Origin of the sequence: Hymenobacter sp. DG01, assembly GCF_006352025.1 — a bacterium.
Taxonomy (GTDB): Bacteria; Bacteroidota; Bacteroidia; order Cytophagales; family Hymenobacteraceae; genus Hymenobacter.
Map to the genome: position 1 here is coordinate 4519584 of NZ_CP040936.1, position 57671 is coordinate 4577254.

General features: G+C 60.0%; 48 protein-coding genes (2 of these 48 cut by a window edge). 21 read left to right on the forward strand and 27 right to left on the reverse strand.

Annotated features, from left to right (window positions below; translation table 11 throughout):
• Nucleotides 1-478 carry the 3' portion of a BatD family protein gene (locus FGZ14_RS19320; protein WP_139925788.1) on the forward strand. It extends 995 nt beyond the left edge of the window, so 478 of the gene's 1473 nt are visible here — the last part of the coding sequence; its start codon lies beyond the left edge, outside the window; it ends in the stop codon at nt 476-478.
• A gap of 100 nt (nt 479-578) precedes the next feature.
• A complete protein-coding gene (gene aroC / locus FGZ14_RS19325) occupies nt 579-1655 on the forward strand; it encodes a chorismate synthase (protein ID WP_139925789.1) in 1077 nt (358 codons plus the stop codon).
• A gap of 12 nt (nt 1656-1667) precedes the next feature.
• Here aroC and FGZ14_RS19330 read toward each other — a convergent pair whose 3' ends face one another.
• From FGZ14_RS19330 to FGZ14_RS19340, 3 genes are read right to left on the reverse strand one after another with little or no spacing between them, the layout of a single operon-like run.
• Nucleotides 1668-2207, reverse strand: a complete 540-nt coding sequence (locus FGZ14_RS19330; RefSeq protein ID WP_374221703.1) for a hypothetical protein — start codon at nt 2205-2207, stop codon at nt 1668-1670.
• Nucleotides 2208-2257: 50 nt separating this feature from the next.
• The gene (locus FGZ14_RS19335; protein WP_180754423.1) at nt 2258-3034 is read right to left on the reverse strand and encodes an HTTM domain-containing protein; all 777 of its coding nucleotides are present in this window, start codon (nt 3032-3034) and stop codon (nt 2258-2260) included.
• 60 nt (nt 3035-3094) lie between these two features.
• A complete protein-coding gene (locus FGZ14_RS19340) occupies nt 3095-4444 on the reverse strand; it encodes a sodium:proton antiporter (protein ID WP_139925792.1) in 1350 nt (449 codons plus the stop codon).
• 290 nt (nt 4445-4734) lie between these two features.
• Here FGZ14_RS19340 and FGZ14_RS19345 point away from each other — a divergent pair, with 290 nt between their 5' ends.
• Nucleotides 4735-5367 (forward strand): NifU family protein, encoded by a 633-nt coding sequence (locus tag FGZ14_RS19345; RefSeq protein WP_139925793.1) that lies wholly within the window; start codon nt 4735-4737, stop codon nt 5365-5367.
• Between the two features lie 285 nt (nt 5368-5652).
• Here the strand turns inward: FGZ14_RS19345 and secDF are convergent, their stop codons facing one another.
• The 5 genes from secDF to rdgB form a co-directional block, all read right to left on the reverse strand.
• Nucleotides 5653-8631, reverse strand: a complete 2979-nt coding sequence (gene secDF, locus FGZ14_RS19350; RefSeq protein ID WP_139925794.1) for a protein translocase subunit SecDF — start codon at nt 8629-8631, stop codon at nt 5653-5655.
• A 163-nt stretch (nt 8632-8794) separates the two neighbouring features.
• Nucleotides 8795-9133, reverse strand: a complete 339-nt coding sequence (locus tag FGZ14_RS19355) for a hypothetical protein (RefSeq protein ID WP_139925795.1) — start codon at nt 9131-9133, stop codon at nt 8795-8797.
• Nucleotides 9134-9420: 287 nt separating this feature from the next.
• A complete protein-coding gene (locus FGZ14_RS19360) occupies nt 9421-9879 on the reverse strand; it encodes a DUF4268 domain-containing protein (RefSeq protein WP_139925796.1) in 459 nt (152 codons plus the stop codon).
• A 15-nt stretch (nt 9880-9894) separates the two neighbouring features.
• Nucleotides 9895-10530, reverse strand: coding sequence for a uridine kinase (locus tag FGZ14_RS19365; RefSeq protein WP_139925797.1), 636 nt, complete (start codon nt 10528-10530; stop codon nt 9895-9897).
• Nucleotides 10531-10858: 328 nt separating this feature from the next.
• Complete coding sequence (gene rdgB / locus FGZ14_RS19370; protein ID WP_139925798.1) at nt 10859-11446, reverse strand: RdgB/HAM1 family non-canonical purine NTP pyrophosphatase; 588 nt, start codon at nt 11444-11446, stop codon at nt 10859-10861.
• Between the two features lie 506 nt (nt 11447-11952).
• Between rdgB and FGZ14_RS19375 the strand changes: the two genes are divergently transcribed.
• The 6 genes from FGZ14_RS19375 (at nt 11953) to FGZ14_RS19400 (ending at nt 17822) form a co-directional block, all read left to right on the forward strand.
• The gene (locus FGZ14_RS19375) at nt 11953-12201 is read left to right on the forward strand and encodes a type B 50S ribosomal protein L31 (protein ID WP_139925799.1); all 249 of its coding nucleotides are present in this window, start codon (nt 11953-11955) and stop codon (nt 12199-12201) included.
• 182 nt (nt 12202-12383) lie between these two features.
• Entirely contained in the window at nt 12384-13592 is a 1209-nt protein-coding gene (locus FGZ14_RS19380) for a GlmU family protein (RefSeq protein WP_139925800.1), read from the forward strand.
• Nucleotides 13593-13686: 94 nt separating this feature from the next.
• Nucleotides 13687-14823: an ATP-binding protein gene (locus FGZ14_RS19385; RefSeq protein WP_139925801.1), complete on the forward strand. Its 1137-nt coding sequence runs from the start codon at nt 13687-13689 to the stop codon at nt 14821-14823.
• Between the two features lie 227 nt (nt 14824-15050).
• The gene (gene hemC, locus FGZ14_RS19390) at nt 15051-15992 is read left to right on the forward strand and encodes a hydroxymethylbilane synthase (protein ID WP_139925802.1); all 942 of its coding nucleotides are present in this window, start codon (nt 15051-15053) and stop codon (nt 15990-15992) included.
• Between the two features lie 234 nt (nt 15993-16226).
• Nucleotides 16227-16871, forward strand: a complete 645-nt coding sequence (locus FGZ14_RS19395) for a peptidylprolyl isomerase (RefSeq protein WP_139925803.1) — start codon at nt 16227-16229, stop codon at nt 16869-16871.
• 42 nt (nt 16872-16913) lie between these two features.
• Nucleotides 16914-17822: an SDR family oxidoreductase gene (locus FGZ14_RS19400; RefSeq protein WP_139925804.1), complete on the forward strand. Its 909-nt coding sequence runs from the start codon at nt 16914-16916 to the stop codon at nt 17820-17822.
• Between the two features lie 591 nt (nt 17823-18413).
• On the opposite strand, the gene FGZ14_RS19405 is transcribed toward FGZ14_RS19400, so the two are convergent.
• From FGZ14_RS19405 to FGZ14_RS19420, 4 genes are all read right to left on the reverse strand, one after another.
• Entirely contained in the window at nt 18414-19385 is a 972-nt protein-coding gene (locus tag FGZ14_RS19405; RefSeq protein ID WP_139925805.1) for an ABC transporter permease, read from the reverse strand.
• Nucleotides 19382-20425 (reverse strand): ABC transporter permease, encoded by a 1044-nt coding sequence (locus tag FGZ14_RS19410; RefSeq protein WP_139925806.1) that lies wholly within the window; start codon nt 20423-20425, stop codon nt 19382-19384. The genes FGZ14_RS19405 and FGZ14_RS19410 overlap by 4 nt, the downstream gene beginning before the upstream one ends.
• Before the next feature lie 6 nt (nt 20426-20431).
• On the reverse strand, nt 20432-22171 hold the full coding sequence (locus FGZ14_RS19415) for an ABC transporter substrate-binding protein (RefSeq protein WP_139925807.1): 1740 nt from the start codon (nt 22169-22171) through the stop codon (nt 20432-20434).
• Between the two features lie 76 nt (nt 22172-22247).
• Nucleotides 22248-22436, reverse strand: a complete 189-nt coding sequence (locus FGZ14_RS19420; RefSeq protein WP_139925808.1) for a hypothetical protein — start codon at nt 22434-22436, stop codon at nt 22248-22250.
• Nucleotides 22437-22854: 418 nt separating this feature from the next.
• Here FGZ14_RS19420 and FGZ14_RS19425 point away from each other — a divergent pair, with 418 nt between their 5' ends.
• The gene (locus FGZ14_RS19425; protein ID WP_139925809.1) at nt 22855-24345 is read left to right on the forward strand and encodes a hypothetical protein; all 1491 of its coding nucleotides are present in this window, start codon (nt 22855-22857) and stop codon (nt 24343-24345) included.
• A gap of 52 nt (nt 24346-24397) precedes the next feature.
• Here the strand turns inward: FGZ14_RS19425 and FGZ14_RS19430 are convergent, their stop codons facing one another.
• The 7 genes from FGZ14_RS19430 to FGZ14_RS19460 form a co-directional block, all read right to left on the reverse strand.
• On the reverse strand, nt 24398-24889 hold the full coding sequence (locus FGZ14_RS19430) for a hypothetical protein (RefSeq protein ID WP_139925810.1): 492 nt from the start codon (nt 24887-24889) through the stop codon (nt 24398-24400).
• Between the two features lie 153 nt (nt 24890-25042).
• Nucleotides 25043-25657: a PKD domain-containing protein gene (locus FGZ14_RS19435; protein WP_139925811.1), complete on the reverse strand. Its 615-nt coding sequence runs from the start codon at nt 25655-25657 to the stop codon at nt 25043-25045.
• A gap of 30 nt (nt 25658-25687) precedes the next feature.
• Complete coding sequence (locus FGZ14_RS19440) at nt 25688-26416, reverse strand: LytTR family DNA-binding domain-containing protein (RefSeq protein ID WP_139925812.1); 729 nt, start codon at nt 26414-26416, stop codon at nt 25688-25690.
• Nucleotides 26417-26457: 41 nt separating this feature from the next.
• Nucleotides 26458-30114, reverse strand: coding sequence for a hybrid sensor histidine kinase/response regulator (locus FGZ14_RS19445; RefSeq protein WP_139925813.1), 3657 nt, complete (start codon nt 30112-30114; stop codon nt 26458-26460).
• Between the two features lie 191 nt (nt 30115-30305).
• The gene (locus FGZ14_RS19450; RefSeq protein ID WP_139925814.1) at nt 30306-32345 is read right to left on the reverse strand and encodes an OmpA family protein; all 2040 of its coding nucleotides are present in this window, start codon (nt 32343-32345) and stop codon (nt 30306-30308) included.
• Nucleotides 32346-32416: 71 nt separating this feature from the next.
• A complete protein-coding gene (locus FGZ14_RS19455; RefSeq protein ID WP_139925815.1) occupies nt 32417-33481 on the reverse strand; it encodes a tetratricopeptide repeat protein in 1065 nt (354 codons plus the stop codon).
• A gap of 135 nt (nt 33482-33616) precedes the next feature.
• Entirely contained in the window at nt 33617-33910 is a 294-nt protein-coding gene (locus FGZ14_RS19460; RefSeq protein ID WP_139925816.1) for a hypothetical protein, read from the reverse strand.
• Nucleotides 33911-34096: 186 nt separating this feature from the next.
• Between FGZ14_RS19460 and FGZ14_RS19465 the strand changes: the two genes are divergently transcribed.
• Nucleotides 34097-34519 (forward strand): BrxA/BrxB family bacilliredoxin, encoded by a 423-nt coding sequence (locus FGZ14_RS19465; protein ID WP_139925817.1) that lies wholly within the window; start codon nt 34097-34099, stop codon nt 34517-34519.
• Nucleotides 34520-34621: 102 nt separating this feature from the next.
• On the opposite strand, the gene FGZ14_RS19470 is transcribed toward FGZ14_RS19465, so the two are convergent.
• Both FGZ14_RS19470 and recQ read right to left on the reverse strand, forming a co-directional pair.
• The gene (locus FGZ14_RS19470) at nt 34622-36328 is read right to left on the reverse strand and encodes a carbamoyltransferase C-terminal domain-containing protein (protein WP_139925818.1); all 1707 of its coding nucleotides are present in this window, start codon (nt 36326-36328) and stop codon (nt 34622-34624) included.
• A 173-nt stretch (nt 36329-36501) separates the two neighbouring features.
• The gene (gene recQ, locus FGZ14_RS19475) at nt 36502-38700 is read right to left on the reverse strand and encodes a DNA helicase RecQ (protein ID WP_139925819.1); all 2199 of its coding nucleotides are present in this window, start codon (nt 38698-38700) and stop codon (nt 36502-36504) included.
• 175 nt (nt 38701-38875) lie between these two features.
• Between recQ and FGZ14_RS19480 the strand changes: the two genes are divergently transcribed.
• The 3 genes from FGZ14_RS19480 (at nt 38876) to FGZ14_RS19490 (ending at nt 41770) form a co-directional block, all read left to right on the forward strand.
• Entirely contained in the window at nt 38876-39853 is a 978-nt protein-coding gene (locus FGZ14_RS19480) for a KpsF/GutQ family sugar-phosphate isomerase (protein WP_139925820.1), read from the forward strand.
• Nucleotides 39854-40103: 250 nt separating this feature from the next.
• Nucleotides 40104-41231, forward strand: a complete 1128-nt coding sequence (locus FGZ14_RS19485) for a mannose-1-phosphate guanylyltransferase (RefSeq protein ID WP_139925821.1) — start codon at nt 40104-40106, stop codon at nt 41229-41231.
• Entirely contained in the window at nt 41231-41770 is a 540-nt protein-coding gene (locus FGZ14_RS19490) for a hypothetical protein (protein ID WP_139925822.1), read from the forward strand. The genes FGZ14_RS19485 and FGZ14_RS19490 overlap by 1 nt, the downstream gene beginning before the upstream one ends.
• 81 nt (nt 41771-41851) lie before the next feature.
• Here the strand turns inward: FGZ14_RS19490 and rlmB are convergent, their stop codons facing one another.
• From rlmB to FGZ14_RS19515, 5 genes are all read right to left on the reverse strand, one after another.
• Nucleotides 41852-42814: a 23S rRNA (guanosine(2251)-2'-O)-methyltransferase RlmB gene (rlmB, locus tag FGZ14_RS19495; RefSeq protein WP_139925823.1), complete on the reverse strand. Its 963-nt coding sequence runs from the start codon at nt 42812-42814 to the stop codon at nt 41852-41854.
• Nucleotides 42778-43992, reverse strand: coding sequence for a GWxTD domain-containing protein (locus FGZ14_RS19500; RefSeq protein WP_139925824.1), 1215 nt, complete (start codon nt 43990-43992; stop codon nt 42778-42780). Before FGZ14_RS19500 ends, rlmB begins: the two co-directional genes overlap by 37 nt.
• 112 nt (nt 43993-44104) lie before the next feature.
• On the reverse strand, nt 44105-47095 hold the full coding sequence (locus FGZ14_RS19505) for a DUF2723 domain-containing protein (protein ID WP_139925825.1): 2991 nt from the start codon (nt 47093-47095) through the stop codon (nt 44105-44107).
• Nucleotides 47096-47310: 215 nt separating this feature from the next.
• Entirely contained in the window at nt 47311-47760 is a 450-nt protein-coding gene (locus FGZ14_RS19510; RefSeq protein ID WP_180754425.1) for a T9SS type A sorting domain-containing protein, read from the reverse strand.
• Between the two features lie 353 nt (nt 47761-48113).
• Nucleotides 48114-48902 (reverse strand): biotin--[acetyl-CoA-carboxylase] ligase, encoded by a 789-nt coding sequence (locus tag FGZ14_RS19515; RefSeq protein WP_139925827.1) that lies wholly within the window; start codon nt 48900-48902, stop codon nt 48114-48116.
• A gap of 15 nt (nt 48903-48917) precedes the next feature.
• Here FGZ14_RS19515 and rsfS point away from each other — a divergent pair, with 15 nt between their 5' ends.
• Together rsfS and ftsH are read left to right on the forward strand one after the other, a co-directional pair.
• Nucleotides 48918-49313 carry a ribosome silencing factor gene (gene rsfS, locus FGZ14_RS19520; protein ID WP_110976925.1) on the forward strand — a complete coding sequence of 132 codons (396 nt, stop codon included), beginning with the start codon at nt 48918-48920 and terminating at the stop codon, nt 49311-49313.
• Nucleotides 49314-49412: 99 nt separating this feature from the next.
• Nucleotides 49413-51527 (forward strand): ATP-dependent zinc metalloprotease FtsH, encoded by a 2115-nt coding sequence (gene ftsH / locus FGZ14_RS19525; RefSeq protein WP_139925828.1) that lies wholly within the window; start codon nt 49413-49415, stop codon nt 51525-51527.
• A gap of 89 nt (nt 51528-51616) precedes the next feature.
• On the opposite strand, the gene FGZ14_RS19530 is transcribed toward ftsH, so the two are convergent.
• Nucleotides 51617-51799: a hypothetical protein gene (locus FGZ14_RS19530; protein ID WP_139925829.1), complete on the reverse strand. Its 183-nt coding sequence runs from the start codon at nt 51797-51799 to the stop codon at nt 51617-51619.
• Between the two features lie 400 nt (nt 51800-52199).
• Between FGZ14_RS19530 and FGZ14_RS19535 the strand changes: the two genes are divergently transcribed.
• The 5 genes from FGZ14_RS19535 to FGZ14_RS19555 form a co-directional block, all read left to right on the forward strand.
• Nucleotides 52200-52862 (forward strand): LUD domain-containing protein, encoded by a 663-nt coding sequence (locus tag FGZ14_RS19535; protein ID WP_139925830.1) that lies wholly within the window; start codon nt 52200-52202, stop codon nt 52860-52862.
• Nucleotides 52837-53625 (forward strand): UDP-2,3-diacylglucosamine diphosphatase, encoded by a 789-nt coding sequence (locus tag FGZ14_RS19540; RefSeq protein ID WP_139925831.1) that lies wholly within the window; start codon nt 52837-52839, stop codon nt 53623-53625. The genes FGZ14_RS19535 and FGZ14_RS19540 overlap by 26 nt, the downstream gene beginning before the upstream one ends.
• On the forward strand, nt 53579-54547 hold the full coding sequence (locus FGZ14_RS19545) for a hypothetical protein (RefSeq protein ID WP_139925832.1): 969 nt from the start codon (nt 53579-53581) through the stop codon (nt 54545-54547). The genes FGZ14_RS19540 and FGZ14_RS19545 overlap by 47 nt, the downstream gene beginning before the upstream one ends.
• A gap of 193 nt (nt 54548-54740) precedes the next feature.
• On the forward strand, nt 54741-55904 hold the full coding sequence (locus FGZ14_RS19550; protein ID WP_139925833.1) for a zinc-dependent alcohol dehydrogenase: 1164 nt from the start codon (nt 54741-54743) through the stop codon (nt 55902-55904).
• 161 nt (nt 55905-56065) lie between these two features.
• Nucleotides 56066-57671, forward strand: partial view of a S8 family serine peptidase gene (locus FGZ14_RS19555; protein ID WP_139925834.1) — the 5' portion only. The gene runs 1022 nt beyond the window's last position; 1606 of the gene's 2628 nt are visible here — the first part of the coding sequence; the start codon lies at nt 56066-56068; the stop codon falls past the right edge of the window.

Sequence of the window (57671 nt, forward strand, 5' to 3'; positions counted from 1 at the left end):
CGGACAGGCGTTTGCCTACACGTTTAGCCTGGAGGGTGAAGGCAACCTGGCCACTCTGAATCTGGAGGCGCCGGCCCCCTCAGCCGCCGTGGAAGTGTACGGACCCGAAGTGCAGCAGCAACTGACCCGCGAAGGTGGACGGGTAGGTGGGCGCAAAAGCTTCCGGTTTCGGCTGGTAGCCCGGCGGCCGGGCCCGCTGGCTTTGGATACCCTGTTTCAGATGGTCGTATTCAACCCGACTACTGCTCACTACGATACGCTGCGGGCTGAGCTACGGCCGATACTCCGGGGGGCAGCACAGGCAACGTCCGCCTTCCGGGGGCGACTCGATGACCCATTTTACCGGGTGGCCCTTGCCGAGGCCGAGGCCGTGCCCCGCCCCCGCGACACCTACCGGAACGTGCGGCGCTATGCCAACCTGGTAGTGCTGGGGCTGCTGCTGCTGGCCGGGGTAGGCTGGTGGCGAGCCAAAAGGTGAGGCCCTGAAATTGTGAAATGGCGAGTTTCCTGCTGTATTTGCGCCCTTGGTACAGTTTGAAATCCAAGCTCACCATCTCACCACCTCACCATTTCACCACATGAACACCTTCGGCACCCTGTTTCGCATTACCACTTTCGGGGAATCACACGGGCCGGGGGTAGGCGTGGTAATTGATGGGTGCCCAGCCGGCTTACCTATCACGGAGGCCGAAATTCAGGCGGCCCTGGACCGCCGTCGACCGGGACAGAGCGACCTGACGACCCCCCGCAAGGAAGCCGACCGGGTAGAAATTCAATCGGGCATTTTCGGAGGCTTCACCACGGGCACGCCCATCAGCCTGCTTATCCGCAACCAGGACCAGCACAGCCACGATTACTCCCACATAGAGCATGCCTACCGCCCCTCGCACGCCGACTATACCTACGACCAGAAGTACGGCCGGCGCGACTACCGGGGCGGTGGCCGCAGCTCGGCCCGCGAAACGGCCGCGCGCGTAGCCGCTGGGGCAGTAGCCCAGAAACTGCTGGACCAGCACGGCATTCAGGTGCAGAGCTACGTGTCGCAGGTAGGGGCCGTAGCCGTACCGATGGGCTATGAGCAGCTTGATTTAAGCCTGATTGACAGCAACCCCGTGCGCTGCCCTCACCCCGAAACGGCTGAGCGCATGGCCGACCTGATCCGCCAGACCCGCGACCGGCACGACACGGTAGGTGGCCTGGTAACGGCGGTAGTGCGCGGCGTGCCCGCCGGCCTCGGCGAGCCGGTGTTCGATAAGCTGCACAGCGAGCTGGGCCGGGCCATGCTCAGCATTAACGCCGTGAAAGGGTTCGAGTACGGTTCGGGCTTCGCGGGCGTCCTGCTCTTCGGCTCCGAGCACAACGATCCGTTTTATACTGATGAAGCCGGCCAGGTGCGCACCCGCACCAACCACAGCGGCGGTATCCAGGGCGGCATCAGCAACGGTCAGGACATTTACTTCCGCGTGGCATTCAAGCCCGTAGCTACTATTTTGCAAAGCCAGGCCACCATCAATGACCAGGGCCAGGAAATAACTCTGGCTGGTCGGGGCCGCCACGACCCGTGCGTGCTGCCCCGCGCCGTACCCATCGTGGATGCCATGACCAGCCTCGTGCTGGCCGATATGCTGCTGCGCGCCCGCGCGAACCGGGTGTAAAGAACAGCACCCTCACTTATTCAGCGGCGGTTCGGGCTCAATCCAGGGGTAGGGAGCCAGGCCGCGCCTCAGGGGTAGCAGATTGAGGCTGGGGCTGACCAATGGCCGCGCCGGATGTCCGTTCAGGCTCACCCACGAATCACAGTACACCGCCACCGGGTGCAGGCCGCGCTGCCGGTAATCCTGGGCCAGCAGGTGGGCAAACTGCAGCAGCAGGTCGGGGCTGTAGGCGAGCTTGTTGGCTTGATTTCGCGTAAGGTAGCTGCTGGGCCACACGGTTTCCTCGCGGCCATCGGGCAGGCGCACCCGGAAAATTGCCGAGCCGGACTTGGTACGCAGCATCAGGTGCCAGTTGAAGCGGTGGCCCTGCTCGGTCCAGTGGGTAGAGCCGGGGTAAAGCAGGTAGCGCAGCGGCAGCAACACCTGAACCAGCACGTATAGGCCCAGTCCGGCCAGCACCAGCCACTGCTGCCGCAGGGTTGACGGGCTAGCAAGGGGTAGGGCGGTTACCGGGTCCGGGTTCGGAATGCGCTGCCGGAACCAACGCCCCACAAACCCCGGCAGCCGGCGCGGGAAATCAGGAGGGAAAAACAGGCTGGTAATCAGCAGCGAAAACCAGGGGAAGGTACACCCAGCCCGAACACCACCACATTACTCAGGTGAAACAGCGTCGCCACCCCGAAGGCCCAGGGACGGGTGCGGCGCATCAGCAAGAAAGGCACCACCAGCGCATCGAAGGCCAAACCCGCGTAGCTCATAAACCAGGCCGCAGCTGGAGAAGCCAGTGCGGGGCCAATGAGAGGGTAGTGAGCCTTCGCCGCCAGCCAGATGGTAAGCGGCCGGGCCGCCAACCAGTCGAGGTTTAGTTTAGCCAGGGCCGCGAACAGGTACACGAGGCCAATCTGAAACAGCAGAATCAGGCGCGTCCACGCGGGTGCAGTAGAGGCCGGGGCCACCCGGCCCGCCCGCACATCGGCCGAGGCGGCGCGGTGCGCGGGCAGCAGGGCAAGCAGGGCCGCTACCAGGGCATAGAGGTAGAAATGGTTGATGTATTCAGTTTCTTCCAGTAGCAGTAGGGCCGTGTAGCCCAAGCTCAGGAGCCCGGCCATGAGGCGGTAATGCCAGCCGGCCGCCACAGCTACCCCCGCTATGGCTACCAAGGCGTACACGGCGTAAATGCCGGCCGGGGGCAGGGTCGGCAGCCATTCCCACCCCAGGTAGCGGAAATGAAACCGAGGCTGGGTATAGTTGTGCACCCGCCCGATAACCAGGCCACCAGCGTGTTCCAGGGCCAGCAGAATGCCCGCGCCCAGCCGGAAGTACACCAGCCAGGCAATATCAACCCGACGAAACAGCGCTTGCGTAAACCGTGTAGCCATATTCAGGGCCATACGTAGCCGCCGCGCTTACAGATCAGCAGAAAGCAGGCCCACCCGCCGCTACATCCACAGCAGCCACCCACTCACAATCACTAGAATCGGGAGCAGGTAGGGCAGGGCGTAGCGCCCGATGTAGCCAAAGAAGCTGGGCATGGGCACACCTTCCTTCTCGGCAATGGAGCGCACCAGAAAATTGGGTCCGTTGCCGATGTAGGTAAGCGCCCCGAACAGTACCGCTCCGCTGGAAATAGCCCGCAGCAGCGGCAGGGTAGCAGCATCTGTGGCAAACTGCTGCACCGCGCTGGCCTGAGCAAAATCCAGCTGATGACCGGCCAGACTCAGCCCCAGGAAGGAGGCGTAGGTAGGCGCGTTGTCGAGGAAAGCCGAAAGCACGCCGGTAATCCAGTAAAGCACGCCGGGTGTGAGGCGGGAGGATATGGCCGGATCGGCGGCTACGTGGGCGGCAGTTTGCAGGGCCGGCATCATGGTCAGGAAGATGCCGAAGAACAGAAACGCTACCTCCAGAATAGGCTCGAAGTGAAAATGGTTAGCCGCCAGAGCCTTGGGGCTGGCCGTGCGGTAGCACCCCCAGGCCGCCAGCAGCTGAATGGCCTCGCGTACAAATGAAACGTTCAGCCCGGCTATGGGCAAGGAAGGCAGCCAGGGCAGGCGGGCCGGGTCCAGAAACACCGCACCCAGTATCAGCACCAGCCACAGCAGATTGTAGCGGCCATTAAAATCGTAGAGAGGTAGGCCTTTCTGCGAGTCGGCGCGCCGCTGCTCGCTGCGGGAGAGAGGAGCGGGGTAGGCCGTGCGGCGGTCCAGGAGCCAGAACAGCAGCAGCAGCAAGCTATTAGCCAGCAGCCAGGGCGCCAGCAGGTGCCAGGTCGTCCAGAAAAAGGGCACCCCGCGCAAATAGCCGATGAACAGCGGCGGGTCGCCGAGAGGCGTGAGCATGCCGCCGGCGTTGCTTACAGTGAAGATAAAAAAGATGATGTGATAGGGCTTGATGCGCTTATCATTGAGGCGGATAAAAGGCCGAATCAGCATCAGAGAGGCGCCCGTAGTGCCCACAATAGAAGCCAGCACCGCGCCCACGGCCAGCAGCGCCACGTTGCGGCCCGGCGTGCCCGGCACGTTAATATTCAGGTACATCGTGCCGCCCACCACAAACAGCGCCGTAAGGAGCACCACAAAGGAAAAGTATTCGGCCAGGGTTTCTGTGGCCATGTGCCAGTCGTGGCGGACCAGGCCGTAGTAGCCCAGCATCAGCAGCCCAAGGCCCACGGCAATGTGCGCGTACCACTTCTCCCAAAACTTCGGGAACAGCAGCGGCCCGGTGGCAATCAGTCCCAGCAGGCTAAAAAAGGGTAGCAGTAGCGGCCACGCCGGGGGGGTAGGAGAGGCCATCAGAAGCAGTGGAGGAAGTATCGGCATAGCCAAAACTACGGATGCCCACCGAAACAGGCCGGGCGCCGGGCTTCAGGCCAGCCGGAGGGGTAGGGGCAAAACGGCTGCTGCCTACCCCCTTTGAGGCACCCAACCCCCACCTGAAAATTCGGAAAGTGCACTTCCTTGGCCTCCCGGTTGTTCCTACATTCGGTTACCTTTGCAACCATTGCCGCCCCAGGCGGTTTACCTGGTCCGGCCGATACTGGTTCGGCCGACTTTCCCTTCGCTTGTCTCCAAGTCTTTCAAACATGGCTGAACAACTCACTGCCCCCGCTGCGCCGGTTTCCATTTACGCCGAAGCCAGCCCCAACCCCGAATCCATGAAGTTCGTGCTCAACACCCAGCTCCTGACGGAAGGGGTGAGCGTGGACTATCCTAACCTGGAAGCCGCCGCCAACTCGCCGCTGGCTCAGGAGCTGTTTAACTTCGATTATGTGGGCCGTGTGTTCATCGCCCAGAACTTCGTGACCATCACCAAAACCACGGAGCACCAGTGGGCCCAGCTGATTCCCGAACTGCGCACCTTCCTGAAGTCGTACGTGGAAGCCGGCGGCCCCATCTTCACCGTGGACCCCGCCGCTGAGCAGCGTGCCGCCCAGCAGGCCGCCGCTACCGGCGACGCCTCGGAGGCCGATCAGCAGACCAGCCAAAAAATCATCGACCTGCTCGATAACTACGTGCGCCCCGCCGTGGAGCAGGATGGTGGCAACATCACCTTCAAAAGCTACCACGAGGGCATCGTGACGGTAAACCTGCAGGGCTCGTGCTCCGGCTGCCCCTCGGCCACCGTTACCCTGAAGTCGGGCATTGAAAACCTGCTCAAGCGCATGGTTCCCGAAGTAAAAGAGGTTGTAGCTGAAGGCGTAACCGCCAGCTTCTAAAAATCAGATTCATCGGATTGCTCAGATTCGTTCCGGCGTCCTTTATTCCTGAAAACAGAAAGCCCGGCCATCAGGCCGGGCTTTCTGTTTTTCTAATTCTCCGGTTCTGATGCGTTCTTCTGCATTGCCTGTTGGGGTTCCCAGAGGTTAAGGTTTGATGGCTGCAGGAGGGTAGGACAAGAAGCCCTTGAACTAAAAAAGAGCCCGGCCTACTGGCCGGGCTCTTTTAGGATTAAGCGGTAAGAAACGCCGGAATGAATCCGAGCAATCTGTCTAAATCCGTGATTACACTTGGGCCGTGCTCAGCTTGGGAGCGTCGGCGTCGGTAGCAGTGTTCAGACGCTCTTTTTCCTTGCGGCCGTAGGTGTCCAGAATCAGCGGCGCGGCAATGTACAGCGACGAGTACGTACCGAAGATGATACCCAGAATCATGGCGAAGGAGAACGAGCGGAGCGTTTCACCCCCGAAGATGTAGAGCACCAGCATTACCAGGAATACCGTGGTGAACGTAATCATGGTACGGGAGAACGTGCTGTTCAGGGCCGGGTTAACTACCTGGGCAAAGGTGAGGTGCTTGTTCTCGCGCAGGTATTCCCTGATTCGGTCGTAGATAACGATGGTATCGTTCATCGAGAAACCGATGGTCGTCAGGATGGCGGCCACGAACACTTGGTCCATCTCGTAGTTCAGGCCGAAGGCCCGCGCAATCGGGAAGCAGGCAATAACCAGCAGCGCATCGTGGAACAGAGCTACCACCGCTGCCATCGAGTACTGCCACTTCTCGAAGCGGAAGAGTACGTACACGAAAATGGCCAGCAGGGTCAGGCCCAGGCTCAGCACCGAGGTCCGCTTGATGTCGTCGGCAATGGTAGCGCCTACCTTCGAGGAGCTAACCTTCGTGGGGTTTAGAGCGCTGTACTTGCTGTTCAGGCCCTTGAACATGGCGGCTTCTACTTGATTGTCAGCATCGGCGCTTTCATCGGCGGCCAGGTAGCCGGTCGTGATGCGCAGGCGGCTTTCCGAGCCAAAGGTTTTCACCTCCGTGCCAGCCCCACCGAAGTAGTCGTTCGTGAGCAGGTCGCGCACGTCGGAAGCCACAATCGGCTGGTTGAAGCTCACGATGTACTCGCGGCCCCCGCGGAAGTCAACGCCCAGGTTCGGGCCGCCCTGCAGGTACATCAGCACGAAGCCGATGATAATGAACACCGTAGAAGCCACGTAAGCGATTTTGCGCTTGCCTACGATGTCGAGGTTGATGCCTTTGAACAGGTTGTGCGAAAGTGCGGTGCTGAAGCTCAGCTTGGTGTTGCCGTTCTTCACCATGCGCTCAATGATGAGGCGTGATACGTACACCGCCGACAGGAACGAGGTAAACACGCCAATACCCAGGGTAATGGCGAAGTTCTGCACCGGACCCGTGCCGAAGAAGCCCAGAATCAGGGCGATAATCAGCTGGGTTACGTTGGAGTCAAAGATAGCCGAAGTAGCGCGCGAGTAGCCTTTGTTGATGGCGTCCGTCGGCGAGAGGCCGTGGTCCAGCTCCTCCCGGATTCGTTCGAAGATCAGTACGTTGGCATCCACGGAGGCGGCAATTACCAGCAGCAGGCCCGCAATACCCGGCAGGGTAAGCGCGAAGGACAGCTGGGCCAGTACACCCATAATCAGGAACAGGTTGAACAGCAGCACGGCGTCGGCTACGAGGCCGGCGCGGCCGTAGTAGATGGCCATGAACACCATAATGATACCCAGGCCGCCCAGGGTGGAGTACAGACCTTGGTTGGTGGCTTCCTTACCCAGCGAAGGACCTACAATGGCTTCCTCCACGATGCGGGTAGGAGCGGGCAGCTTACCAGCCTTCAAGATGTTGGCCAGGTCCTGCGCCTCTTCAATGGTGAAGTTGCCCGAGATGCTGGAGTTGCCACCGGCAATTTCGGCCTGCACCACCGGTGCCGAGTACACGTTATCATCAAGCACAATGGCTACCTGACGGCCAATGTTGGCCGCCGTCAGGCGCTGCCACTTGCGGGCACCGCCGGGGTTCATCTGCATCGAAACCTCAGCACGGCCGCTCATCTGGTCGAAGTCGCCGCGGGCGTCGCTGATTACTTCGCCACCAATCGGAGCTTCTACGTCGCGGCTCTTGCGGATGGCGTAGAGCTGCAGGTATTCCTGGCCGTCAATCACGTCGGGCTTCACGCCCCACATAAAGGTGAGGTTGGAAGGCAGTACGGCACGCGTGTCGGGGCTACGCAGCACGGCGTTTACTCGGGCCGTGTCGCGGATGTTGGCGCCCAGCGTGCCGGGCATGGTGAACAGGCTACCCAGTACGTTTTTCTGGGGCGCGGCCGAGTCGGCTTTGGCCGTAGCGGTGTTTTTCTTGGCCAGCTGGCTGGCTAGGGAAGTAGAGTCGCCGGTGGCGGCAGCGGCCGTAGCCGTGGTATCGTTGGTGGCGGGGGTAGCGGCAGCCGTGGTGGCAGCGGCCGTTTCCTTGGCGCTCAGCACCTGGTTGAGCTGGTTGAGGTAGGGCGCGAATTCATCTTGGCGCCATACTTCCCAGAACTCCAGCTTGGCCTGACCCTGCACCAGCTTGCGTACCCGGTCGGGGTTATCTACGCCGGGCAGCTCAATCTGAATGCGGCCCGTGCCTTTCACCCGCTGAATGCTGGGCTGGCTGGTCCCGAACTTGTCGATGCGGCTGCGCAGGATGTTGAAGGAGCGGTCAATAGCTTCGTCCACTTCCTTGTTGATTTCCCCGATTACCTTCTCATTGGTCGAGTTGATATCGATGCCCCGGCTTTTGTTGGTGGTGTTGGCAAATACCCGGGCCAGCTTGTCGTTGGGGGCTACGTCGCGGAACGCCTGGGCAAACAGGGTGGTGAACGGCGTGGAAGGGTTGGTTTTCCGCAGCTCCTGCGCCTGCTCAATGGCTTTATTGAAGGCTGCATCTTTGGAGTTGCCGCTCATGGCGCGCACAATTTCCACTGGCGAAACCTCCAGGGTTACGTGCATACCGCCGTTCAAATCCAGGCCCAAGCCCAGCTCCGACTGACGCACATCCTTGTAGGTCAGCGGTCCGAACACGGGGGCCCGCCACACCGAGTCGAGGTAGTGCTGCCGGGCTTTTTCGTTGAGTTGGCCGCCACGGGAGGCGTAGCTTGCCGCATCCTTCTGCACCCCGCGCGACACCAGGGTCAGCGAGAGGAAGTAGATGCACAACGCCGACACAAGAAGCGTCAGCGTAATGATGAGTCCTTTATTACGCATGAAATAAGTAGTTGATGTCTTACTGAAAAGCGCCGATGCGCGAGTCTGGGGCCGGAGCGGGGGTAGGGATAAGCAGGCCGCAAAGGGGCCTGAAAGGCGCTGGGGCGGCATCAGCACTAAGCCACCAGCAGTCAGCTACAACAGCACAAAACGGCCCCGGCCGCTACGGAGCCTGGGGCGAGAGGGCAGCCACCAGCAGCCGAACCCGGAACCAGTCCGGCACAGCACTGGGCAAGGGGCGCGGCCCCGTGGAACAGGCCGGCGACCACAGGGCAACCGGAAGCTCCAGGGGCTGAGGAAGCCAGGCATCGGCCGCTGGGGCCACAAAGAAGCCCAGCGGCGAGGTTGCCTCCAGCGTAACGCGCTGCTTTACCACCGCCGCCCGCGGGCCAGCCGCTACCCGGGTGGCGCTGCCCGCAGGCAGCACCCGTAGGGTAGCCACCGCCTGGTGGTTCAGCCCCAGCACCATCAGCACGGTGGCCGTGAGCAGGGCGAAACGCAAGCGGGATAAAACGGAGGGGAAGGAAAGCAACGTATTCGGAGTCAGAGCTACAAATATAGCTTTTTGCCGTGGGCGGGACAACGGCCCAGAATCACGGATTTAGACAGATTCATCGGATTTCACGGATTTCGGTAGCGCCAGCCCGCAGCTCCTACCCCAACAAAACGGCTGAGCCTGCACCAAAAAAGCCTCACCAGCAGGTGAGGCTTTTTGCACAGAGCTGATGGATGTAGAAACCGACTCACACAAAATCCGTGCAATCCGATGGATCTATCTAAATCCGTGATTTACATTAGATCTTCTAGGGGGTAACGGGCCTGGCTCCAGAACTCATCCAGGGCCAGCAGGCGGGGCTTGAAAAAGGAAATCAGGGCGGGCCAGTCCTCCCGGTTCAAAGGGCTCACACCGTCGAGCTGCTGCTGCACCCGGCTCATGGGTTGGCCGTTTTCCTCAGCCTCTGGCTGCCAGTCCCAGGTTTGGCCGGGCACGGGGGGTAGCATGTTGCTCAGGGCCTGCAGCTGCTCGTAGTGCAGGGCCCGGATATCAGCGTCGGGGTGCACCAGCTCCAGCCCAATGGTGGCCCGGCGGCCCTCTGTGCGCATGCGCAGCTGCACATACTTCAGGCCGGTGCGGTAGTTAATCCAGTTAACGGTTTCGCCTTCTGCTGAAGGCACGGGGGCCATGTACTGGCCGAAGGTGGTCCAGAAGGCCTGGCGCAGCTGGGCGGCTTCGGCTTTGCTGTACATGGCTTGCGGAAGAAGTTACAGTGCCGTGCGGCCGGCTTCTACCCGGCTGCGCAGAAAGGACACCAGCACATCCAGGCCCTTATCAAAATGGCGGTTGTTCGGGATGATGATGTCGGCGTCGTGCTTGAAGGGCTTGATGTACTTTTCGTAGGTAGGCGCTACGTGGTTGGTGTAGCGGTACAGCACATCCTCCAGATCATAGCCCCGCTCGTCCCGGTCGCGCACGATGCGGCGCTGCAGCTTCACGTGCTCCCGGGCATCGATGTACACTTTCAGGTCCAGGAGCTTGGCTACTTCCTCAAAGTAAAACACGAAAATGCCTTCTACTACCACAATGGGCGCAGGCCGGAACACCAGCTCGGCGGGCACTACGTTGGGGTTGTTGAAGGTGTATTCCTGGCGGCGTACCTCCAGGCCCTGGCTGATGCGCAGCACGTCGGCGGCATACGCGCGAGAGTCAATGCTGCTGGGCAGGTCGAAGTTCGTGACACCCTGCGCGTCCACTTGCTGGGCTTCGCGCGGGTGGTAGTAGTTGTCCTGCGAAATCAGGCAGATTTCTTCTTCGGGAAACGAGGCCAGCAGCCGGCGCAGAAACGTGGTTTTGCCAGAGGCGCTGCCGCCCGTAATTCCGACGATGAAAGGGTGTTGCATGGGGGTGGGAATAGGCCCGTACCGGCGGGGCCAACCCTGCAAAAGTACGAAATCTAGCGAAGGCGAAGGCGGTGAGTTGGCGAAATGGTGAATTTGTGAGTTGGTGAAGCGTTGAGCTTATCGGTTTAACCGGGTTTGAGGGGTAGCCTCGCTGAGGCGGCCCATCGGCAGAGAAGCTAACGGAAAGCCTGGATGGGCGTCACCAATCGTGCAACTGTTGGTAGCGCCCCTCCGGGACTTTGAGCGGTTCTGGGGGGTAGAGTGGGGCGGGACTATTCTTCTACCTCCTTAATATTCATTAAATATCAACCCCCGATGTGCTGTGGCGCTATTTCACCATCTCATTCAGATAATGCACCAGCCCGGCTACGGCGCGGGCCCGGTGGCTGATGGCATTCTTCTCCTCCAAGCTCATCTGGGCGAACGTGCGCCCGTCGCCTTCCGTGGGTTGGAAGATGGGGTCGTAGCCGAAGCCATCCGTGCCGTGCACATCCTCAGTAATCAGACCCGATACTGCGCCCGCAAACTCGTGCACCTCGCCGTTAGGTAGCACCAGCGCCACTACCGTCCGGAACTGAGCCGAGCGGTTAGGCTGGCCCTGCAGCTCCCGCAGCAGCTTGGCTACGTTGTCGGAGGCGGAGCGCTGGGGGCCGGCGTAGCGGGCCGAGTACACGCCGGGCTCCCCGTGGAGGGCGGCTACTTCCAGGCCCGTATCATCGGCGAAGCAGGCCACTCCATAATGGTCCCACACATACTGGGCCTTCTGGCGGGCGTTACCTTCCAGGGTGTCCTGGGTTTCGGGCAGCTCCTGCTGGCAGCCAATATCGGCCAGGCTCAGCAGCTCCACGGAGGCAGGCAGCAGGGGCCGGATTTCATCCAGCTTATGGGAGTTATTCGAGGCAAAGCAAAGACGCATGCGGGCGAGAAGGAATAGGTGGAGAAAATCAGGGCGAAGAAAGTACCAGAAGCAGAAGGGTACAAAAAAACCGGGCATCGCCGGTTTTGTCTTGTTTGCCGGCCAGAAAGCCGCGGCCCCGGCAGCTTACCGAAACATCAGCTTAACGGTAGTCCAGGAGCGAGCCAGCAACTTCGGGAGCGGTGCGCCTGGGCCACCCGAGGTGCGTGCGGAGGACCCTGCCGCTGCTGGTGCCGACAGCAGGGCAGTGGAAGTGCCATAGGCCAGAGCCGCCCCAAGGAGCAGCAGGATTAATAGAGCAGATACACGAATCATAAGGCAGTAGCCAACAGCTAAGATGTGGTAAGTATAATAGAAGCCCGGCGGAAACGCCTCGGCCCCGGTGTTAAGCTTCTGCTACGCCCCCGGAAACAGAAAAATAGCTTTTGAAATCCGGACCTAACGTGTACTTTTGCAGTCCCTTCCGCAAAATCGGCAGGCAACAAGGTACAAACGGCACTACGACCATGAAAAAAGACATCCACCCCGAGTACCGCGAAGTGGTATTCCAGGATACCTCCAGCGGCTTCAAATTCGTGACCCGCTCGACGATGAACTCCAGCGAGACCATCACGATGGAAGACGGCAAAACTTACCCCGTAATTAAGGTGGAAGTTAGCTCGGAGTCGCACCCCTTCTACACCGGCAAAAACGTACTGCTCGACACGGCTGGCCGCGTAGAGAAGTTCATGAACCGCTACAACAAGAAGAAGTAGTTCCGGCGGGCAGGCTGCGAACCGCATGGTTGCGCCGCCCCTCGAAAAGACTTTTTCCTCGAAGCTCCTGCTGGCATTCGCCGGCAGGAGTTTTTCTTTGTAGTACGGTAGGGTGCCCAGCCTGGCGCCTACCCCCTGGCCGCGGCCAAACCAGCCGCAGTTCTCATCCTGATTTTCCTCCCATGCATATTCTGCTCTTCGATGACCCGGCCATCCGGCCCCACCTGCTGCCGTTCACGTTTACCCGGCCGGTAGCAGCCCTCCGCTGCGGCATTCTGACGCTGGCTGAGAAGTGGCAGCACCGGCTAAAAGCTACGCAGGTGGGCTACCTCACGGAAAGCTACCTGCAGGCGAAGTACCCCGCTGGCAACACCCAGGGGCCCGCGCTGGTTATCAACGGAGCCATTTGCCCCGACGACCTGCTGGCCCAGCAGGTGCAGGCTCTGGCCCCCGGCGAGGCCCTGTTTGACGAAGACATGCTGGTAGCGGCCCACTTGGCCGATGCCACCCAGGTAGCGGAGCTGATTCAGGATGGCTTTCAGAAAACCCGCGACGTAGCCGAGCCGGTAGTGGCCATCAAGGAAGTGTGGCACTTGTTTCTAAAGAACGGCGCCGAAATCCGCCGCGACTTTGACCTGCTGACCCGGGGTAGGGAGTCGGCTCCGGTGGGCGACGCACATACCATTGTGTACGCGCCTGAAAACATCTTCATTGAGCCCGGCGTGAAGATCCGGGCGGCCATTCTCAACGCCGAAAACGGCCCGATTTATCTCGGTAAAAACTCCCAGGTGCACGAGGGCGCCATCATCAGCGGACCGCTGGCCTTATGCGAAGGCAGCCACATCAACGCCGGAGCGAAAATGCGCGGCGATAATACCGTAGGGCCTTACTCCAAGGTGGGCGGCGAAGTGGGCAACAGCATTCTGCTGGGCTACAGCAACAAGGGTCACGACGGCTACCTCGGCAACTCCGTAATCGGGGAATGGTGCAACCTGGGGGCCGATACCAACACCTCCAATCTGAAGAACAACTACGCCCCGGTAAAAATCTGGAGCCACTCGGCGGGCCGCTTCGTGAACACGGGCCAGCAGTTTTGCGGGCTGATGATGGGCGACCATAGTAAGTGTGGCATCAACACCATGTTCAATACGGGCACGGTGGTAGGGGTAGGGGCCAACATCTTCGGGGCCGGCTTCCCGCGCACGTTTATCCCGAGCTTCAGCTGGGGCGGAGCCGCCGGCTTCGAAACCTTTAAGCTGCCGAAAGTGGCCGAGGTAGCCGAGCGCGTCATGGCCCGCCGCCAACTGGTGTATGATGCAACCGAGCAGGCCATCATGCAGCAGGTGTACGAAGCCACGGCCAAAGACCGGGTGTGGGAGCAAGCTAAATGAGTTGTCGGTTGCCAGTTGTCAGTTGCTAGTCAGGGCTGAAGAACTATAGGTAACCACTCATAACTGACAACCGACAACTGACAACTGATACGACATGCGTTTTTCTGATATTCCGGGCCAGCAGCAGGTAAAGCAGGTGCTTGTGAGCAGCGTGCGGCGCAACCACGTGGCGCACGCTCAGCTGTTTCGCGGGGCCGAGGGCTCGGCGGCGCTGGCGCTGGCCCTGGCGTATGCTACCTACCTGAACTGTGAAAACCGCACGCCGGAAGCCGAGGATTCCTGCGGAAGCTGCCCCAGCTGTCAGAAAATCGACAAGCTGATTCACCCCGACCTCAACTTTATTCTGCCCGTTACGACTACCAAAGCCGTAACCAAGGACGCCATCAGCAGCAAGTTTGCGGCCGAGTGGCGGACCTTCGTGCTGGAGAACCCCTACCAGGGCCTCAACGACTGGATGCAGCACATTGGGGCCGAAAACAAGCAGGGCAGTATTTCCAAGGAAGAAAGTCTGCAACTGCTGAAACTGGTGTCGTTGAAGGCGTTTGAAGCCCGGTTTAAGCTGGTTATCATCTGGTTACCCGAGCTGATGCACCCCTCGGCGGCTAATGCCGTGCTGAAGCTGCTGGAAGAGCCACCGCCCGCAACCGTGTTTCTGCTGGTCAGCCACGCCCCGCAGCAACTGCTACCCACCATTATCAGCCGGGTGCAGCCGGTGGTGGTACGCTCCCTCTCCGAGGAAGAGCTGACTGCCTGGCTGCGCGACGAGCGGCAGGTACCGGAAGTGAAAGCCCGACAGCTGGCCCAGCTAACCGAGGGCAACGTTGGCGCAGCGCTGGCGGCGCAGGCAGCCGCTACGGCCGATACCGACTATTTTGAGCTATTTGCCAAGTGGATGCGCACCTGCTACGGCAACAAGGTGGCCGAAATGCTGGAGAAAGCCGATGAGTTTCAGAAGCTGGGCCGCGAAAACCAGAAGGAGTTTCTGCAGTACGCCCTCTCCCTGCTGCGCAAGGTGCTGCTCTTCGGCCTCGATCCGCAGCTGGTGCCTCACCTGCCCACCCAGGAGCAGCAGTTTATTCAGGGCTTCAGTCGCTTCGTGACGCCGCGCAACGCCGGACCTATCACCCAGGAACTCAACGAAGCCCACTACCATGTAGAGCGGAATGCCAACCCCCGCATGGTATTCGTGGATGCTTCCCTGCGGGTAGCTGAGCTGCTGCGGGCCGCCTGATAACAGCCAAACAGGCGGCGAAACCGCTCTGCCGGGCTGAAAACGGAGAACATACGTTCTGCTAAAATACTATAGTTAGTGCTAAACGAGCTATAGGCAGCCGCGGCGCCGGGTGCAGCCGTATCTTTGCGGCGGGTTTCCGGGGGCTTCCCAGCCAGAGCCTGCCACTGTCGGGTTTCGCAAAGAAAAGCCCCGGAGCGTATTATTCCGAACTAGTTGATTCTGCTTTGAAAACTTCCATTCGCATAGGTACCCGCGGCAGCAAGCTGGCGCTGTGGCAGGCCAACCACGTAGCCGACCAGCTTACCGCCGCTGGGCTCTCGCCGGAAATCGTCATTATCACAACCAAAGGCGACGTGGTCTTGGACCGCTCCCTGGATAAGATTGGGGCGAAGGGCGTGTTTACGGAAGAGCTGGAGGAAGGCCTGCGCACAGGATACATTGATATTGCCGTACACAGCGCCAAGGATGTGCAGAGCACTATTCCGGCCGACCTGGAGCTGCTGGCCTTTATGGAGCGCGAGCGGGTAAATGACGTGGTGGTCAGCTTCGACCCCAACCTCGACCTGCAGCGCCCCGACCTGGTATTGGGCACCAGCAGCACCCGCCGCAAGGCCATGCTGCGCCGCTTTCTGCCCCACGCTACTACCGCCGAAGCGCGCGGCAACCTCCAGACCCGGTTGCGCAAGCTGGAGGAAGGTCAGTATCACGCCCTCGTGCTAGCCTACGCCGGGGTGCACCGCATGGAGTACGACGGCCTGATTCGCTACGTGCTGCCCGAAACCCAATACGTTCCGGCTACGGGGCAGGGTAGCGTGGCTATTGAGTGTGCCCGTAACCTGGAGCCCGCCCTGAAGGCCGAGTTGCGCCGCGTCCTCGACCACCCGGCCACGCACGTGTGCCTGACCGCCGAGCGGGCTTTTCTGCGCACCATGGAAGGGGGCTGCAGCATTCCATCCTTCGCCCTGGCTTCGCTGTCCGACGATCAGCAAACCGTGCAGCTGCACGGCGGCCTCATTAGCCTCGATGGGCAGGCCCTGATTGAAGAAACCCACACGGCCACGGCCACCGACGCCGAGGCCCTGGGCACCCGCTTGGCTGAAAGCGTACTGGCCCGCGGCGGCCGCCAGATTCTCGACGATATCCGCCGGGTCCGTCACGAGGCCTGAGCCCTGCCTGCTACCCCCGTTCACCCCGAGAGCTGCTGTTAAAGCGGCTCTTGTGGTTTCGGGGGTAGCTAGGGGCCTCCACTTTGGGGCGCAGCCCGCAGGCGAAGGCCCGGGCGCCCGTGGCAGGTTCCGTTGTTTGGGCCGGGGTAGTTGCCCACTCTTGCGGCTGCGGCGTACTACCCTCCGCGAAACTGTTTACTTTCGTCCTCCACACTTTTCTCCCCTACTTCCGCTATGAAACCTTTCTTTCGCTATACCCTGCTGGTAGGCCTAGTTGTTGGGCTGGCAACGCCCATGGTGCACGCGGCCAAAAAGCCTCGTAAAAGCAGTAAAGACGAGGTAATTACCATCAGCACGCCCCAGGGTGATATCCGGTTGATTCTGTTTGATAAGACGCCCTTGCACAAAGCCAATTTCCTGAAGCTGGCGCAGAGCGGATTCTACAATGGCACCACCTTTCACCGCGTCATCCCCAACTTCATGATTCAGGGCGGCGACCCTAATTCCAAGGACACCGACCCAGCCAACGACGGTGCCGGCGCCCAGGATGAAAAGATGATTCCAGCCGAGATTCTGCCGGAATTTACGCACAAGCGTGGGGCCGTAGCCGCGGCCCGCACTCCTGATTTTATCAATCCGCAGCGCCAAAGCAGCGCTTCCCAGTTCTACATCGTGCAGAACCCTCAGGGCACGCCGCACCTGAACGGGCAATACACCGTGTTCGGGCAGGTTATCAGCGGCCAGGAAGTGGTGGATAAGATTGCTCAGCAGCCCACCGCCGAGCGTAACCGCCCGGTTACCAACATCCCGATGACGGTGAAAGTGGAAAAGCTCAAGAAAAAGAAGATTACCGAGCTCTACGGCTACCAGTATCAGTAATCAGAATCAGTCATTTCTTCAGCCGATAGCACTTCCCCACGCATGAAACTACTGGTTACGGGCTCTAACGGGCTGTTAGGGCAGAAGGTGGTGGCGCTGCTGCATCAGCAGCCCGGTCTGGAGCTGGTGGCTACCTCCCGCGGGGCGAACAAGCTGGCCGGGCTGTTTCCGGCCGTGCGCTTTGTTGCCCTGGATGTAACCGACCCAGCCCAGGTACAACGCGTGGTGGCCGCTGAAAAGCCAACCCACCTGCTGCACACTGCCGCCATGACCAACGTGGACGAGTGTGAACTGCAGCAGGCCGCCTGCTGGCAGCAGAACGTGACGGTGGTGCAGCATCTGATAGAGGCCTGCGAGCAGCACCAGGTGCACCTGCTGCACGTCAGCACCGATTTTATTTTCAGTGGAGAAGAAGGCCCGCTGGCGGAAGATGCCGCGCCGGGACCCGTGAATTTCTACGGGGAAAGCAAGCTGGCCGCCGAGCAGTTGGTGCAGGGCTGCCGTGCCCCCTGGGCCATTCTGCGTACCGTGCTGGTGTACGGGGTAGCCCACGAATACGGTCGGACCAACCTTGTGCTTTGGGTCCGCGACTCTCTGCGGGCCGGCAAGACAATTAAAGTAGTGGACGACCAGTACCGGACGCCTACTCTGGCCGAGGATCTGGCGTTGGGGTGCTGGCTGGCTGCCCGCCACAATGCCACTGGCATTTACCACATCAGCGGGCGGGAAATGCTCACCCCCTACCAAATGGCGCTGCAAACCGCCGCTTTCTTTCAGCTGGATAGCCGCCTGATTGAGCGGGTCGATGCCAGCACGTTCACCCAGCCTGCCCGCCGTCCGGCCCGCACGGGCTTTATCATTCAGAAGGCTGAGCAGGAGCTAGGGTACCAGCCGCGCTCCTTCACCGAAGGCATAGCCCTGCTGGCCCAGCAAACGCAGACGCCGAACTGAGGTAGCTATTCCGGCTTTTGCTGCATTTCTACGGTTTAGGCTACCCCTGTAAACGCAAAAAACCCACAGACAACGTCTGCGGGATTTTCACACACCTATTGCAACAACCTATTAGTAGCGAAGCAAGCGGCGAGCAACTGCCGGGCTTCGCACTGTATTCTTAAGTAAGCCACCGAGAGAAAGTCCCTTTGCCGGGTATCGGTAGCAGAAAACTCTATTGGATCTGATGCAGGAACCCCAAGACCGATTGTCTTGGGCAGCACGTTGGCACCTTAGCGCCAAGCGGAAATAGCAGCAGAAATACAAAGAGCTGAAGAACCTCAATACCGGTTATCAGTACCGGTCTAGCTGTTCCACATGTCAATATTAGGGCCCTAATAAGGGGTTGTAAAGGGCACTTTGCCCAAAATTGTGACTTGTATAATTAGGTAATAGAATAGGCTTGGTTTAATGCGAATAAGAGGCCTACAGAAAACAGATATGAATAGCAGTCTGATAATGATGAATTTGATGAAGCAATAGTTGCCCGCATTTTTACCAACAATGGTTAAAAAAGCGCCCAATTTGTGACATAAGAGTGCGCCGGCGGGGCTATGTTTTTTGCCGACTGAGGTACTGGAGGCTCACTATAGTGAAAATAAGTGTGACACCAGGCCAGGCCAGCAGCCACCAGGCCGTTGGGCTTTGGCGGATACCGGCCAGCAGGCGGCCCCAGCTAGGTGTGTCGGGTGGCAGCCCTACTCCTAAAAACGATAAGGTAGTTTCCAGGCCAATAAGCAGAGCCACCGTGAGCGGGATGCGAACCAGCACCACAGGCCAGGTAACGGGCCAGATGTGCCGCCGCAGTAGCTGCCAGTCGGAGAGGCCGGCCGCGCGGGCAGCTTCTACGTAGGTTTGCTCCCGGGCCTGCAGGGTAGCCGCCCGCATCAGGCGGGCGGGGGTAGTCCAGCAAGTCAGCGTCATCAGCAATACGAGGCCGCCTACAGACGGCCGCTGAACGGCTGCTACCAGTAGCACCAGAATCAACAGCGGTACAGAGTCAAGCAACACAATCAGGCCCGTTACGAGAGCATCCGCTGGCAGAAGCCAGGGGCGCCGGCCCCACGGCGTGCGGTGCAAGGCCCACCCCAGCAGAGCCCCGGCGGCCAACAGCCCACCGAAGCCCGCGGCGCCCCAAGCAAGCAGCGGTGCGGCAAACAGCAGAGCGATTACCACCAGGGCTCCACCGGCCACTCCCACGCTGCGTGGCGGCCGTAATTGCGTGTTGCCCCAAAAGCCAGCCATGCTGCCGAGCCCGGCCCCGAGCAGAAGCGTAAGAATGGCAGCCGGCAGGCTTACCAGCAGAATAGTGCGGGCTCCCTGCACCAGAGCCCGGGCTACATCCTGGCCTTGCGGATCAGTGCCCAGCCAGTGTGAGGGCAGAAAGGGAGGCTGACTGGTATGCAGCAAATCGGGGGGTAGCAGAGAGTCGGGAGCCAGTAGGGCTGCGGTTGCTACCCCGGCCAGCCACCCGAAGGCCAACACTTGTAACCAACTGCGGGAAGGACTGCTCTGCCGTTTCATGCTTGCAGCCTGATGCGTGGATCCGTGAGCAGGTACAGGGCATCGGCCAGCAGCTGGGCTAGTACCCGGGCTACCACTACCAGCGTTACGCCACCCAGCAGCACTGGGTAGTCCTGGGTGGCTGCGGCCTCCGCCAGTAAGCGGCCCATACCGGGCAAGGCAAACAGCACTTCCACTACCACAGCCCCGGCTACCAGGTTCGGCAGCAGCTCCGTTAGTAGCGTAATGGTGGGCAGCAGGGCGTTGCGCAAAGCATGCCTCCACACAACCCGGCCCGGAGCAGCGCCCTTGGCCCGGGCCGTTACCACGTAAGGCTGCCGTAGTTCGCGCTGCAGGGCCGCATCCAGCTGAATGGTCAGGGCGGGTGCGCTTACCAGTACCAGGCTGCAAACCGGGAGGGCCAAATAATACAGCAGGCGGCCCGGTGCCTGCCACCAGGTAGCCGGATCTTCCTCCACACCCAGGCCAAAGGCCGGAAACCAAGCCAGAAAATCAGGGTTGGCAAACAGCATGAGCAGGCCCGTAGCTACCAGAAACAGGGGGGCGGCCTGCACGACGTGGAGCAGGGAGAGCAGCGTGGTCCGGATGGCGGGGTAGCGCCCGTTAACGCCGGTAGCCAGCCCCACACTGACCACCGCACTGAGCAGGGCAGCCAGCACGGTTAGGGGTAGGGTGTAGCGCAGGGCCTCCAGCAGTAAGGTGCTCACTGGGGCTCCACTGCGGTAAGAGGTACCCAACTGGCCCTGCAGCAGGCTGGCTGCCCACACATGGTATTGATTGGCGGACCCTTGCCACTGCCAGCCGTGGGCTGCGTCAAACGACACGTAAAACAACGGCAAATCGAGGCCAGCCCGGTGCAGCAGCTGTCGGGTAAGCTGCTCGCGTTCGGCAATCTGAATGCGGCTGTCAGCCTCTAGGGCGGTTTGCACGTAGCTGGAGGCATCGGTGATGCCCCGGGTCAGCAGAAACAGGCCTGATAGTACCAGCCAAGCCGTAACCAGGTTTCTGCCAACATAGCGCCACACCGTCGGAGCCTTCATACGCCGTTAGCGGGTAGCTACTTTCGTTTCCAGCCGGATGCGGTTGGCGTCGTAGCCGGGAACCAGGCCCGTAACCGGTAGCGGCCCGAGGCGGCGCGAGGCAGCTACGCGGTACCGCATAAAATAGAGCACGGAGAAAGGACGCTCGTAGGCCAAGACACGCTGAAACTTGCGCAACAGCCGCGCTTTCTGCGCTGGGTTAGTAGCCACGGCTATGGCCTCAATCAGACGGTCTGTCTGGGGCGTTGAAAAGCCGGAGGTATTACCGTTGCCAAGGCCCCTGGAGTGCAGCAGAGGCGTAAAATCATACGAAAACGGATTGCCGGCCAACTGCCGGATATTCATGTCAAACTCCCCAGCCCGCAATTGCCGGCTCAGCAACGACTGTTCCGTGGGGTGCAGCTGCACTGAGATGCCCAGGGCGGCGGCCGCGCTTCTGAACTGCAAGGCTACCGTTTCAAAGCTCGGCTCACCGGCCCGATAGCTAAGGGCTAGCTGCAGGCGCTCCGGAGTAGCCTGCGGACCCTGGCGCTGCCAGCTGCCATCAGCCTGCCGCTGCCACCGGGCTTGGCGTAACAGGGCTGCCGCGCGGGCCGGGCTAAAAGAAGGCAAAGGCAGACTGTCGTTGTAGTAGGGCGTAATCCGTGGGCTGATGGGGCCTATGCTGGGGGCGGCTGCGCCTTGTTGAGTAGCCCTGATAAGGGCCGGAATATCAAACAGGTGCGTTAAGGCCTGCCTGGTAATAGCGTCACGCAGGGCAGGCCGCCGAACATTGAAGTTGGCCGCCAGAAATTCATAGGAATCGGTGGTGTAGAAGTGCAGTCGGGTCCGGTCGGGCGCGGCTTCCTGGAGCCGGGCAAACTCGGCGGCCGGCATAAGTGCGTACAAATCTATTTCGCCGCGGCGCAGCGCCATGGTAGCCGTAGTAGCGTCCGGAATTATCTGATAGGTAAGCCGGGGCGGGAAGGCCTGCAATTCGGGCGGGGCCACCGGCAGGGTATCGGCCCACCAGCGCGCTTTGCGCCGCAGGGTAAGGTAGCGGCCGGGTTGCCAGGCCGTGAGGGCGTAAGCGCCGCAACCTGGCAGCCGCTCGGGGTGACGGGCCAGGTTCAGGGCTTGGTATCGGCGCGCAAAAGCCTGAACAACCGGCCGGAACCGGGGCAGGGCCATTTGCGGGAGCGGTACACCCCGCAGCGCGCCGCGAGGGTCCAGCACGTATTCGGGCAGAATAGAGAAGTCACCGGAAATGCTAACCCGGTCTCCCCCTGATTGACCCGCGCAAACTAACGTGAATTGCCGCGGGTTATTCGCGTCAAGCTCAATATCCCGGATAAACCCAAAGGTGGCCTGGTCACGCTCAATGGGTAGGCCCGGGCAGTTCATCACCTTAAGAGTGAAGGCTACGTCGCGGGCCAGCACGGGGGAGCCATTGTCCCAGGTGGCTTGTGGGCGCAGGCGGTACGTCACTAAAAGCAGCGAATCGCCGAGGGGCCGGGTGGTGGGCTGGGCTTCCGCAAGCCAGGGCACAAACCGGTTTTGAGCTTCGTTGCCCTTCAGAAGGCTGCAGTGCAGCAGGTTGATTACCTCAAAGGCGCTGGGATTATCCACCAGCAGCGGATCGAGGTTATCGGGGTCCCGGGCCCACCGGATGCGGACGGCTTCGGCGCTGGTAGCGGTGGGCGAGCAGGCACTAAGGCCCAGGCCCGCCCACACCAGCAAAACCAAACCGAGAAGTAAGTGCTTCATGAACGGGTAACCGCGCGGGGTATTAGGCCGGGCAAGTTACCACGTTTTAGGCAGCAGGTAGAATACTGCGCAGGCCTTAGTGGCCTTCACCCCAGCCGCTGGTGCCATGGTCGGCATCAATGTGGCCTTCGCCCCAGCCGCTGGTGCCGTGCTCATCAAGCGACGACGTCTGGGTAGTAGCAGCGTTCTGATCTGCGGAGGCGGGAGCAGACGTGAAAGAGAGGGTGGAAAGCTGGAGGAGGCCGAAGAGGAGAAGCTCAAACATGGTCTGGAGTATTTGTGGTTCAAGTGGTTGACTGACACAAATGTGGGCTTCAAACCAAGCGGCGTAAAGGACAGAGAAAGGGTAAATGTGACGCCCTTTTCAGTTCAGATTACTGACAAATAAACTTGGCGCTGGCCCTTTTTGGCATCCATAAAGCCAATACAAAGGATTCACCCTCTGTTTGGGCTGGTCATTTTATCTTCGAATGTGACATATAGATCTTTGAAAGGCCCCAAAAACTTAAGTACAAATGACTGTTATACCTTGGCAAGTGTAAAGGCATAAGTTGCTTAATTTGTGACATGGATTTAAATAACCCTGTATATTGCACAACCCCCCTTAATTAGCCCCAAAGCCATATTTTACTATGGATGAATTAGCTACTTTAGTAAAAATTGTGACAGATAGACGGTTAGCCGTGCTTCCTTTTCTGGATTTTTCGGCCCGCAAATCCACTAATAAAGATTTACAGCTGGTACGGCTGCTGGAGCAGGAGCCCAACATTACGCAGAGCAAGCTCATCAAGGGGTTATATGGCAATACTGAGCAGAAAAGTCAGGCGGCGTTTCGGCAGCTGAAGTCCCGGGTGCAGCAAAAGCTGCTGAACCACTTATACTTCCTCGACCATACCGACGCCCGGCACGTAGTGGCTCGCCGGCACGAGCAGCATTGCCTGGGCCTGCTGCACCAGGCGCGTATCCTCACGGGTGAGGGGGAATACAAGTTGGCTGAAAAGCTCTACCGAAAGGCTACTACGGTAGCCATAGATGCCGAGCTGACCCAGTACGCCGTGATGTGCACCCGGATTCTGCGCAATCTCTACGCCGAAATGCGTAACCCCACCCGCTTCAAGGCCATGAACCAGCAGTTAAGCAAACTGCAGGAGCGGCTGACCCTGGAGGATGAGGCTGAGCAGACATTTTTTGAGGTAAAGATGTTTTCAATCTATCAGGTTCGATGGCGCCAGTTTCTGATCAAGCAGCTGCCCGGATACCTGGAGCAGCTAGAACAGCTCCATAAGAAAGTAAATAGTTATAACACATTCTATTATCTGTATGTAACGAAGCTCTCCCGGGAGGAGCTGGAGGGCAATTATGAGGAGATTATCAAAATTACGTCGGAAACGGAGAAGGCCCGAAAGCAGGGTAAAATCAACGAAAAACGTTTCGATAAGCGCTTTAACAACTACATGAGCGTGTACGCACACCTGCGCTGTCGGCAGGCCGAAAAGGGACTGGTGCTGGCCGAGGAATATTTCAAGGATTTTCATTACTCCTCCGGCAACTGGTTTTATTACCTCGAAACCTACCTGCTGCTGGCCGTACATGCGCGGCAGTATGAGCAGGCGCTGGACCTACTGCAGCAGGCGCGTAAAAACCCCTACTACCGCAAGCAGCGGGAGGCAGCCCAGCAGCGCTGGGAGCTGTATGAGGCCTACATTCAGTTTGTGCAGCCGGAACAGTCGCCGCTGAAGATGCGGCACTTCAACCAGTTCGTGCAGAAGGTACCCGACTACAGCCGCGACAAGCAGGGGTACAACGTAGCCATCCTGATTCTTCAGTTTCTGTATTTCCTGCGGCGCCGGGACGTAGAAGGCTTGCTGGCCCGCCTGGAAGGCCTGCGCAAGTACGAGCAGCGCCACCTGCGCGACCCTGCCACGCTGCGCAGCCAGCTCTTCTTCCGGATGCTGCTGATGACGGTTAAAGAAAACTTTGCTCCGGAGGCGTGCGAGAAAAAGGCCGCTCCTTTGCTGGAACGGCTCCGGGCCGCCCCACAGCCCGGCGAGGCTTACGGCGAGATTGAGATTGTTCCGTACGAAGACCTCTGGGAACTGGCCCTGAGTATTCTGCGGCAGCTAGCTGCCGAGCAATCAGCAGAGGAGCACGCTACCCGCAATCGGGTATTATAAAACAACCAGAGCCCCTTCCGGGGCCCTGGTTGGTGTTGCTGGCATATCGGCACTACTTCCGGGCTGCGGCAGGCTTACCGCGGCCTGCAGGGGTAGGGTTTTGAGGAGCTTTTGGGGCAGCCTTTTTAGGGAGTGAAGCGGGTTTCGCAGGTGCTCCGGCTAGCAGGGCGGGCTGCAGCATGCGCACTGACGCTATGGTGGCCGGCAGGGTGCCCGGCGCTACCGCCAGATACCGCTCATACTGCGTTGGCGTCAGGAGGGTGCCTAGCTGAGTGGTGTATTCCTGACCGATAACGCGCAGCTTGGCTGTGAGCATGGCCGGGTCGTTGGTGTATAGGCGGCGCACATCGGCCTCCTGAGCCAGACGGTTTTGGGTGAGGCGGCGCACAGGAATTAAGCGGGCATCATCCAGGGCAATAACCGCCGCCAGCTTTTGGGTGGCAGTCAGGGCTTCGGTGCGGAAGGCTGCATTATCGGGCTCCTGAGCCAGGGAGCCAACCTGGCAGCTAAGAAAGAGCAGGAAGGCGGCGGATAGTTTTTTCATGATGCGGCAAGAATAAAAAAGCACGCCGCCCGGGGAGCAGGCGACGGCACGTTCCCGCAAAAGTATTGGGAGGCTGCCGGCACGCCGGAGCTTTTGGCTAAACCGGGGCTTCCAGGCGCCGAAACACGAAAATCAGCCGCCCGGCCTGCTCGGCTAAGGTACCACCACCACCGTCCGGCTGACGCAGTGGCTGGTGGGGCAGGTATCGGGGCCATTGCCGCGTAGGCTCATCCGGATGGGGTACTGGCCAGGGCGGCGGAAGGTATGCTGCACCCGGCGGCCGTTGGTCACGTATCCGTCGCGGAAATCCCAGAGCACCACAACATTCTCGCACAGCGGCAGCTGCGAGTCCAGGGCGTCGAAGGTGAGGGGCTGGCCTACCTTCACCGTGTCGGTGGGGGTAGCACGGAAGTTGAGGACGATTTCCTTGGTGAAATCCACCGGAATCAGCTTTTCAGCGCGGCGCACCTCGCCCGTAGCATCTTCCACTACATCTAGCTGTACGGTATAAAGCTTGCGCTCCTGGTAGCAGTGCGACACGGTAGGACCGGTGAGCTGTGTTCCGTCGCCCATGTCCCAGCGGAACGAGAGGGCCCCGGCGTCGGGGTCCACGGCGCGTTGGGCATCCAGCTCCACGCACAGCTCCACCACCCGGGGCAGCGGGCAGTCAACGCTGAGCGTATCGCCGGCCTCCTGGGCGCAGGCGGCCGGGGCCGCCAGTAGCACACAGCTCAGCAGCGCTAACAGGCCGGAGAAAAGAAACCGCACGCGGAATAGGGTAGAGTAAGAGAATGAAAATCAGAACCGGTTGAGCCGCTGAAATACCTCGCGCTGATAGGTCTGTCCAATCGGAATGTGCTTGTCGTCGATGATAACGGTGTTATCTTCAATGGTTTGTATCCGCTTCAGATTGACAATAAACGAGCGGTGCACGCGCACGAACAGGGAAGACGGAAACTTCTCTTCCACCGCCCGCATGGTGCTGTACACAATGAGCTTGCTCTTGGCCGTGACAATGTGCACGTAGTCGCCGAGAGCTTCTACGTAGCGTACCTCGTCAAAAAGCACCTTCACCAGCTTGCTGTCCACCTTCACGAAGGTAAACTGGTCGTTGCCAGGGGCTTCTATCGGCTCAGGGGCAGGGTTGGAGCGCGACTCGTGGGTAGCCAGGGCCTTTTGGGCGGCCTGCAGAAAGCGGGCGTAGCTGATGGGCTTCACTACGTAGTCCAGTACCTCGTGCTCAAAGGCCTCCACGGCATAGCTCTTGCTGCTGGTAATGAGGATGACGAGGGGCGGGTGCTGCAGGGTGCGCAGCAGGTCCAGGCCCGACATCAAGGGCATTTCCACGTCCAGAAACAGCAGGTCAATGGGCTGGGTGCGCAGCACTTCGGCGGCGGCAATGGCGCTGTCGCAGCTACCGGCGTGCACCAGGAAGGACGTGCTGGCTATGCAATTTTCAACAATCTGCAGGGCCAGCGGGTCATCATCAACAACCAGGCAGCGCAAGGGGATAGCGGTTTCAGCCATAACGTCAAAGGTACAAGTCAACCCGAAAAAAGCCTATAGCCTTAAGCCGGAGTTTGCGGTAGCCGAAGCTGCAGCAGGGGATATAAGCTCATGAGCTGCTGCTGAATAAGCTCAAGCAGCTCCGGCAACTCGGCGGGTAGCTTTCCCATTCGGCCTTCCTGCTCCACCTGTTCCAGCTGCTGCGTGAGCTGCTCCATCCCGAAATACGCTACCTGCCCTTTGAGCTTATGAGCCACGGCTGCCAGCTCGGCCCCGGAAGCGGCGCTCAGCAGCTGGGCCGCCAGCGGAGGCGCCTGCGTCAGAAAAGTCCGAACAATCTGCACTACAAAGCTTTCGTTGCCGCTCGCCAGTTCTTCCAGCAGGCTCCAGTCGGGCTGCGGGGGTAGGGGGGCAAGCGGATGAAGGAAGGGAGAGGCCTCCGCCGGGCCCGGAGCTGCGGAAGGCTGGGGAGCCGCGTCGCGGCCCGTGAAATAGGCCAGGCGGGCATAAAGCACGGCCGGGTCAAAGGGCTTGGCCAGGGTATCGTTCATGCCGGCCTGCAGGGCCAAGGCGCGGTCTTCGGGGAGGGCCGAGGCCGTCAGGCCAATAAGCGGGAAGCGGCCGGCATCCGGGAACAGCTGGCGTAGCTGGCGGGCGGCTTCGTATCCGTCCATTTCCGGCATCTGTACGTCGAGCAGCACCGCGTCAAACGGCTGCTGCCAGGCAGCGGCCACGGCCAGGCGGCCATTGGCAGCAATGGTTACCTGCACGTTCCAGGCTTCCAGGGTTTTGCGGGCCACCAACTGGTTCAGGTCGTTGTCTTCAGCTACCAGCACCCGCAGGGCCGGCTCGAAGGGTGCCAGGGAGGCAGTTGTTTCAGGTCGGACGCTGGCCTCATCGGCGGGCAGGCAGGGAATTTCAAACCAGAAGGTGGAGCCCTCGCCTTCCGTGCTTTCCACCCACATGCGGCCCCCGTGCAGGTGCACCAGGTTCCGGGCGATGCTCAGGCCGAGGCCCGTACCGCCGAACTGCCGGGTAGTGCTGGCGTTGGCCTGGGAGAAGTCCTCGAAAATGGCCTCCAGCTTATCGGCGGCAATGCCGATACCGGTGTCCTGCACGGCAAAGCGGAGGCGGGGCAGCTCTGCATCGGGTACCAGCGCTACGCGCAGGCCAACTTCGCCCTGGGTGGTAAATTTCACGGCGTTGCCGACGAGGTTTACCAGCACCTGATTCAGCCGCACCGAGTCGCCGAAAATGGCGGCCGGAACCTGCGGGCCTACCTCGGTGCGCAACCGCAGGCCCTTGGCTTCCGTGGCAAAGGCAAACATGCGGCCTATCCGCTCAATCAGCTCCGGCAGGCGGAAGGGAGTCTGCTCCAGGGTCAGCTTACCAGCCTCCATCTTCGAGGAGTCCAGAATATCGTTGATGATGACCAGCAGATTCTGCGACGACGACTGAATGGCTTCGAGGTATTCGCCCTGCTCGCCGCTCACGGGCGTGTTGCGCAGCAGATGGGTCAGGCCAATAACCGCATTCATGGGCGTGCGGATTTCGTGGCTCATGTTAGCCAGGAACTGCGCCTTGGCCCGGCGTGAGGCCTCGGCGGCATCCCGGGCCACGCGCAAATCGGCGTTGATCTGCTCTATTTCGGCTTTTTGCTGGCGTAACTCGGCAGTTCGCTCGCGCACAGTGGTTTCCAGCTGCAGTTTCTGGCGGCGCAGCGTCAGCTCCCTACCCCGCACAAATGCCCAAATGCCCGCGCCGGCCGCTACCAGGCTCAGGGCCGCAAACCACCCGGTGCGCCAGAACGGGGTAGCAATACTGAACGAGGTAGTCGCCGGCCCCGACCAGCGGCCCTGTCCGCCCAACCGGGTCCGCACTTCAAACGTGTACTGCCCCGCATCCAGGCGTGGAAACTGGGCTTCCCCCACGGTGGTTGGGCTGCTCCACTGGGCGTGGTGGCCCCGCAGGCGATATTGGTACTGCACGCCCGCCTGCCCCGGCAGCAGACTGATGCCCCGAAACCGGAAGCTAACCCGATGCCGGGTAGCCGACAGCTCGCCTAGCTGCTGGGGTGGGCGCGCGGCCCCATCTACCTCGCTGGCCAGCAGGGTGGGGGTAGGGGTGCTGGTGCCGGGTAGCAGCTCTGGCTCGTCGGTGCGCAGGACCAGTAAGCCGGTGCGGGTCAGCATCCAGAGGCAGTATTCATTCCATGCCACGGTGGCCTGGGGCAGCAGGTCGCGCACGAAGGGGTTTCCGGGCAGGGTAGCCGGCGCGAAATGCCGGCCGGAATCCGCGAAGCTGATGGCATTGCGGTGCACGGCTACCATCTGCTCCCGCCGGGCATCATGTTGGTAGCCGCCGTGGTAGTTGGTGCCCCAGCGCACGGGCAGTAAGGCATAGCAGTAGGGTGAGGCCAGGCCCTGCGGAGTGCTGTAGATCCGGAATTTATTGTTAGCGTAGCAAAGCACTCCCGAGCCTTCCGTACCAATCCAGACGCGGCCGGCATCATCGGTAACCAGTGCCGAAACATCCAGGCCGCCCTTGGGAAAACGGTGGTACCGGAACCGGCCGCGCTGCCATACCGCCAAGCCCGTATCGTGGGTGCCAATCCACACGCGGCCGGCAGTATCGGCCGTGAGGGCATAAATGGTGTTATGAAGCAGGCCGTTGGCCGTGGTGAAGTGCTGAGCCGGCCGGACAGAATCGGCGGGCAAACGGTACACGCCATCCAGCGCGGTGCCTACCCATAAGTCGCCGTTCGGGTGCTGGGTAAGCGCCGTAACGCTGAGGTTGGCCGGTAGCCGCCGAACCCGCCGCATTTTCGCCAAGCGACCTCTCGGGACCGGTACTGCTATCTGCCACAAGCCGTATCCGGCTGTCCCGGCCCATATAACGGAAGGGGGCGTTGTGGGGTGCTGGTTCCTGAATACTGCTAAAGCACGCTCATCGGGCGTGCTCAACATCACGCTAGGAGCATAAGGCAGCAGGTTTTCTGACCATGTTATGGGCGAGGATTGGTCGGTCTGATTTCTTAAACCAACCAACTGACCGTTGACGTTTGCACCAACTGCGCGGCCATTACTGGTAAGCGCCGTGATATTTCCTCCGGCCCGGAAGGGGTAAAACGTCACATGCCGGTCCGACCAGCGCCACAGGCCCTGCCCAGCCGTGCCAATCCAGAGGTTGTGCTCCCGATCCGGCAGTACGCACTGCGGTACAGTACCCGGTGGCAGCAGATGATGCAAGCCAAAAGAAGGCTCAAAACCGGGTGGCTCTACTATGGTGGAAGGAGCTTTCTCATACTCTCTGAATGCCGTGTCGGGCGGCAATATGCCGGTGTGCGGGCGTAAGGGGGCGGTTTTAGCCGCAACTGCCGATACTCGCCGAAACCCATTACCATTCTGGCAGGACACCCCACCCTGGTAGTGGCCCACCCACAGCTGGCCGGTGCGCGGGTGCACGTACAGCCGGGTCACAAAGTCTTCGGCTAGCCCCTGCCGGGTAGTAAACGTCACGAACTCGGTGCCATCAAAGCGCATCAAGCCCTCGGCGGTACCAATCCAGAGGTAGCCGGCGCGGTCCTGGGCCAGGGCGTAGATAAAAGGCTGGGGCAGGCCTTCCGCCGCCCCAAACTGCTTCAGGAATCGTTGGCCCGGCAGCAGCTGCGCCGTGGCAACGTGGGCAAAAAAGAGCAGAAGAAGCAGTACACGGCGCATGTTGTGGGCAAGATACTGCGGGCGGCACCGCCGGACCGACTTCCTCGGCAGATTCCCCAGTTCAGACGTTTAACTGGATTTTTAACCCACAGAGGGCGCTGAACTAAGCCCAGAGGACCGCAGGTCGTTCAACAGACTCTGCATCCTCCGGGCTCAACTCAGCGCCCTCTGGGCTAAAACACATCAGGCCGTTACTTGCCCGTCACCTTGAACTCAGTGCGGCGGTTGAGCTGGCGTCCTACCGCCGTGGTATTCGTCGCTACCGGCTGGGTGTCCCCGTAGCCCAGAGAGGTTAGGCGGCTTTTGTCGATGCCCTTGGCCAGCAGATAATCGACCACGGCCTGGGCCCGGCGCTGCGAGAGGTCCTTGTTGTAGTCGGCCTTGCCCACGTTGTCGGTGTGGCCCGAAATTTCCAGGCGCAGGGCTGGCGTTTCCAGGAGTAGCTTCTGCAGGCGCTCCAGCTCGTTGGTACTTTCCTTACGCAGCGTAGCCTTGCCGGTATCGAAGAAAATGTTGTTGAGCACCACCTTCACGCCCACGTCCAGCTTCTTGAGGGCAATGTTTTTCACTACCTCTGAATACGCGGCTCCGGCCGGCAAATCGAAGTTTTCGGAGTGGAACAGGTAGCCGTCTTTTCGTACCACAATGCCGTAGTTCACGCCCGAAGGCAACGACACCAGGTAGCGCCCCGACTGCGCGTTACTCTGGAAAGAAGCAATAACCTGGTTTAGAGAGTTGTCAATTACATCGATGGTAGCCTCGGTGGGCTGCTTGCTGGCTTCATCGGTTACTACCCCCTTCAGAATGGTTACCTGGGCCGAGGCAATGGCCACCGGCGGGGCCAACAGGGTTTCCTTCACGGGCTGCACGCGCGAAGCCAGCAGCTGGTCTTCCTGGCTGAGCATGGGCGGCTTTTCAGGGCCCAGGAACGTAATCTGATAGATGTCCTTGGAGCCCAGCCCGTCATCCCGGAATGAGGAGTAGTAGCCGTGGCGGCCCGAGGCCGATATCACGAAAAACACGTCGTCGTCGGGGGTATTGATGGGCCAGCCCAGGTTTTCCGGGGCGCTCCACTTGCCGTTCTGGTACACCGACTTAAAAATGTCGTAGCCACCCATGGAGTTGTGCCCCTCCGAGGAGAAGTACATCGTTTTGCCATCGGGGTGCAGAAACACGCCTTCCTCGCCGTACTGGGTGTTGATGACGGACCCCAGATTCACGGCCGGGCCGCGGCCTTCCATTTCAATCCGGTAGATGTCGCGTCCGCCCAGGCCTCCTTCCTTATCGGTCACGAAGTAGAGGCTGCGCCCGTCGGGCGTGTAGGCTGCCGACGACTCGTGGTACTTCGAGTTGATGCGCGAGCCCAGTTTCTGCGGTTTGCGCCACTCCGCGCCCCGTAGGTTGGCCTCGTGCAGGTCGCCGCCATTGTCCTCCAGATACACCAGCAGGCGCTGCCCGTCGGGCGAGAGGCCAACAGTGGCATCGTGCCCCTCGGTGTTTACCGATTCGCCTAGGTTGCGGGCGTCCACCCAGTTGCCCTGGGTGGTGCGGGTGCTGGTATAAATGTCCTCCATGAACCCCCCGGAGTCGGGGTCTTTCTGGCCCCCCGTGGAGCCTGGCCGGCGCGAGGTAAACAGAATCACCGATTCGTCGGCGGTAATAACGGGGCCATACTCAGGGTAGGGCGAGTTCACGCCGGGCCCGGCGTTATCAATAAAAACGCGGCTGGGCTTAGCAGCCAGCTTGCGGCCATTCTCACACTCCCGAATTTTTTTCTGGATGTCCTGGGTCAGACCAGCCGTGTTCTTGGCGCCGCCCGCGGGGGTAGCGCGCTTGTACTCGGCAATGGCCTCGTCCCACTTGGCATTCAGGTGCAGGCCCCGGCCCAGCAGGTAATGGATGCGCGGGTCAACATCGGGGTTTAGCTGGTAGGCCTTCTGCAGATACTCCAGCGCCCGGGGCTTAAAGCCGGAGTTCAGGTAGCAGTCCCCAATTTTGAGGTTGAGCTGGGCGTTGTTGGGGTTAAACTTCTGGGCGGCCAGGTAGTGAGGCAGAGCCTGCTCGTAGCGGGGCGGGTCCAGGTCGTAGAACTCGTCGCCGGTCTTGAGTTCCTTCTGAGCGGTTTTCAGCCCCTCCTTGTCGTTACCGAATCGGTCTTTGCTGAACTCCACGTTCTGGGCAGAAGCGGCCGTAGCGGAGAGTAAGAGGAAGGCTAGTAAATATTTGTGCATGATTGTCGTCACGGCGGTGGTAGCCCGCAGAGGGCACAATGTTTTTCGCGGAGGGCGCAGGGCCGTTAGGGCTACTCAGCTCCGCAGCCGGAGTTGGCGGCGTGGGCATTCCCGATTTCCAGGCCCAGCTCGCCGGCTTTGCGCCAGTCCTGGCAGGCGGCATCGGAGAGGCGCAGCATCTCGCGGGCGTGGCCGCGGTTGAGGTAGGCCTCGGCGTACTGCGGGTTCAGGCCCAGGGCTTTGGTAGCGTCGGCTTCAGCGCGCTTGTAATCTTCCAGCTTGAGGTAGGCGGCGGCACGGTTGTTCCAGGCGAAGGCGTAGCCGGCATCCAGCGCCACAGCCCGGCTGAAATCTTCCACGGCACCCTTGTAATCGCCCTGCTCGTAGCGGGCGCTGCCGCGGTTGGTGTAGGCCAGGGCATTGTCCTGCTTTTTGGCCAGGTAGTCGTTGTAGTCCTGCAGGGCGCCTTTCAGGTCGCCGGCGCGGCGGCGGGTAGCGGCCCGGTTCAGCAGGGCCGGTAGCAGCTCAGGCTGAAGCTTCAGGGCCTGGGTGTAGTCCTGAATGGCAGCGGGCAGGTTGCCCAGCTGGCGGTGGGTACTGGCCCGGTCGTGCCAGGCGTAAGCATAGGCCGGATCAGCCTTAATAGCGGCGTCAAAGTCGGCCTTGGCTCCCTGGTAGTCGGCCTTCTCAAAGCGCAGGGCCCCGCGGTAATACCAGGCGGGCGCGTAATCGGCCTTGAGCTCGGCGGCTTTGCCGTAGTCCTGCTCGGCCTCGGTGGGCTGCCGGAGCGCCTCCCGCGCCTGAGCCCGACCGAAGTAGGAGCCGAACGTACTAGGATCGAGCTTGATGGCCTGATCGTAATCCTGCACGGCTGGCTGGTAGTCTTTCAGCTCGTAGCGCACGGCAGCGCGGTTGTAGTAGGCCTTGGCGAAATCGGGCTTGGCGGCCAGGGCCCGGTCAAAGTCCTGCAGGGCGGCCCGGTAGCTTTTCTGATTGAACTTGGCTACGCCGCTGTTGTAGAGTTTCTCGGCCAGCTGGGCCGGGGGCAGGGTAGTGGCCCGCACCGTATCTACCTGGGCCAGAGCTGCCGGGGCCGTCAGCAGCAAAGCAGCTGGTAAAAGAAGGATCTTTCGCATTGCATACCGCCGGTTTCAAAGGCGCGGGATAAATATAATTTTAATTGCGCAAAGGGCCGTAAATCAAGATGATAAATGAAATTTGATTTAACTATATCAAGATGCAATAGAATATAAGTCAAGCGCAGTTACCCATTATCCGGGAAGTTGGGTTCGAACGATTTCCTCCCATTCGCGGCGCAGAGTACCGCTGAATACCGGCCGGCTGGCGCGGCGGTACCAGTAGGCGGCGTTGCCTGGGTCGCCTTCTTGGCGGTGCAGAAAGGCATGCAGCCAGTTCTGGAGCGGGTCATGCTCGTTGTCCTGGGCAATGTCGTGGGCCTGGTGCCATTCGTCGCGGCCGGCGTGCCAGAGGGCCAGCAGCAGGGGCGAGAGGCCCGCGGGCGGGGTAGGCTGGGTTTGGGAAGCGAGAAATTCGGCGTAGGTCATGGCAATAATGGGCAAGGTTTGGGCAACCGTAGCAATTCTCGGACCAGGGTGGCAGGTAGTAAACTTCCGGACCCGAATTGTGGTTATACAAGCCAACTGCGCCAGTGCGGCGGCAGTTGCGTAATTTTGTTGCGCCGCCGGCTGTTCGCCGCCGGAAAAGTTCACCTTAAAGCCTAGCTTTCACCTATGGCCACGTATCCCGAATACATGGTAGCGCCGATTCGCCAGGACCTCGTAGAGGCCGGTTTCGAGCAGCTGATGACCCCCGAAGAAGTTGATTCCGTGCTCAACGAGCAAAGCGGCACCGTACTGGTAGCCGTAAACTCGGTGTGCGGCTGTGCGGCCGCTAAAGCCCGCCCCGCCCTGAAAATGGCCGTTTCCAGCTCCGATAAGAAGCCGGCCAAACTGGTGACGGTATTTGCCGGCATGGAAACCGAGGCCGTAGCCAAGGCCCGGGAGCACATGCTGCCCTACCCCCCCAGCAGCCCCTGCATCGCCCTGTTCAAAGATGGTGAGCTGGTACACATGATTGAGCGCTACCACATTGAAGGCAACGACCTGATGCGTATCGTCAACAACCTGCAAGGCGCTTTCGAAGAGCATTGCTAGCACGCGACCCGGACTTTAATTCGTACGGAAGTCCGAGCCACAGAAAAAGCCCGCCGAAACCTGAGTTTCGGCGGGCTTTTTTGTGTTTCAATTCGTGGCTTCTTATTTCCGTAGCAGAAATGGCCCCAGCACCAGCGCATCGAGGCCGGAGCGCAGGTAGCAGTCCAAGGCATCGGCCGGCGACTCGACCAGGGGCATGCCGTTGAGGTTAAAGGACGTGTTGAGCAGCACCGGCACGCCGCTACGCCGCTCGAAAGCGAGCAGCAGCTCGTGAAACAGCGGATTGTTCTCGGCGCGCACGCTTTGCAGGCGGCCGGTGCCGTCGTCGTGCGTCACGGCCGGGAGCTGCTGTCGGGCCGGGGCGAGCAGCGGAAATACTTTCTCCATGAAGTAAGCCGTTTCGCCCTCCGGTAGCTCGAAAAACTCGTGCTGGCGCTCCTCGGGTACGGCAGGGGCGAAGGGGCGGAAGGCTTCGCGGTACTTGATGCTGGCATTGACCCGGTTTTTCATGTCGGGTAGGGTAGGGTTGGCCAGGATGCTGCGGTGCCCCAACGCCCGCTGCCCAAACTCCGAAGCTCCCTGAAACCACCCCAGCACCTGCCCGTCGTGGAGCAGAGCGGCCGCAGACTCCGGGAGATTGGCAGGGTGCTCGTAGCGCAGCTTGCGCCGCTGCAATTCGGCTTCCATTTCCGCCTCGGTGTACTCGCGCCCGAAAAAGTTGTGCGTACTGGCCGAAGCTGTCGTGGGTAGCTCAAGTACAAACTGGCGCCCATATAAGGCGCTGCCCACGCTAATGCCCGTATCATCGGGGGTACCCCCGATAAATACTTCTGTGTAAGGCGTGTGGCGCGTGAGCTTACCGTTGAGCACGGAGTTCATCAGCACGCCCCCGCCCAGCACCAGGCGGCGCTGTCCGGTGCGGGCGTGCAGGTTGTGGAGCAGCTCAAATACTACTTCCTCCGTAATGCGCTGCACGGCAGCCACTACATCCAGCTCACGCTGGGTTGGCTCGGCGCCGGGGCGTAGGGGCGGGCCCAGCAGTTCTACCAGCTTGGGCGAATAGTAGTGCGGGGTGAAAAACAGGAAAAACTCGAAGTAGCGCAGGTCCAGCTCGAACTGCAGGCCATTAACCTGAATCAGCGGCCGCAGCAGCTCGTAGTAGGTCTGGGAGTTACCACGGGCGGCCAGGGCCATAATCTTCCACTCATCGCCGTTAGGCCGGAACCCCAGAAACTCAGTAAAGGCCCCGTAAAACAAGCCCAGGGAGTGGGGCGTGCGGTTGGCGGCCAACTCCTGCAGGCCCGCCGGGGTAGCCGTGCCCAGCATTCCGGTGGTGGTTTCCCCAAACCCATCGGCCACAAAAAAATCGGCTTCATCAAACCCGGATTGCAGCAGGGCGTTGGCCAGGTGGGCGCGGTGGTGGTCCACATAGTGCAGGCGCATAGGGGCGCCCTCCAGGCTAGTCAGGGTTTGCCCGATGCTGCTGACGCCACCCTGCAGCGCGGCCAGTTCGTTGAGGGTGAGCTGGGCCAGCTTGCCCCGGTTCTGGAAGGCCTCCGCCAGGGCTTGCTGGGGCTGCAGCAGGTAGGGCGCCGGATTCCAGCCGATAAACACCTCGGCAACATCGGCCAGGGCAATGCCCGCCGCCTCGCAGCAGTAGCGGACAGCCAGGCGCGGAAACGACTTATCCTGCTTTATGCGGCTCAGGCGCTCCTCGGCAATGGCAACCATCACTCGCCCATCGGGCCCCAGCAAACACGCCGAAGAGTGAAAACCGCTGCAGTTAATGCCGAGAATATAGTGTGCCATCAGAAAAGCGAGAAAAATAGGAAACGAGGTGCGCACCCAAAAGTACACGTACACCTGCTGCCAACCACGCTTCGGCCCCTGCCTGGGCAGTAGCCCTACCCCCAGGCGCACCAAAAAGCCCCGCTGTGTAGCGGGGCTTTCCAGGAAATTCAGCCTTTCACGGAATCCGTGATTTAGTTGGCTACCTCGCTCAGGAATTTAATGCGCATCAGGCGCAGGTCTTCCTCGGTGTAGTCGTCGGTGCCGAGCTCCTTGAGGGCCACGGCAATGTTGTCGGTCTGGGCCGACATGAAGTAGTCGTAGATTTCGTCCTGACGGTCCTGGTCCAGCACCCCGTCGATGTAGTAATCGAGGTTGAGCTTGGTGCCGGCGTAGCAGATGTGTTCGATTTCCTCCATCAGCTCCCGCATGTCAATGCCCTTGGAGGAAGCAATTTCCTCCAGGTCCATCTTCTTGTCGATCTGCTGAATGATGTAAATCTTGATTTTCGACTTGTTAACGGCCGATTTCACCACCACATCGGCGGCCGTTACAATGTCGTTTTCGTCCACGTACTTCTGGATCAGGGCCAGGAAGGGCGCGCCAAACTTCTGCGCCTTGCCCTGGCCTACCCCCGACACGTGGGCCAGGTCGTCCATTTTGGTGGGGAAAGTCGTGGCCATTTCCTTCAGACTCGGGTCCTGGAATAGCACGTAGGGGGGCAGATTTTTCTGCTGGGCCACTTTCTTGCGCAGGGCCTTCAGCATGTCGAACAGGGCCTCGTCGTGACCGGCCGCCTGCTGAACTTCTTCTTGTTCCTGTTCTTCTTTCACCTCTTCCTCGTAGTTATGGTCCTTGGTGAGCTTGATTGAATGCGGATTTTCAATGAAGTCGATGCCCTTGGCCGTAATCTTCACCACGCCAAAGTTTTCGATGTCCTTTTCCAGGTAACCACTCAGCAGCACTTGGCGCAAAAGCGAGTGCCAGAACTGAGCGTCGTGCTCTTTGCCCTGGCCGTACACGGGCAGCTTGTCGTGGCCGTAGCTTTCTACGTGCGGGTTGTTCATGCCCATAAGCACGGTGCCAATGTGGTCGAGGCCAAACCGCTCGTCGGTCTGCACCACGGCTTTCAGGGCCATTACTACCTCCTGCTTGGCCTCAAACCGCTCTTTGGGGTGCTTGCAGTTGTCGCAGAAGCCGCAGTCCTTCTCGAAATGCTCGCCGAAGTAGTGCAGCAGCTGCTTGCGCCGGCACACCGCCGAGTCGGCGTAATTGGCCATTTCCTGCAGCAGCAGCTTGGAGTTGTCGCGCTCCGTTACGGGCTTGTCCTTGTTGAACTTCTCCAGCTTCACGATGTCGTCATAGCTGTAGAACATCAGGCAGTCGCCCTCCAGGCCGTCACGGCCGCCGCGGCCGGTTTCCTGGTAGTAGCCTTCAATGCTCTTCGGCGTGTCGTAGTGAATTACGAAGCGCACGTCGGGCTTATCGATGCCCATGCCGAAGGCAATGGTAGCCACAATCACGTCGCACTCCTCGTTCAGGAAGGCGTCTTGGTTAGCCATGCGCACATGCGGGTCGAGGCCGGCGTGGTAGGGTAGGGCCCGCACGTCGTTCACCTTCAGCAGCTCGGCAATTTCTTCTACCTTCTTGCGGCTCAGGCAGTACACAATACCGGCCTGGCCCTTGCGCAGCTTCACGTACTGAATCAGCTGCTTTTTGGTGTTATGCTTGGGGCGTACCTCGTAGTAGAGGTTGGTGCGGTTGAACGAGGTCTTGAACACCGAGGCATCGTCCATCTGCAGGTTTTTCTGGATGTCCTGCTGCACCTTGGGGGTAGCGGTAGCCGTGAGGGCAATAATGGGCACCTGTACGCCTAGCCCGTCAATAATGCTGCGGATTTTGCGGTACTCAGGGCGGAAGTCGTGGCCCCACTCCGAAATACAGTGCGCCTCGTCAATAGCTACGAAGCTGATGGTGGCTTTATTAAGGAACTCGATGGTTTCGTCCTTGGTCAGGCTTTCGGGCGCCACATACAGCAGCTTCACCTCGCCGCTAATCACGTCCTTTTTCACCTTGTTCATCTCTGACTTCGACAACGTCGAGTTCAGAAACTGCGCGTTTACCCCGAAGGCGTTGAGTTGGTCCACCTGATTTTTCATCAGGGCGATAAGGGGCGAAATGACGATGGCCGTGCCCGGCAGGACAAGCGCCGGAAGCTGATAGCACAGGCTTTTGCCCGCGCCGGTAGGCATAATTACGAACGTGTTATTGCCAGCAATAACGTTCTGAATGATGTCTTCCTGTACGCCGCGGAACTGACCGTACCCAAAAACTTCCTTTAACTTGCCTTTCAAATCAGCCTCTTGCTGCACTTGTTGTTTCACGGCTGGCATGGACATCCTCACTTACTCAATTGGGGTGGTAGATTGGATAAACGACACGACGGTGTTGCTAACTCAATCTAGGGATTTTATGGTATTTGGTACTAAGCAGTTAGGGTAAAGAATTCGGGTTTATTCCTGAAAACGCGCTACTGCTGAGCTTCCGATACGCAATACCAAATTTAGATTGAAACCGCAGAACGAACTCAACTTACTTGCAAAAAAAGTGCTTCAGCAGGAAGCGGAAGCCATTCAGGGAGTTGCCGATGCCATAGCACAGACTCCTGATTTTGCACTATGCGTAGAAGCCATACTCTCTTTGCGGGGTAGGGTAGTAGTAACCGGTATTGGTAAGAGCGCCCACATCGCGGGTAAGATGGTGGCCACGTTCAACTCTACGGGTACGCCAGCCCTGTTTATGCATGCCGCCGACGCCATCCACGGCGACCTGGGCATGATTCAGGCCAACGATTTCGTTATTGCCATCAGTAAATCCGGCGATACTCCCGAAATCAAGGTGCTGGTGCCCCTGCTGAAGCGCAAAGGCGTACCGCTGGCGGCCTTGGTCAGCAACGCCGACTCCTACCTTGCCGTGCAGGCCGACTACGTGCTGCATGCCCCCGTGGACCGTGAGGCCTGCCCCCACAACCTGGCTCCTACTACTTCCACTACCGCCGCCCTGGCCCTGGGCGATGCCCTGGCCGTGTGCCTGCTGGAAAGCCGCGAGTTTACCCGCCAGGATTTTGCCCGCCTGCATCCCGGCGGCACGCTGGGCAAGCAGCTCTACCTGAAAGTGGGCGACCTGAGTCGCCAGAACCAGCAGCCCCAGGTAGCCGACTCCGCTCCGCTTAAAGACATTATCCTGGAAATTTCGGGCAAGCGCCTGGGTGCCACCGCCGTGCTCAACGCCGGGGGCGAGCTGGTAGGCATCATCACCGACGGCGACCTGCGCCGCATGCTTACCTCTTTTGAAGGACGACTGGAAACGGTGCGGGCCCGGGACATCCTCACGCCGGCTCCCGTTACGATTGATGTAGAGGATTTTGCGGCGGAAGCATTGGCCCGCATGCAAAGCCGCAACATTACCCAACTGGTAGTAACCCAGGGCGGCCGCTTTGCTGGCTTCATTCACCTGCACGATTTGCTGCGGGAGGGACTGGTGTAGCCGGCTGGGGCAGTCAGACTGGGCTTCGTGGTATGGCGAGGGGTAGTGTGTGATGAAGGGATATAATTAAATAATTTACAGATATTATTATACATAATAAATATTCCGCTATCATTGCCCGAAAGCCCAAATACAGCGCAAGTCAGTTTCTGCGTAGCTACACGCTTTACACGGAGAGTCTGAATTTCCCTATTTTGGCTTTTTGCTGAGTATATTCTTTTCCTAAACACGGGCGTTACGTCCGGCTTCGATGGAACAACATACGTATCTCGTTGTAATGGCTGGTGGCATTGGCAGCCGTTTCTGGCCCTTTAGCCGCACCCATCACCCCAAGCAATTTCATGACGTACTAGGGCTGGGGCGCTCCATGCTTCAGCTCACCGTAGATAGGTTCCGAGGCATTTGTCCGGCTGAAAATGTGTTTGTGGTCACCAACCGCGACTATACCGAGCTGGTACACCAGCATCTGCCGGAACTGCCCTTCGACCAGATTCTGGGCGAGCCCATCGGCCGCAACACCGCGCCCTGCATTGCTTACGCCAGCTACCGCATTGCCCAGCGCGACCCGGAAGCCGTGATTGTGGTAACCCCCGCCGACCACGCTGTAATGCACGAGGAAAACTTCCGGGAGGCCATTCGGACGGCCGTGGATGGCGCCCGTACCCACAATGTGCTCATTACACTGGGCATTCAGCCCTCACGCCCCGATACCGGCTACGGCTACATTCAGTTTATTGATGAGGTAGTGCAGCCGGAACACGTGCAAACTGCCCCCGGCCACGAGGATGGTGTTTTCCCGCAAACGCTGCGCAAGGTGAAGACCTTTACTGAAAAGCCGAATCTGGAGCTGGCCAAGATGTTTGTGGCCAGCGGGGACTTCCTCTGGAACTCGGGCTTGTTCGTGTGGCGGGCCGATGCTATTATCCACGCCTTCCACCAGTATCTCAGTGATATTGCCGAGGTGTTTGATGAAGGCTGGGACGAGCTGGGAACCCCAAAGGAAGAAGATTTTATCTCCCGCGCCTACACCCGCTGCCGCAACATCAGCATCGACTATGGTGTGATGGAAAAGGCCGATAACGTGTATGTGCTACCCGCCGATTTTGGCTGGAGCGACCTGGGCACCTGGGACTCGCTGCACCGCATGGGCCAGCACGACGCCGATGAAAACGTAGTGGACGGCAATGCCCTGCTCTATGACACGAGTGAGTGCGTTATCAAAACGCCGCCCGAGCGCCTCGTGGTAGTTCAAGGCCTCGAGGGCTACATCGTGGCCGAGTACGACAACGTGCTGCTCATCTGCAAGCGGACCGAAGAACAGCGCGTGAAAGAGTTTGTAGCCGATGTGAAGTCGAAGAAGGGGGTAGGGTATAACTAATGAGTATCCAAATTCTGGCCTTTGCTACCCCCCTATGGCTGGCTGTAGGCGCAGCCCCGGCTCAGCAGGTAAAACCTGCGCCCGACGTGTTACGCCGGCCAGGCGAAAGGACCATCCTTTCGTTTGTAACAAGCAGCGGTAAAACGGCTTCCGTTTGCGAAGGCCCGAAAGCGGCTTACCTGGTGTACCGCTTCGGCACCGCTGCCAAAACGGAGTTACAGTATCCGGCCGTACTAGATTCCAGCAGCTGGCGAAAATTTACCTACTGGCCCTATCACCGGCCCGGTGGCGTAGCTAATGCCGGGATGGAAAACTACGAGTTGTCGTTCAAGAATGGAGGGGCGCAATACACGTTGGTTGACCACACCGAGGCCTACCTAATGAAGGGAGGAGAAGAAAATTACCGCCGTACTGTAAGCTTCAACGTGGTGCTGAATGGCAAGGCGTTGGATATTACCGTTCGGCAAGCTTCCGTCAACGGCGACTTATATCTGAACGAAGAGCAGCGTGACCGGGTGAAGCTGCAGTGGGATGAATAATGAGGTGAAGCGTTTGTTTACGAAAAAGGCGTTCCGGTTACAAACCAGAACGCCTTTTTCGTAAACAGGAGCACTAATGGTTTATGCCTTCACCAAGCGCTGCCGCAGTACCTCGTAGAGCATGATGCCGCTGGCTACCGATACGTTGAGGGAGCTGATCTGACCGGCCATCGGGATGCGCAGCTTGTGGTCGGCGAGACGCAGGTACTCGGGGCTGATGCCATCCTCTTCGCTACCCATCAGAATAGCCAGAGGCCCGGTCAGGTCCACGGTTTCGGCTTCCAAGCTGGCGTCGGATTTCTCGGTGCAGGCCACTACCTGCACCCCCGACTCACGCAGGAAGGTGAGGGTATCTTTCAGGTTGGGCTCCCGGCACACCGGAATCAGGTTCAGGGCGCCGGCCGAGGTTTTCAGGGCGTCGCCGTTCACCTGGGCAGCGCCGCGGCTGGGCACCACAATGGCGTGCACACCCATACACTCGGCGTTGCGGGCAATGGAGCCGAAGTTGCGCACATCGGTAATGCGGTCCAGCACCAGCAGCAGTGGGGTTTTGCCTTCCTCATACAAGCCGGCCAGAATGCTGTCCAGGGGCATGTAGTCAATCGGCGATACGTAGGCTACCGCGCCCTGGTGATTTTTGCGGGTGATGCCGTCGAGCTTTTCAATGGGCACCATCGACACCGGGATATTGGCCGTTTTGGCCAGGGCCGTAATGTCCTGGGTCATGGAGTTCTTGGTGCCGCGCAGCAAGAAAATCTTGTCCAGGGTCCGGCCGGCGTTCAGGGCTTCCAGAATCGGACGCAACCCGAAAATCATGTCGATGCTGCGGTCCTGGGCCGGGCGGTGGGGGTAGCGTGGCTTGTCCGAGCGACTGCCCTCGTAGCGGCCACCTTCGGCGCGGCTGCCTTCAAATCGTCCTTCCTCAGACCGACCTTCGGAGTCGCGCGAGGCCGGCCGCCGGTTGGGTACCGGGCGGTTTTCAGAATCAAAAAATTGGCGGCGCTCAGTTAGCGGCCGGGGCGGGCGGTTCGTCCTTTTCTCCATTGCTCCACGGCGGCATACCAGAGTTGTTCGTACTCGGGGCGGCGCACCAGTTCATAGTTATCAGGTGCAAAGGTACTGGGTTTGGCGCGGAACACGAACGTGCCGCCCATGCCCTGGTCGGCACGATACACCCAGCGCTCTTCGCCCGCCTCCCGATACACGCTTTCCGGCGGCCCTAGCACCAGATATAACAGGCCACGGTCGGTAAGCCAGCCGGCTTTGTGGGCTGAAAAAAACTGGTTGGCTTCCTGCACCCGCCCGTAGTACGTGCGGATCAGCTGCTTGGCAATGGTTTGGTTTCCTCCGGCCACCGCGAGCCAAAACTGATCCACGGCCTTCTTAGGCTCGGGCGCATCAAACAGCTTTTTGCGCTCCACGGAGGTAGTCAGGTAAACCAGGGGCGCAATGAGCTCATCGGCGGAAGTAAGCGCCGGGAAGGTATTCTCTTCCACCAAGATGCCACTGCGTGACTCCGCAGGGTTTACTCGCAGCAGATACATGCCCGGTTGCAGGCGCAGCAGGCTACCAGCCCGGTAGCGCGTCGAATCTTGCGCGCTGAGCTTGCGGGGCTGGGCGGGCATGGCGCCAGGACTCGTCATGGGTGGGGCCGCGGGCAGGGAGCTGAGCGGGTAGCGGTAGGCCTGCACGTTCAGATCTTCGCCGTACGAGTCAACCATAAACGGCTCCCCGGCCCGCACGTAGTGGCGCAGTAGCGGCTGTCCTACGGAATCAGTCAGGATGAAGGAGCGGGAAAGATGCTCCGGGGTCAGACGCAGCCAGCCAGCCTCGCCGGAGGCAGCTTCGTCGGCGGGACCGGCGGCTAAGCTGAGTACCTGGCCGGCTCGCAGCCGCGGGAGGGGCAGGCAAAAATCTATGCGGGCACCTTCGCCATCGGGCTGCAGCCGCCCGGCAAACCGCCGAACAGTATCCTGCCAAATGGCCCGCTTAGCATCGTAATCGGCCCAGAGAGCTATGTGCAGTGGGAAGCCGCGCCGGATAAGGGCCGTGTTCGGAAAACGCAGGTAAAGCCGTACACTGTCGCCTTCCCGTCGGGTGTCGATGATGATGCGTCGTTCGGCTCGGTACTGGGTAGCAAAATCCCGACGCGGCGCAGCCTGGAGGCAGGGGGTACTACCCAAGCCCAGCAATACGAATAGCAGCAGATAGAAAGGTTTCACGGTAAGGAAGGGGTAGGGAGGTAGGACGAGACGACTTCAAGGTAGGCTTTCTAACGACAGAAGCCGGCCCCGTTTCCGGAGCCGGCTTCTGTGGTGGCAAAAACCATGCGGCTTAGCGCTGGTAGTACTGCTGCAGCAGGCTGATGGCCTTGGTGGCCCGCTGCTGGTCGCCAATCTGCTCGGCGGCGCGGCCGATACTGTTCAACGACATCAGGTAGGTCTGGAACTCCTGGTCAAACAGGGCGCTGTTGTGGGTGCTGTAGTAGGCCAGGGCCCGCTCGGCACGGCCAGTCATCGTGTCCATGATTTCGTTGGCGCGCTGCTGCTCACCTACGGCTACCAGAGCCGGAATGAACTGGGGCACGTAGTAATCATAGGGAATAGCCTTGTCGGGCATCACCTCAAACGCTTTGTCGAGTACTTGCTTGGCGCGGGCCTTGTCGCCTTGAGCCAGCAGGGCGTTAGCCAGGCGCGAGAACTTGTCGCGGTAGTTGGCCGGGAAGCGCAGGTTGTTCTCGTCGTAGAAGATAGTGGGGTTATTCAGGCCCCGGAAAGCGAATTTCTTCATCAGGTTGTCGTACATCAGCTCCGTAGCCACGTAGCCCTCATCGCTACCCCCTTTGGGGTCGTAGTTGGGGTCTTTGGCGGGCAGGATACGGTAGGCCATGCCATCAAGCTGGAAGTAGGGCTGCAGACCCATGAAGTCGCGGGAGTCCACGGTGCTGGAGAAGTACACGGGGCGCTGCCAGTTGTTGGTGGCCAGAATGTCGAGAATCACGAGGCTCTTCTTCTCGATGGCGCTCTTGCTCACTTCCCACTCCATGCGCGGCACCAGCTGCCCGCGGCGGTCAGCCGGAATAATGCCCAGCTTCTCTACGGCTGCCGTGTCAATGGGCAGATAGAACTTGCGGGAAGGGAAGGACAGCAGAGACTTCGAGCCATCGCCGTAGCTAACCTGCAGCAGAGGGCTGTTCTGGTTAACCAGCTGCATAAACTGGCGCACGTCAATGTCCTTTACCGCCGGGTTCTCAGCGTAGGGCAGGTAGTCGTTGGTGCCTTGCTTGTAGTTGGCATTCTCCATGGAGATGGGCAGCGCCTGCGACTTATAAGCGCGGCGCTTCATCTGGTCGATATACCAGTCGGTGTTCAGGTAGCTCAGTACGGCCACGCGCACGTCGGTGCGGACGCCTTCTACTTCCTGGGCGTACCAGAGCGGGAAGGTATCGTTGTCGCCGTTGGTGAACAGGATGGCGTTCGGGGCCAGGGAGTTCAACAGGTTTTTGGCCGAATCCACGGACAGATAACGGTCGGAGCGGTTGTGGTCGTCCCAGCCCTGGGCTACCATGATGCCCGGTACTACCAGGCCCAGTAGCGTTACCACGCCGGCCCGCGCCGTCTCTGACTTCACCACTTTCTCCAGCAGCTCGGCCAGGGCAAGTACACCCAAGCCAATCCAGATGGCGAAGGCAAACGTGGCACCCGCGAAGGTATAATCCCGCTCACGCGGCTCGATGGGTGGCTGGTTCAAGTAGAGCACAATGGCCAGGCCCGTGAACAGGAACAGCAAGCCCACGATAAAGGCGTTGCGGCCGTCGCGGCGGACGTGCAGGAACAGGCCCAATACACCCAGAATGAGGGGTAGGGCAAAGAAAGCATTCCGGGCGGGACTGTCGGCAATGCGCTCGGGCAGACCGGCACCGGCACCACTACCCCACAAAATGCCCGACTGCTGAATGTCGCCCTCGCGGCCCACGTAGTTCCACATGAAGTAGCGCCAGAACATGTGGCCCATCTGGTACTTGAACAGGAAGCTCAGGTTTTGGCCCATGGTCGGCTTCACCCCATCCTGAATATCAACCCACTTTTTGTAGTTGTAGAGGTGCAGCGGGTCGTTGCTGTACAGGCGGGGTAGCAGCATTTTATCCTCGGAGGCATACTGCAACACGGGGCGGTACTCGGCTACCACGTACTTGTCGCCCTGGCGCACGTAGCGGGGCGCGCCGTCTTCCTGGGCAATGGGCTGGGCATTAAACTGCGGGCCGTAGAGCAGAGGCCGGTCGCCGTACTGTTCGCGCTTCAGGTAGCTCACGAAGGACAGTACATCCTCGGGGGCGTTTTCATTGATGGTAGGGTGGTAGGAGCTACGGATGGGTACAATCAGGTAGCTCGAATAGCCAATCAGGATGAATACCAAGCTCAGCATCACCGTGTTCAAGAGGCGGCTGCGGCGCTTGAACGACTGCTGGAAGCCAAACCAGAGCACACCCACAAACAGCAGCAGGAAGAACACCAGGCCCGAGTTGAAGGGCAGGCCGAAGCTATTCACGAAGAACACTTCAAATGCGCCCGCCAGGGTAGGGAGACCGGGAATGATGCCGGCCAGAATCAGACCCACAATAATGCTACTCACTACCAGCGTAATGATGCCACCTTTGGTAGTGGGGTTCTGGGTGCGGCGGTAATAGTAGATGAAGCCCAGGGCCGGAATAGCCAGCAGGTTCAGCAAGTGAACCCCGATGCTGAGGCCAATAACGTAAGCAATGAGCACCAGCCACCGGTCGGAGTCGGCCTCGTCGGCGCGGTTTTCCCACTTCAGCATCAGCCACACCACGGCCGCTGTGCACAAGGAGGACATAGCGTACACCTCGGCCTCCACGGCGTTAAACCAGAACGAATCGGAGAAGGCATAAGCCAAAGCACCCACCGCGCCGGCACCCAGAATCAGCAGGGTTTGGCCCGAAGTCGGCTCTAGGTTCCGGTCGTCGTGCAGGCCGGGGCGGTGTAGCACCAGCTTCTTGGCCAGCATGGTGATAATCCAGAACAGGAACAGCACCGTGAACGAAGAGCTCAGCGCCGACAGCGCGTTTACCAGCACCGACACTTTGGTTACATCGCCAAAGGAGAGCAGGGAAAACAGACGGCCCAACAGCAGAAAGGTAGGGGCCCCGGGAGGGTGAGGCACCAGCAGCTTGTAGGAACAGGCAATAAACTCGCCGCAGTCCCAGAACGAAGCCGTAGGCTCCAAGGTGAGTAGATACGTGATGGTGGCGAGGGCAAATACCAGCCAGCCGACCAGATTATTCAGGCTTTTGTAACTCCGCATACGAAATAAAGTGAGGCTGACCACGGCCAGCCCGCTGCTGAACGACGGGTTTTAGGGTCCGGAAGGAAATCAGTGAAAGATCAAAAGTAGAGAATAAGTAGCGAGAGCCGCGAATCAGGTTGCGTGCTACCAAGGAGTTTCTGCCGTGCTACCCCTGCGGGCACAAAAAAAGCAGCCCCACCGGAGGCTGCTTTTCTAATCGTATTCAGAAGCACTTAGTTCTGTAGCACCAGGCGCTTAGTGGAAACCACCTTATCATTCTGCACCAGGCTGTAGAAATACATGCCGGGCGGCAGGTCCGAAAGGTTCAGGTTCATACCCCCATCAGCAGCTTCCGGCCGCAGCAGTACGCTGCGCACCTCCCGCCCAATGATGTTGCTCAGGCGCAGCTTGTAGTCGCCCCAGGGCAGCTTCTGCCCCACGGACACCGTAATCAGGCCCCGAGAAGGGTTGGGGTACACGGACAAAGCCGGAGCCAGCATGCGGGCGGCTGCCGAGGTAGTGACCCCAGGGGAGGGGGGCGCAACTACCGGCGTTACCTGTTGCAAGGGCCGGGAGGGGGTAGCGTGAAGGAGGTTGGCTTCCAGCCGAACCGTAGCGGCCAGCAGCGGCAGTTGCCACAGCAGCAGCAGCAGTACAGGGAAAAAGCGCGTAGTAAGTTTCATGGCATTCAGTCGGCGTCTGGAGCGCACGGCCAGGCCGCGCGGCAAAGTCAAATAAGTACGATTATCCTCCGTAGGACAAAGCGGCAGATACTGCCGCCTGCCTCTGGATAGACAACTACCATGCCTCATTGGAGAGGCGGGGTTGTCAGGCAGATGCGCAAGTAAGGAATAAGGTTGCATAAATGTTTAAGTAAACTTACGATAGAGGATAGTAAATAGTTGAAAGTGAAGATGGTAATATTGAATAGAATTATTGCCTTTGGCCTGATCAGCACCCGGAAACAATGCCTACAGAGCCGGCTGGAAACAGGCAGCCCTGGCATCAGCCCTACCCCGCCCGTTTCGCTGAGTCATCATATATAGCGAATTTCTTTTAAATCGAAATAATGCAGTTCGCCTTTCGTGGCTACAGCCAAGCGGCCGGTTTCATCCACGCCCACAATCTGGCCCCGGAAGCGGCGGCCGGCGGCTTCGTACTCGTGTTCTTCCTGAAAGCGGTACAGCACCCGCAGGTACTCGGCGCGCAGGGCACCCACCTTGCCGGAGCGCAGCTGCAGGTAGCGCCGCTCCAGGCTTTCCAGCAGCCGGGCCACCAGGGCCGGCAACGTGTAGGCCCGGCCGGTGAGGCAGCCCAACGAGGTAGCGGTGGGCACTTCAAATTGCCGCTGGTTAATATTTAATCCTATCCCAACGATGCTATGCTGAATCTTCGGGCCGTTAAGTGTGTTCTCAATCAGAATGCCACCCAGCTTTTGATGTCCGAAAAAGATATCATTTGGCCACTTCACCCGCAGCGCCGGGTCGGGGCCGAGCAGGGTTACCAGCCAGTCATGCACGGCTAGCGCTACGGCCTGGCTCAGCAGAAACTGGTCGGCGGCCGGTAAAAACCCGGGGTGCCATACCACAGACAGTGTCAGGTTTTCGCCGGGCGCGGCTTCCCATTGGTTGCCACGTTGGCCGCGACCAGCGGTCTGTTTGTCGGTAATGACGCAGCAACCATCCGTGGCCCGGTTTTGGACAGCCAGTTGGTATGCCTCGGTGTTCGTCGAGGGGCATTCGGGCAACCAGACAAGCTGTTGGCCCGTGAAGAGCGTTTGGGGGTATATAGCCTCCACCTGTTTTTCGTACTTTGTGACGTTCAAACCTAACAATACCCCATGAAAAGTACCCTGGTTCGGCAGGATTCGGACAAGTTGGCAGATGTAGTAGTGCGCGGCATGCAAGAGAAGAAAGCAGCCGATATCGTGGTACTCAACCTCAAAGACCTTAAAAATGCCGTAGCCGATTATTTTATAATCTGCTCGGCTTCTTCAGATACGCAAATTGACGCTATTGCCCGCTCCGTGGAGGAAGAGGTAGAGAAGCTTACCGGCCAGAACCCTTGGCAAACCGAAGGGCGCATGAACCGGGAGTGGGTGCTGCTCGACTACGTGGACGTGGTAGTGCACGTATTCCTGCGCGACCGGCGCCAGTTCTACGGCTTGGAAGAGCTGTGGGGCGATGCGCAGATTACCTACGTAGAGGAAGAGGAAACTCCGGCGGCGGTAAGGTAAAACCTTCCCTTCGGCGTCTTGCAAAATACTGGCGGATGCGCCAACAATCATTCAAGTGGCGTGTTGCGCCTTTGTTTCTTGTCTTAGCAACCTCAATTCATGTCTGATACGACGCCCAAAAAGAAAAAACCTATGCTGCCTACTCCCGCGCCCCGGCCCGGGATGCAGCTCTGGGTGCTGACGGGCCTGGTGGTGCTCATCCTCGGGATGGTGTACCTCTCGCGCAGCAACCCGCTCATCGAAATTACTCAGAAGCGGTTTGAGCAGATGCTTACCGCCGGCGACGTGCGCGACATTACCCTCGTGAACGACCGGCAGGTGGAGGTGTCGCTGAAACCCGACGCTACCAAGAAGGCTCCCTATGATGTGGAGCTGAAGCGGCGCGGGCCCCTCTCCATGGATCAGGGTGCTCAGTATGGCTTCCGGGTGGTGGATGGCAAAACCTTCAAGGAAGACCTCGATAAGGTACAAGCCACCCTACCCCCCGATCGGCAGGTAGGCCTGAAAGTCACGGACCGCACGGGTTACGGCGAGTACGTAACCACCTGGGGCTTCATGATTCTGCTGTTCGTAGGTTTCTGGTTCCTGATGCGCCGCATGAGCGGGGCAGGTGGGCCTGGGGGCCAGATCTTCAACATTGGTAAATCCCGCGCGGCCCTGTTTGAGGGTGGCGATAAGGTGAAAGTTACCTTTAAGGATGTAGCCGGCCTGGAAGAAGCCAAGGAGGAAGTGCAGGAAATCGTGGAGTTCCTCAAGAACCCCTCGAAGTTCACCATCCTTGGCGGTAAAATCCCGAAAGGCGCCCTGCTGGTAGGTCCTCCCGGTACCGGTAAAACCTTGCTGGCTAAGGCTGTAGCTGGCGAAGCTGACGTTCCGTTCTTCTCTCTGTCGGGCTCCGACTTTGTGGAGATGTTTGTGGGGGTAGGCGCGGCCCGCGTGCGTGACCTGTTCAAGCAGGCCAAAGCTAAGGCTCCCTGCATCATCTTCATCGACGAAATTGACGCCATTGGCCGCAGCCGTTCGCGCGGCAACGTGCCCGGCGGCAACGACGAGCGGGAAAATACCCTGAACTCGCTGCTGGTAGAAATGGACGGTTTCGGTACCGATTCCGGGGTTATCATCCTGGCCGCCACCAACCGCCCCGATACCCTGGATTCGGCGCTGCTGCGTCCCGGCCGTTTCGACCGTCAGATCAGTATCGACAAGCCAGATATTAACGGGCGTACCCAGATTTTCAATGTGCACTTGAAGCCGCTGACGCTGGGCCCCGACGTGGAAGCCAAGAAGCTGGCTGCCCAGACTCCTGGTTTCGCGGGTGCTGAAATTGCCAACGTCTGCAACGAAGCCGCTCTGATTGCCGCCCGCCGCGACAAGAAGATGGTGACCATGCAGGACTTCACCGATGCCGTGGACCGCGTGATTGGTGGCCTGGAGAAAAAGAACAAGATCATCAGCCCCGGCGAGAAAAAGATTGTGGCCTACCATGAAGCGGGCCACGCCATTGCCGGCTGGTTTCTGGAGCACGCCGATCCGTTGGTAAAGGTGAGCATCGTGCCCCGCGGGGTAGCCGCGCTGGGTTATGCCCAGTATCTGCCGCGCGAGCAGTTCCTCTACAATACCGAGCAGCTCATGGACGAAATGTGCATGACGCTGGGTGGCCGCGCCGCTGAAGAGCTGGTGTTCGGTAAGATTTCGACCGGTGCCCTCTCTGACTTGGAGCGCATTACGAAGGTAGCCTACAGCATCGTGACCATGTACGGCATGAATGCCAAGCTCGGTAACGTATCGTTCTACGACTCGAAGGGCCAGAATGAGTACGGCTTCACCAAGCCGTATTCAGAAGCTACCTCCCAGATGATTGACGAGGAAGTACGTGCTATCATTGAGCAGGCGTACGTGCGCACCAAGGAGCTGCTGACGGAGCGCCGCCACGAGCTGGAGGTAGTAGCCAGGGAGCTGCTGGAAAAGGAAATTCTGTTGCAGGATGACCTGGAGCGTCTGGTGGGCAAGCGTCCCTTCGACAGCCAGACCACCTACCAGGCCCATATGTCGGGCACAGACCGCTCGGAAACTCTGAGCGAGCGGAAGCAGGAGCACCCCGGCGTTCCGCTGGGCAACGACCTGCCGGACCTCAAGCTGCCTGGCGTTGACAACGGCACCGACTCGGCCGGTTCGGCTACGGAGCCCACGGGCAGTGCCGTAACGCCGGTGTAGCCTAATTAAACCTCACATAAAAAAACCGCTGCCTATTCCGGCAGCGGTTTTTTTATGTGAGTACAGAAGCGTGCTGTATACACGTAACCTTATGGCACCGGTTGCCCCCGCTCCTGCAGGTAGCTCTGGAAAGCAGGCAGCTGACAGCCTTTCTCGAAGCCTTGTTGCGCAATGGCCGCTCCAATACCAGGCAATAACTCAGCTACCCATTGCGCAAAGTCGGCTGCCGTAGGCTCATGAGCGGCGGCCAAAGATGGGGAATAGGGAGGCATATCGTTCATGGTCAAGTGATTTTGGTTGCAGGTTGCTAAAAGAGTGCCAGCAGTAAGGCTGACTTGCTTTTATACAATTCTCGGCAGCAGCCTCCAGGCCTAGAGTCAACTTGAAGTACCTTTTGCGGCCCTCTCGCACGGTTTACACAGCAGATACTACCCCATAATCTTGTGGGGTCAGTCAATTCAAGCTTAGTAGTAGCCAGGCGTTTATCTAAAGGGAGAGGATGCCAGGCAGGCCAGTAGCTTTTGCTGCTTATGGCTGGGGTAGGGGCATGGGCTGCCACCACCCTTGGGTATGCCGGTACGGCATCGGCCCAGAGCTGGCCGGCCCTAGCCACTTGCACGGGCAGAGGGGGGTAGGGGTGGTACGCATGCCTAATCCTTGTACCTTTACCGTATGGCGGAAACCTCTCGTGACCTGATCCTGCGCCGTATCCGGGAATCGTTGCGGCAACCCGCGCCGCAGCCGGCTCGCCCCGATTTTACAGCGCCCCTGCACCCCCGGCCCACCTCCGCCGACGACCTGGCCGTGGCCTTCGCCCAGAGCTTTGTGCGGGTAGGTGGCGCGTTCTATTACTGCGAGTCGGTGGAGCACTTCTACGACCAGCTCTTCACCTACAAGAAGGAGAAGAACCTAGAGCACCTCTACGTATGGGAGCCGGAGCTGAAAAAGCTGCTGCACGAAGGCAATATCGTGTTTCAGGGCGATGAAGCCGATTTCCGGACCCAGGCCGATGCCGGCCTGACCAGCTGCGAAGCCCTGGTGGCCCGCACCGGCAGCGTGCTGGTAGCCGCCGCTACGGCCAGTGGCCGCCGCCTCAGCATCTACCCCGATCAGCACTTGGTGGTGGCCCGTACCTCCCAGGTAGTAGCCGACATTGGCGGCGCGCTGAAGCTGATGCAGCAGAAGTACGGCGCCGACAAGTTGCCTTCCATGATTTCCCTCACCACCGGGCCTAGTCGCACGGCGGATATTGAAAAAACGCTGGTGCTCGGTGCCCACGGCCCGCGCAGCATCGTGTTGTTTTTACTGGATGACGCGCCCGCCGCAACTGCCTGACCTCGCGCTGCCCACTGGCCGCCGCGTGTACTTTGCTTCTGATTTTCACCTGGGTGCCCCCGATGCCACCCGCTCCCTGGAGCGGGAGCGGCGCATCGTGCGCTGGCTCGATGCGGCCGCTCAGGATGCAGCCGCCATCTATCTGCTGGGGGATATTTTCGACTTCTGGTTTGAGTACCGGCACGCCATTCCGCGCGGCTTTATCCGGCTGCAGGGCAAGCTGGCGGAGCTGACCGATGCCGGCCTGCCCGTGACGTTTTTTACCGGCAACCACGACATGTGGATGTTCGACTATTTCACCAAAGAGCTGAACATTCCGGTGCTGCGCCACCCGGTTAGCCAGCGCATTGGGGGGCACCAGTTTCACATCGGGCACGGCGACGGCCTCGGCCCCGGCGACCATACGTATAAGGTGTTGAAGCGCGTGTTTGCCTCGCCGGTGGCGCAGTGGCTGTTTGCCCGTCTGCACCCCAACCTGGGCATTGGTATTGCCAACCGCTGGAGCCGGCACAGTCGCCTGCAGAACGGCGGCGCCGACGAGCAGTACTTCGGCGACGAGGAGTGGCTGCTGACCTACTGCCGCGAAGTGCAGCAGCAGTTTCCGCACGAGTACTACGTGTTCGGGCACCGCCACCTACCCCTTGATGTGGAAGTTGGGGTAGGAAGTCGCTACGTAAACCTGGGCGAATGGGTCAATTATTGCTCCTACGGCGTGTATGATGGCAACCAACTGGAGCTTCGGCACTTTGAGCAAGAGAAATAAAGCTGAACAGCTGGAGCTGAGCATCAGAAAGCAGGTAGCAACTGGGTTTTTAGCCCTCAGCTCAGTCCTCTTAACTCTTAGCTCAGCATACGCCCAGACCACCGCGCCGGCCGCCGGCTCGGTAGCACCCGCCGGGCAGGCCGCGCCTGTGGTTACAATACCCGCCGATACCAGGGAACCCGCTGCTACATGGGTGCCAGTGCGCACCATTGCCCTGCCCCAGCCGGGCCCGGCCTCCCTGGACCGGCGCGGCAACCTTTACGTAGCCGACGCCCAGAACAACCTGCGCCAGTACGGGCCCGATGGGCAGTCCCTTAACACCTTTTCGCCCCCGCTGCCCGGGCACACGGCCCAGGTAGAAGCCTGGAACACGGCCAAAGTGCTGGTGTTTTATGATGACCGCCAACAGGTAGTGCTACTGGATCGGTTTCTGACGCCCATAGCCGAAGTACGCTGGCAGGATTACCTCGATGGGCAGATCCGCGCGGCCACCCTGGCCCCCGACGACCGGTACTGGCTGCTCAACGAATCGGACCTGACGCTTCGGCAGTTCGATACTAGCCAGAAGCGCTTCTCCATCACTACCCCCCTCGACCTGCTGATAGGCCGCAGCCGGCCCGACTTCCGGTTTTTGCGCGAGTACCAGAACAACCTCTACCTCGTGGACCGCAACAGCGGCATCTACGTGTTCGATAACCTGGGCAACTACCGCAAAAAGCTGCCGCTACCCGGCCTGAGCTACGTGGGTTTCCGCGGCGACGAGCTGTACTACCTTGCCCCCGACGGGCTGCATTTCTGGCACCTTTACAATCAAACGGACCGCCGCCTACCCCTCCCTGCGGCCGGAGCCCAGCAGGTGCTGGTAGGCGAGCAGTACGCCTACGTGCTGACCAGCGTGGGGGTGCAGGTGTATAAAATATAGGCTCTTCGGGCAAAGGGCAACAGTCGAGGTTGCCTTCGGGAACCGCAAATACCGGCCGGATTGGGGCTTTGGAGCTGACGAAGGGGTAGGGCCCGCTGCATTGGGGCGTAACTCCCTGACCCGGCGAGGCGTTAGCGGAGGAGCTGGCCCTAAGGTCAGCAGTTGTTCATCCACTCCACAACCCCGGTTAGCTATGAAAGCACTCGTGTATCACGGAATTAAAGACGTGCGCGTCGATACCGTAGAGGACCCGAAGATTGAAGACGCCCGCGACGCCATTATCCGCGTGACGAGCACAGCCATTTGCGGCTCCGACCTGCACATTTACAACGGCAGCATTCCGCAGCCCCGGCCCATGGTACTGGGCCACGAATTTATGGGCATTGTGGAAGAAGTGGGCAAGGGGGTAGGCGGCAAGCTCAAAGTAGGCGACCGGGTAGTGGTGCCCTTCCCGGTAGCCTGCGGTACCTGCTACTTCTGCAACCACGCCTTGCCGGGCCACTGCGAAAACTCCAACCCCGACCATTACGGCCCCGAAGGCGGCCTGCTGACGGAAAAAGGCGGCGCTCTGTTCGGTTACACCGATTTATACGGCGGCTACAACGGCGGCCAGGCTGAGTATGTGCGCGTACCCTACGCCGACTATGGCCCCCGTGTAATTCCGGACAGCCTCACCGACGAGCAGGCCCTCTTCCTGACCGATATTTTCCCGACCGGCTATTCCGGCATTGATTGGGGCGAAGTGAAGGGCGGCGAAACGGTGGCCATCTTCGGTGCCGGCCCCGTGGGCATTATGGCCGCAAAATCGGCGTGGTTGCGCGGTGCGGCCCGGGTTGTTATTGTCGATACCCTGCAGTACCGCCTCGACAAGGCCCAGCATGCCACCAACTGTGAAACCATATTGTGGGAAAATGCCAAGGATGTGGTGGAGCAGATCAGGGACATGAGCGGCGGCCGCGGAGCCGATGTGTGCGTGGAAGCCGTGGGCTTCGAACCCGACCGTAACCTGCTGGACCGGGCCAAAGCGGTAGTCAATTTCGAAAAAGGCTCGCCCAAAGTGCTGGAAGCCTGCATGAGCGCCGTGCGGCGCGGCGGCATTGTAACGGTGCTAGGCGTGTACGCCACCCCCTACGATAATTTCCCCATCGGACAGTTCTTCGACAAAGGCATCAAGATAGTGGGCGGCCAGGCCCCGGCCCACAAACACATCGATAAGCTGCTGCAGTATGTCATTGATGGCAAAGTGGTGCTGGATGACATCATCACCCACCGCCTACCTCTCTCGGAGGCCGCTCACGGCTACGATATTTTCCGCAACAAGAAGGATAACTGCGTGAAAGTAGTGCTCAAGCCCTAGCCAGTTTCGGGCGTGCTACCCCTCTAAAGGCCGGCAACTTGCCGGCCTTTTTCGTGGCGGTTGGGGGTAGGGGGCAAGAGGCTATTTCTGCCTACATTTGAAAGAGACGACTCCCATCGTTGATTCCGCCCTCCTGCCTCTGCCACAACCAATTCCTTTCTATGTCTGCTGTTGCTTACTGCCACCGGTATCTTCGTTTTCTATTGCTTGCAGCAGGCATCACCGGCGGTAGCTCGGCCCTGGCGCAAACTGCGCCTGTCCGGCCCACTGCCCGGCTGGCACCCGGCCTCGATGCCAATCGGGCCGGGCGCGTACTGCGGGTCAGTGTATCCAGTGAAGCCGGGTTTCGGCAGTGGCTGGCGCAGAAGCAGCCCCGGGCCACAGCTACGGCGGAGCCCCACCAACCCGGCCTCTGGCAGGTACGCGGCGCTACGGCTGCCGAGCTGAGCCAATGTCCCTACATCGGCTTTGTGGAGGTAGCCGACCGGGCCGCCCGGCCGGAGCGCCAGCTCAACGGCGCCGACTTCGCGGCCAATAAAGTAACGGCGGTGCACACGCGCTACCCCCAGCTGGCGGGGCAAGGCCTGACCGTCTCCCTCAAGGAAAGCCCTCTTGATGTCAACGACATTGACTTCAAAGGCCGCCTGGTAAATCCCAATCCGCAGGCTCCGATACTGAACGCGCACTCCACCCTGATGGCAACCCTGATTGCCGGCGGAGGCAACTCGGCGCCGGCCGGCAAGGGGGCGGCCTGGCAGGCCCGCATCGCGCAGGCCAGCTACGACAACCTGCTGCCCGACAACGATGCTACCCTAGTCAGCCAGGGCGTATCGGTGCAGAACCACTCGTACGGGGTAAGCGTGGAAAATTTTTACGGCCTCGAAGCCCGCGCCTACGACCAGCAGGTGCTGCGGCGCCCGGAGCTGCTCCACGTATTTTCCGCCGGTAACTCAGGCAACCAGCCGGCCCCGGCCGGTCCGTACGCCGGCCTGGCGGCGGTAGCCAACCTGACGGGGCAGTTTAAGAACTCCAAGAATACGCTCACGGTGGGCGCTACGGATGCTTTCGGGCAGGTAGCCCCGCTCAGCTCCCGGGGCCCCGCCGCCGATGGCCGCATCAAGCCCGAGCTGGTAGCCTTCGGCGACGGCGGCACTTCCGATGCGGCCGCCCTGGTATCGGGCGTGAGCCTGCTGGTGCAGCAGGCCTACCGCGACCAGCAGGGGCGGCTGCCCTCGGCGGCCCTGGTGAAAGCCGCCCTGCTCAACTCGGCCGATGACACCGGGCGCCCCAACGTGGACCACGTAGCAGGCTACGGTCAGGCCGATGCCCTAGGGGCGGTGCAGGCCATACTGGAGCGGCGCTTTTCCGAGGGTACCGTGGCCCAGGGGCAGGAGCAGGTGGTAACTCTTACGGTTCCGGCGGGCACTCACCGGCTGAAAGCCACCTTGGTCTGGCACGACCCCGAAGCTGCGGCTAATGCTCCCGCTACCCTGCTCAACGACCTCGACCTGACGCTGACCCGGGCCGCCGACGCGCAACGCTGGCTGCCCTGGACCCTAAGTGCCTTTCCTCATCCCGATTCCCTGGCCCTGCCTGCTCGCCGCCGCCCCAACCACCGCGACAATGCCGAGCAGATAACTCTGGATGCTCCCGCTGCCGGTACCTATCAGCTGCGGGTGCGGGGCTACGCCGTGCCGCAGGGGCCGCAGGCTTTCGGCCTTGTGTATGAGTTTGAATCGGGCCTGACGTGGGTGAACCCTACGGCGG

Excerpts from the sequence above, each read along its gene's own strand:
- aroC (WP_139925789.1), top strand. The coding sequence starts at position 579 with ATGAACACCTTCGGCACCCTGTTTCGCATTACCACTTTCGGGGAATCA.
- FGZ14_RS19335 (WP_180754423.1), bottom strand. The coding sequence starts at position 3,034 with ATGGCTACACGGTTTACGCAAGCGCTGTTTCGTCGGGTTGATATTGCC.
- FGZ14_RS19340 (WP_139925792.1), bottom strand. The coding sequence starts at position 4,444 with ATGGCCTCTCCTACCCCCCCGGCGTGGCCGCTACTGCTACCCTTTTTT.
- FGZ14_RS19345 (WP_139925793.1), top strand. The coding sequence starts at position 4,735 with ATGGCTGAACAACTCACTGCCCCCGCTGCGCCGGTTTCCATTTACGCC.
- secDF (WP_139925794.1), bottom strand. The coding sequence starts at position 8,631 with ATGCGTAATAAAGGACTCATCATTACGCTGACGCTTCTTGTGTCGGCG.
- FGZ14_RS19360 (WP_139925796.1), bottom strand. The coding sequence starts at position 9,879 with ATGTACAGCAAAGCCGAAGCCGCCCAGCTGCGCCAGGCCTTCTGGACC.
- FGZ14_RS19365 (WP_139925797.1), bottom strand. The coding sequence starts at position 10,530 with ATGCAACACCCTTTCATCGTCGGAATTACGGGCGGCAGCGCCTCTGGC.
- rdgB (WP_139925798.1), bottom strand. The coding sequence starts at position 11,446 with ATGCGTCTTTGCTTTGCCTCGAATAACTCCCATAAGCTGGATGAAATC.
- FGZ14_RS19375 (WP_139925799.1), top strand. The coding sequence starts at position 11,953 with ATGAAAAAAGACATCCACCCCGAGTACCGCGAAGTGGTATTCCAGGAT.
- FGZ14_RS19380 (WP_139925800.1), top strand. The coding sequence starts at position 12,384 with ATGCATATTCTGCTCTTCGATGACCCGGCCATCCGGCCCCACCTGCTG.
- FGZ14_RS19385 (WP_139925801.1), top strand. The coding sequence starts at position 13,687 with ATGCGTTTTTCTGATATTCCGGGCCAGCAGCAGGTAAAGCAGGTGCTT.
- FGZ14_RS19395 (WP_139925803.1), top strand. The coding sequence starts at position 16,227 with ATGAAACCTTTCTTTCGCTATACCCTGCTGGTAGGCCTAGTTGTTGGG.
- FGZ14_RS19400 (WP_139925804.1), top strand. The coding sequence starts at position 16,914 with ATGAAACTACTGGTTACGGGCTCTAACGGGCTGTTAGGGCAGAAGGTG.
- FGZ14_RS19405 (WP_139925805.1), bottom strand. The coding sequence starts at position 19,385 with ATGAAACGGCAGAGCAGTCCTTCCCGCAGTTGGTTACAAGTGTTGGCC.
- FGZ14_RS19410 (WP_139925806.1), bottom strand. The coding sequence starts at position 20,425 with ATGAAGGCTCCGACGGTGTGGCGCTATGTTGGCAGAAACCTGGTTACG.
- FGZ14_RS19415 (WP_139925807.1), bottom strand. The coding sequence starts at position 22,171 with ATGAAGCACTTACTTCTCGGTTTGGTTTTGCTGGTGTGGGCGGGCCTG.
- FGZ14_RS19420 (WP_139925808.1), bottom strand. The coding sequence starts at position 22,436 with ATGTTTGAGCTTCTCCTCTTCGGCCTCCTCCAGCTTTCCACCCTCTCT.
- FGZ14_RS19430 (WP_139925810.1), bottom strand. The coding sequence starts at position 24,889 with ATGAAAAAACTATCCGCCGCCTTCCTGCTCTTTCTTAGCTGCCAGGTT.
- FGZ14_RS19440 (WP_139925812.1), bottom strand. The coding sequence starts at position 26,416 with ATGGCTGAAACCGCTATCCCCTTGCGCTGCCTGGTTGTTGATGATGAC.
- FGZ14_RS19445 (WP_139925813.1), bottom strand. The coding sequence starts at position 30,114 with ATGCGCCGTGTACTGCTTCTTCTGCTCTTTTTTGCCCACGTTGCCACG.
- FGZ14_RS19450 (WP_139925814.1), bottom strand. The coding sequence starts at position 32,345 with ATGCACAAATATTTACTAGCCTTCCTCTTACTCTCCGCTACGGCCGCT.
- FGZ14_RS19455 (WP_139925815.1), bottom strand. The coding sequence starts at position 33,481 with ATGCGAAAGATCCTTCTTTTACCAGCTGCTTTGCTGCTGACGGCCCCG.
- FGZ14_RS19460 (WP_139925816.1), bottom strand. The coding sequence starts at position 33,910 with ATGACCTACGCCGAATTTCTCGCTTCCCAAACCCAGCCTACCCCGCCC.
- FGZ14_RS19465 (WP_139925817.1), top strand. The coding sequence starts at position 34,097 with ATGGCCACGTATCCCGAATACATGGTAGCGCCGATTCGCCAGGACCTC.
- FGZ14_RS19470 (WP_139925818.1), bottom strand. The coding sequence starts at position 36,328 with ATGGCACACTATATTCTCGGCATTAACTGCAGCGGTTTTCACTCTTCG.
- recQ (WP_139925819.1), bottom strand. The coding sequence starts at position 38,700 with ATGCCAGCCGTGAAACAACAAGTGCAGCAAGAGGCTGATTTGAAAGGC.
- FGZ14_RS19485 (WP_139925821.1), top strand. The coding sequence starts at position 40,104 with ATGGAACAACATACGTATCTCGTTGTAATGGCTGGTGGCATTGGCAGC.
- FGZ14_RS19490 (WP_139925822.1), top strand. The coding sequence starts at position 41,231 with ATGAGTATCCAAATTCTGGCCTTTGCTACCCCCCTATGGCTGGCTGTA.
- rlmB (WP_139925823.1), bottom strand. The coding sequence starts at position 42,814 with ATGGAGAAAAGGACGAACCGCCCGCCCCGGCCGCTAACTGAGCGCCGC.
- FGZ14_RS19505 (WP_139925825.1), bottom strand. The coding sequence starts at position 47,095 with ATGCGGAGTTACAAAAGCCTGAATAATCTGGTCGGCTGGCTGGTATTT.
- FGZ14_RS19510 (WP_180754425.1), bottom strand. The coding sequence starts at position 47,760 with ATGAAACTTACTACGCGCTTTTTCCCTGTACTGCTGCTGCTGCTGTGG.
- rsfS (WP_110976925.1), top strand. The coding sequence starts at position 48,918 with ATGAAAAGTACCCTGGTTCGGCAGGATTCGGACAAGTTGGCAGATGTA.
- ftsH (WP_139925828.1), top strand. The coding sequence starts at position 49,413 with ATGTCTGATACGACGCCCAAAAAGAAAAAACCTATGCTGCCTACTCCC.
- FGZ14_RS19530 (WP_139925829.1), bottom strand. The coding sequence starts at position 51,799 with ATGCCTCCCTATTCCCCATCTTTGGCCGCCGCTCATGAGCCTACGGCA.
- FGZ14_RS19535 (WP_139925830.1), top strand. The coding sequence starts at position 52,200 with ATGGCGGAAACCTCTCGTGACCTGATCCTGCGCCGTATCCGGGAATCG.
- FGZ14_RS19540 (WP_139925831.1), top strand. The coding sequence starts at position 52,837 with ATGACGCGCCCGCCGCAACTGCCTGACCTCGCGCTGCCCACTGGCCGC.
- FGZ14_RS19545 (WP_139925832.1), top strand. The coding sequence starts at position 53,579 with ATGATGGCAACCAACTGGAGCTTCGGCACTTTGAGCAAGAGAAATAAA.
- FGZ14_RS19550 (WP_139925833.1), top strand. The coding sequence starts at position 54,741 with ATGAAAGCACTCGTGTATCACGGAATTAAAGACGTGCGCGTCGATACC.